The sequence below is a fragment of the Paraburkholderia sp. GAS38 genome, from assembly GCF_050434965.1.
GTDB classification, from domain to species: Bacteria; Pseudomonadota; Gammaproteobacteria; order Burkholderiales; family Burkholderiaceae; genus Paraburkholderia; species Paraburkholderia phenazinium_A.
The window spans coordinates 171148-228818 of the sequence record NZ_JBNDJO010000007.1 but is presented as its reverse complement, the minus strand read 5'-3'; the positions used below and the strand labels follow the sequence as shown (position 1 = coordinate 228818).

50 protein-coding genes and 1 tRNA gene (2 of these 51 only partly in view) are annotated in these 57671 nt (G+C 62.3%); 21 read left to right on the top strand and 30 right to left on the bottom strand.

The features are described 5' to 3' along the window. A protein-coding gene (locus P3T42_RS18735) for an MFS transporter (protein ID WP_429306876.1) crosses the window boundary here: on the bottom strand, positions 1-1404 show its 5' portion. The gene continues 144 nt to the left of window position 1, outside the view; 1404 of the gene's 1548 nt are visible here — the first part of the coding sequence; the start codon lies at positions 1402-1404; the stop codon falls past the left edge of the window. Positions 1405-1576: 172 nt separating this feature from the next. On the opposite strand from P3T42_RS18735, the gene P3T42_RS18730 reads away from it, so the two are divergent. Next, positions 1577-2482, top strand: a complete 906-nt coding sequence (locus tag P3T42_RS18730; RefSeq protein ID WP_074296197.1) for a LysR family transcriptional regulator — start codon at positions 1577-1579, stop codon at positions 2480-2482. Between the two features lie 8 nt (positions 2483-2490). Here P3T42_RS18730 and dhaL read toward each other — a convergent pair whose 3' ends face one another. Both dhaL and P3T42_RS18720 read right to left on the bottom strand, forming a co-directional pair. Beyond that, positions 2491-4206, bottom strand: coding sequence for a dihydroxyacetone kinase subunit DhaL (dhaL, locus tag P3T42_RS18725; protein WP_429306875.1), 1716 nt, complete (start codon positions 4204-4206; stop codon positions 2491-2493). A gap of 311 nt (positions 4207-4517) precedes the next feature. Then, positions 4518-4594, bottom strand: a tRNA-Val gene (locus P3T42_RS18720). 222 nt (positions 4595-4816) lie between these two features. Between P3T42_RS18720 and P3T42_RS18715 the strand changes: the two genes are divergently transcribed. Next, positions 4817-5149 carry a nucleotide pyrophosphohydrolase gene (locus tag P3T42_RS18715; protein ID WP_429306976.1) on the top strand — a complete coding sequence of 111 codons (333 nt, stop codon included), beginning with the start codon at positions 4817-4819 and terminating at the stop codon, positions 5147-5149. 17 nt (positions 5150-5166) lie between these two features. On the opposite strand, the gene P3T42_RS18710 is transcribed toward P3T42_RS18715, so the two are convergent. Beyond that, positions 5167-6039 carry a hypothetical protein gene (locus P3T42_RS18710; protein WP_429306874.1) on the bottom strand — a complete coding sequence of 291 codons (873 nt, stop codon included), beginning with the start codon at positions 6037-6039 and terminating at the stop codon, positions 5167-5169. Positions 6040-6359: 320 nt separating this feature from the next. On the opposite strand from P3T42_RS18710, the gene P3T42_RS18705 reads away from it, so the two are divergent. Then, positions 6360-7511: an acyltransferase family protein gene (locus tag P3T42_RS18705; protein WP_074296200.1), complete on the top strand. Its 1152-nt coding sequence runs from the start codon at positions 6360-6362 to the stop codon at positions 7509-7511. 252 nt (positions 7512-7763) lie between these two features. Here the strand turns inward: P3T42_RS18705 and P3T42_RS18700 are convergent, their stop codons facing one another. The 4 genes from P3T42_RS18700 to P3T42_RS18685 form a co-directional block, all read right to left on the bottom strand. After that, entirely contained in the window at positions 7764-8084 is a 321-nt protein-coding gene (locus P3T42_RS18700) for a pyrimidine/purine nucleoside phosphorylase (RefSeq protein WP_074296201.1), read from the bottom strand. 70 nt (positions 8085-8154) lie between these two features. After that, positions 8155-8865, bottom strand: coding sequence for a hypothetical protein (locus tag P3T42_RS18695; RefSeq protein ID WP_429306873.1), 711 nt, complete (start codon positions 8863-8865; stop codon positions 8155-8157). 146 nt (positions 8866-9011) lie between these two features. Continuing rightward, positions 9012-10232 carry a multidrug effflux MFS transporter gene (locus P3T42_RS18690; protein WP_429306975.1) on the bottom strand — a complete coding sequence of 407 codons (1221 nt, stop codon included), beginning with the start codon at positions 10230-10232 and terminating at the stop codon, positions 9012-9014. 180 nt (positions 10233-10412) lie between these two features. Beyond that, on the bottom strand, positions 10413-11396 hold the full coding sequence (locus P3T42_RS18685) for an aldo/keto reductase (RefSeq protein WP_429306872.1): 984 nt from the start codon (positions 11394-11396) through the stop codon (positions 10413-10415). 129 nt (positions 11397-11525) lie between these two features. Between P3T42_RS18685 and P3T42_RS18680 the strand changes: the two genes are divergently transcribed. After that, positions 11526-12425, top strand: coding sequence for a LysR family transcriptional regulator (locus P3T42_RS18680; RefSeq protein ID WP_074296204.1), 900 nt, complete (start codon positions 11526-11528; stop codon positions 12423-12425). Here P3T42_RS18680 and P3T42_RS18675 read toward each other — a convergent pair. Next, on the bottom strand, positions 12422-13426 hold the full coding sequence (locus P3T42_RS18675) for an aldo/keto reductase (RefSeq protein ID WP_429306871.1): 1005 nt from the start codon (positions 13424-13426) through the stop codon (positions 12422-12424). The genes P3T42_RS18680 and P3T42_RS18675 overlap by 4 nt on opposite strands. Positions 13427-13582: 156 nt before the next feature. Between P3T42_RS18675 and P3T42_RS18670 the strand changes: the two genes are divergently transcribed. From P3T42_RS18670 to P3T42_RS18660, 3 genes are all read left to right on the top strand, one after another. Then, positions 13583-14476, top strand: a complete 894-nt coding sequence (locus P3T42_RS18670; RefSeq protein WP_074296206.1) for a LysR family transcriptional regulator — start codon at positions 13583-13585, stop codon at positions 14474-14476. Between the two features lie 236 nt (positions 14477-14712). Continuing rightward, positions 14713-15810 (top strand): hybrid sensor histidine kinase/response regulator, encoded by a 1098-nt coding sequence (locus P3T42_RS18665; RefSeq protein ID WP_429306870.1) that lies wholly within the window; start codon positions 14713-14715, stop codon positions 15808-15810. 207 nt (positions 15811-16017) lie between these two features. Further along, a complete protein-coding gene (locus P3T42_RS18660) occupies positions 16018-16176 on the top strand; it encodes a hypothetical protein (RefSeq protein ID WP_171991637.1) in 159 nt (52 codons plus the stop codon). Positions 16177-16240: 64 nt separating this feature from the next. Here the strand turns inward: P3T42_RS18660 and P3T42_RS18655 are convergent, their stop codons facing one another. Then, positions 16241-17209, bottom strand: coding sequence for a response regulator (locus tag P3T42_RS18655; RefSeq protein WP_429306869.1), 969 nt, complete (start codon positions 17207-17209; stop codon positions 16241-16243). A 124-nt stretch (positions 17210-17333) separates the two neighbouring features. On the opposite strand from P3T42_RS18655, the gene P3T42_RS18650 reads away from it, so the two are divergent. Continuing rightward, the gene (locus P3T42_RS18650) at positions 17334-17831 is read left to right on the top strand and encodes an acyl-CoA thioesterase (protein ID WP_074296209.1); all 498 of its coding nucleotides are present in this window, start codon (positions 17334-17336) and stop codon (positions 17829-17831) included. Here P3T42_RS18650 and P3T42_RS18645 read toward each other — a convergent pair. Beyond that, positions 17828-19288 carry a sensor histidine kinase gene (locus P3T42_RS18645; protein WP_074296210.1) on the bottom strand — a complete coding sequence of 487 codons (1461 nt, stop codon included), beginning with the start codon at positions 19286-19288 and terminating at the stop codon, positions 17828-17830. The genes P3T42_RS18650 and P3T42_RS18645 overlap by 4 nt on opposite strands. A 625-nt stretch (positions 19289-19913) precedes the next feature. Between P3T42_RS18645 and P3T42_RS18640 the strand changes: the two genes are divergently transcribed. Further along, on the top strand, positions 19914-20633 hold the full coding sequence (locus P3T42_RS18640) for an autoinducer binding domain-containing protein (RefSeq protein ID WP_074297502.1): 720 nt from the start codon (positions 19914-19916) through the stop codon (positions 20631-20633). Positions 20634-21127: 494 nt separating this feature from the next. Here P3T42_RS18640 and P3T42_RS18635 read toward each other — a convergent pair whose 3' ends face one another. From P3T42_RS18635 to P3T42_RS18565, 15 genes are all read right to left on the bottom strand, one after another. Next, positions 21128-21466 (bottom strand): hypothetical protein, encoded by a 339-nt coding sequence (locus P3T42_RS18635; RefSeq protein WP_429306868.1) that lies wholly within the window; start codon positions 21464-21466, stop codon positions 21128-21130. A 637-nt stretch (positions 21467-22103) separates the two neighbouring features. Further along, the gene (dmeF, locus tag P3T42_RS18630) at positions 22104-23114 is read right to left on the bottom strand and encodes a CDF family Co(II)/Ni(II) efflux transporter DmeF (protein ID WP_429306867.1); all 1011 of its coding nucleotides are present in this window, start codon (positions 23112-23114) and stop codon (positions 22104-22106) included. An 8-nt stretch (positions 23115-23122) separates the two neighbouring features. After that, on the bottom strand, positions 23123-23398 hold the full coding sequence (locus tag P3T42_RS18625; RefSeq protein WP_074296213.1) for a metal/formaldehyde-sensitive transcriptional repressor: 276 nt from the start codon (positions 23396-23398) through the stop codon (positions 23123-23125). A gap of 212 nt (positions 23399-23610) precedes the next feature. Beyond that, a complete protein-coding gene (locus P3T42_RS18620) occupies positions 23611-24267 on the bottom strand; it encodes a DapH/DapD/GlmU-related protein (RefSeq protein WP_074296214.1) in 657 nt (218 codons plus the stop codon). Between the two features lie 51 nt (positions 24268-24318). Next, complete coding sequence (gene phnE, locus P3T42_RS18615) at positions 24319-25119, bottom strand: phosphonate ABC transporter, permease protein PhnE (RefSeq protein WP_143788320.1); 801 nt, start codon at positions 25117-25119, stop codon at positions 24319-24321. Next, entirely contained in the window at positions 25116-25976 is an 861-nt protein-coding gene (locus tag P3T42_RS18610) for a phosphonate ABC transporter ATP-binding protein (RefSeq protein ID WP_253190072.1), read from the bottom strand. Before P3T42_RS18610 ends, phnE begins: the two co-directional genes overlap by 4 nt. Then, positions 25973-26872: a phosphate/phosphite/phosphonate ABC transporter substrate-binding protein gene (locus P3T42_RS18605; RefSeq protein ID WP_429306866.1), complete on the bottom strand. Its 900-nt coding sequence runs from the start codon at positions 26870-26872 to the stop codon at positions 25973-25975. Before P3T42_RS18605 ends, P3T42_RS18610 begins: the two co-directional genes overlap by 4 nt. Positions 26873-27101: 229 nt before the next feature. Further along, positions 27102-28235 (bottom strand): alpha-D-ribose 1-methylphosphonate 5-triphosphate diphosphatase, encoded by a 1134-nt coding sequence (locus P3T42_RS18600; RefSeq protein WP_429306865.1) that lies wholly within the window; start codon positions 28233-28235, stop codon positions 27102-27104. A gap of 339 nt (positions 28236-28574) precedes the next feature. Further along, positions 28575-29699 carry an ROK family protein gene (locus P3T42_RS18595; protein WP_429306864.1) on the bottom strand — a complete coding sequence of 375 codons (1125 nt, stop codon included), beginning with the start codon at positions 29697-29699 and terminating at the stop codon, positions 28575-28577. A 250-nt stretch (positions 29700-29949) separates the two neighbouring features. Next, positions 29950-31221, bottom strand: coding sequence for an ABC transporter substrate-binding protein (locus P3T42_RS18590; RefSeq protein ID WP_429306974.1), 1272 nt, complete (start codon positions 31219-31221; stop codon positions 29950-29952). Between the two features lie 155 nt (positions 31222-31376). Then, on the bottom strand, positions 31377-32135 hold the full coding sequence (locus P3T42_RS18585) for a GolD/DthD family dehydrogenase (RefSeq protein ID WP_429306863.1): 759 nt from the start codon (positions 32133-32135) through the stop codon (positions 31377-31379). A gap of 35 nt (positions 32136-32170) precedes the next feature. Beyond that, the gene (locus P3T42_RS18580; protein WP_429306862.1) at positions 32171-32947 is read right to left on the bottom strand and encodes an L-iditol 2-dehydrogenase; all 777 of its coding nucleotides are present in this window, start codon (positions 32945-32947) and stop codon (positions 32171-32173) included. A gap of 35 nt (positions 32948-32982) precedes the next feature. Then, positions 32983-34266: a D-tagatose-bisphosphate aldolase, class II, non-catalytic subunit gene (locus P3T42_RS18575; protein ID WP_429306861.1), complete on the bottom strand. Its 1284-nt coding sequence runs from the start codon at positions 34264-34266 to the stop codon at positions 32983-32985. After that, positions 34259-35245: a tagatose kinase gene (locus P3T42_RS18570; protein WP_429306860.1), complete on the bottom strand. Its 987-nt coding sequence runs from the start codon at positions 35243-35245 to the stop codon at positions 34259-34261. The genes P3T42_RS18575 and P3T42_RS18570 overlap by 8 nt, the downstream gene beginning before the upstream one ends. Before the next feature lie 70 nt (positions 35246-35315). Next, complete coding sequence (locus tag P3T42_RS18565; RefSeq protein WP_074296222.1) at positions 35316-36080, bottom strand: SDR family NAD(P)-dependent oxidoreductase; 765 nt, start codon at positions 36078-36080, stop codon at positions 35316-35318. Positions 36081-37051: 971 nt separating this feature from the next. Between P3T42_RS18565 and P3T42_RS18560 the strand changes: the two genes are divergently transcribed. Both P3T42_RS18560 and P3T42_RS18555 read left to right on the top strand, forming a co-directional pair. Next, on the top strand, positions 37052-37774 hold the full coding sequence (locus tag P3T42_RS18560) for an SDR family oxidoreductase (RefSeq protein ID WP_429306973.1): 723 nt from the start codon (positions 37052-37054) through the stop codon (positions 37772-37774). A 462-nt stretch (positions 37775-38236) separates the two neighbouring features. After that, positions 38237-39340, top strand: coding sequence for an alkene reductase (locus tag P3T42_RS18555; protein ID WP_429306859.1), 1104 nt, complete (start codon positions 38237-38239; stop codon positions 39338-39340). Between the two features lie 223 nt (positions 39341-39563). On the opposite strand, the gene P3T42_RS18550 is transcribed toward P3T42_RS18555, so the two are convergent. Further along, on the bottom strand, positions 39564-40514 hold the full coding sequence (locus P3T42_RS18550) for an AraC family transcriptional regulator (RefSeq protein ID WP_429306858.1): 951 nt from the start codon (positions 40512-40514) through the stop codon (positions 39564-39566). Between the two features lie 86 nt (positions 40515-40600). Between P3T42_RS18550 and P3T42_RS18545 the strand changes: the two genes are divergently transcribed. Beyond that, positions 40601-41590: an SDR family NAD(P)-dependent oxidoreductase gene (locus P3T42_RS18545; protein WP_429306857.1), complete on the top strand. Its 990-nt coding sequence runs from the start codon at positions 40601-40603 to the stop codon at positions 41588-41590. A 122-nt stretch (positions 41591-41712) separates the two neighbouring features. Next, positions 41713-42468 (top strand): Pr6Pr family membrane protein, encoded by a 756-nt coding sequence (locus tag P3T42_RS18540; RefSeq protein WP_429306856.1) that lies wholly within the window; start codon positions 41713-41715, stop codon positions 42466-42468. 71 nt (positions 42469-42539) lie between these two features. Here the strand turns inward: P3T42_RS18540 and P3T42_RS18535 are convergent, their stop codons facing one another. Beyond that, positions 42540-43319 (bottom strand): AraC family transcriptional regulator, encoded by a 780-nt coding sequence (locus P3T42_RS18535; protein ID WP_429306855.1) that lies wholly within the window; start codon positions 43317-43319, stop codon positions 42540-42542. Between the two features lie 187 nt (positions 43320-43506). Between P3T42_RS18535 and P3T42_RS18530 the strand changes: the two genes are divergently transcribed. The 7 genes from P3T42_RS18530 (at position 43507) to P3T42_RS18500 (ending at position 55341) form a co-directional block, all read left to right on the top strand. After that, positions 43507-45789 (top strand): TonB-dependent siderophore receptor, encoded by a 2283-nt coding sequence (locus P3T42_RS18530; protein ID WP_429306854.1) that lies wholly within the window; start codon positions 43507-43509, stop codon positions 45787-45789. Positions 45790-45826: 37 nt separating this feature from the next. Further along, positions 45827-46786, top strand: coding sequence for an iron-siderophore ABC transporter substrate-binding protein (locus tag P3T42_RS18525; protein ID WP_429306853.1), 960 nt, complete (start codon positions 45827-45829; stop codon positions 46784-46786). After that, the gene (fhuB, locus tag P3T42_RS18520; protein WP_429306852.1) at positions 46783-48813 is read left to right on the top strand and encodes a Fe(3+)-hydroxamate ABC transporter permease FhuB; all 2031 of its coding nucleotides are present in this window, start codon (positions 46783-46785) and stop codon (positions 48811-48813) included. The genes P3T42_RS18525 and fhuB overlap by 4 nt, the downstream gene beginning before the upstream one ends. Positions 48814-48834: 21 nt before the next feature. Next, a complete protein-coding gene (locus P3T42_RS18515) occupies positions 48835-50469 on the top strand; it encodes a cyclic peptide export ABC transporter (protein ID WP_429306851.1) in 1635 nt (544 codons plus the stop codon). Positions 50470-50688: 219 nt separating this feature from the next. Next, positions 50689-51741 carry a porin gene (locus P3T42_RS18510; protein WP_429306850.1) on the top strand — a complete coding sequence of 351 codons (1053 nt, stop codon included), beginning with the start codon at positions 50689-50691 and terminating at the stop codon, positions 51739-51741. Between the two features lie 66 nt (positions 51742-51807). Next, positions 51808-54000 carry an autotransporter outer membrane beta-barrel domain-containing protein gene (locus P3T42_RS18505; protein WP_429306849.1) on the top strand — a complete coding sequence of 731 codons (2193 nt, stop codon included), beginning with the start codon at positions 51808-51810 and terminating at the stop codon, positions 53998-54000. A gap of 48 nt (positions 54001-54048) precedes the next feature. After that, positions 54049-55341, top strand: coding sequence for an autotransporter strand-loop-strand O-heptosyltransferase (locus P3T42_RS18500; RefSeq protein WP_429306848.1), 1293 nt, complete (start codon positions 54049-54051; stop codon positions 55339-55341). Positions 55342-55591: 250 nt separating this feature from the next. On the opposite strand, the gene P3T42_RS18495 is transcribed toward P3T42_RS18500, so the two are convergent. Continuing rightward, positions 55592-56491 (bottom strand): LysR family transcriptional regulator, encoded by a 900-nt coding sequence (locus P3T42_RS18495; RefSeq protein ID WP_074296234.1) that lies wholly within the window; start codon positions 56489-56491, stop codon positions 55592-55594. Between the two features lie 124 nt (positions 56492-56615). On the opposite strand from P3T42_RS18495, the gene P3T42_RS18490 reads away from it, so the two are divergent. Continuing rightward, positions 56616-57398 (top strand): SDR family NAD(P)-dependent oxidoreductase, encoded by a 783-nt coding sequence (locus P3T42_RS18490; protein WP_429306847.1) that lies wholly within the window; start codon positions 56616-56618, stop codon positions 57396-57398. Positions 57399-57440: 42 nt separating this feature from the next. Here P3T42_RS18490 and P3T42_RS18485 read toward each other — a convergent pair whose 3' ends face one another. Continuing rightward, positions 57441-57671: the 3' end of a GNAT family N-acetyltransferase gene (locus tag P3T42_RS18485; RefSeq protein WP_429306846.1), read on the bottom strand. It continues 1074 nt past the right edge of the window; only the last 231 of its 1305 coding nucleotides appear in the window; its start codon lies beyond the right edge, outside the window — the gene reads right to left on this strand; the stop codon is at positions 57441-57443.

The window sequence follows — 57671 nt, the reverse complement described above, 5'->3', positions numbered from 1 at the left end:
CGCTTGCGGATCCATTGCGGCAAGCGGCGCGCTTCCTTGACTCAGTAACGCCATATCGCCGGCAGCGACCTTTTCGGCGAGCAAACGCACCTGCCCGCGATCCACAGTAGCCGGCAGTACGCGCGTCAGGTAAGACAGCACGCCTTCAAGAAGAATGAAACCCATCATGGCGATATTGATAGCCAACGTAATAAGCCGCGCACTCATGTCGATCCCCGAAGCCATGCCCGCGCGGTCCGGCGAAACAGCGCCTGTCGCCGTATTCGTCACCGGCGTGTTGGTCAAGCCGAGGCCGATGCCGCACAACAGGCAGCCGGGCAACATCGTGAGCCAATCCGCATGCTCCGCGCCGCTGCCGAACTTCATCAGAATGAAGCCGAGGCCAATCGTGAACATGCCAAGCGGAATCACCCGGCGAGCCTCGATCCGGAGCACGAGCCGCTCGGCCAGCGGCGGCACGACCAGCGTGGGCAACGTGTACGCAAGCAACGACAGGCCCGCGCTCACGTTGCCATAGCCAAGCGCACCGTGAAAATAGATCGGCAGATAAATCATGAACGGCCAGAAGCTGAAGTTCATGCCCATCGATCCAAACAGCGCGCCCGAAAAACTGCGGATGCGCAGCACCGAAAAGTCGAACATCGGCCGGGGGCTGCGCTTTTCGATCACCAGGAAGGCGATGAAACTCAGCACCGTCACCGCCAGAATGCTCAGCGCTGCGAGACTGCCGAAGCCGAGATCCGGGCCTTGCGTGATGAAATACACGAGGCCGAAGCACGCCACCGAGAGCGTGACGACGCCGGGAACATCGAGGTGCTGCGCATGCGGATCGCGCGACTCCTGCACGCCGGCGAAGACCAAAGCCAACGCGACGATCGAGACGAGAATATGGATCAGGAAGACCCATTGCCAGTTCGAGACCGCGACAATCACGCCGCCGATGATCGGCCCGAACCCGAGGCCGATACCGAAGATGATGCCCCACGCCGCAAACGCCCTGCTGCGCTCGCGGCCTTCCTGGAACTGGTGCGACAGCACGGCCACCTGGCAGATCAGCATCGCGCCACCGCCGATGCCCTGCAAAAAGCGGCTCGCGATCAGCACCGACGTGCTTTGCGCGAGTCCACAAAGCAACGAGGTGATCGCAAACAGCACGATGCTGGCGACGTACATGCGCTTACGCCCGAAGCGGTCCGCGAGCGCGCCGGTTGCCATCAAAACGGTTGTGCACGCAATCGTGTACGCATTCATGATCCATTGCATGGACTTGAAATCGCCATGCAACACGGTTTGAAGCGTAGGGAGAATCGTCGGCACGCTTGAGATTTCAAGGCCGAACATCAGTGAGGTCAGGCACACCGCAGCAAGTGCGAGCGCGTTTTTTGGAGAACGGGAGAGCGTCATGGATATCGCCGGAAGGTGGATAGAGTCCTGTCGCGCATGCGTACGTCCATAGCGGGTCGCCCTTCACATGCAGAGCCACTCGATTCGCGCGACTTCGAGGTTTAATATATCGGGAACGAGATTCCCGATTGACGAGAGTTTTTCCCGTGAATTATTCCTGTGGGGACCCAATATGACGGACCGGCTCGATGGCGTGTCGACCTTTGTTCAAGTCGTCGACGCGGGCAGTTTCACGCTGGCAGCCGAACGCATGCATCTCACGCGTTCGGCCGTCGGCAAGGTGATTACGCGTCTCGAGGCGCGTCTCGGCGTGCGCCTTTTGCAACGCACGACGCGTAGCCAGACACTGACCGAGGCCGGTCAGGCCTATTACGACCGTTGCGTGCGCGCGCTTGCCGAACTGGAGGCCGCGGAGGCCGATCTAGAAAGCGAGCGCACCGAGCCGCGCGGCCGTCTGCGCGTGAGCGTGCCGGTCGCGTTCGGGCATCAATGCGTCGCGCCGGTGCTGTTCGAACTCGCACGCAAGCACCCACAGTTGCAGATCGACATCTCGTTCACCGACCGCGCGGTGGATCTCATCGAAGAAGGCTTCGACCTCGCGGTGCGCATCGGCGATCTGCACGACAGCACGAGTCTCGTCGCGCGCCGTCTTGGCGTGCAGCATATGAGCATCGGCGCGGCGCCGTCGTATCTGGCGAAATATGGCCTGCCCGTAGACATCGACGATCTCCATGGTCACGCCGGCATCGCCTATTCGCGCGGCGGTGTGCTGGCGCCCTGGCGCGTGCGGGACGGCGAGGGCCAGCCGCAGGAATTGCGCATCGCGCCGCAACTGAGTCTCGACGACGTCCAGGCCATTGCGGGTGCTGGCATTGCCGGCTTCGGGCTGGTGCAGTTGCCGTGCTGGCTGTTGAGCCGCCATGTGCAGACGGGCGAACTTGCGTTCGTGAGGGAACGCTGCGGCGTGCGTGCGCAGGACATTCACGCCGTGTGGCCGAAGACCCGCTATCTGCCGCTCAAGACACGTTGCGCGGTCGATGCGCTCGTTGCGGAGATTCCGGAGATGATTCGCGCTTGAGCCGACGCTTAACGCGGCAACGCCACGCGAATCGCCGCAAGCCACAGTCCCACCGCATGCGCCCCTGGATCGGCAAAGCCCAACGCGCGCTTGCCGACATAGCTGGACCGGCCGAGCCTCGGGCTCATCGATGCCGTCTGCTCCGCACCGGCCACAGCTGCGTCGACGGCGCTCTGCAATGCTGCGTGGGCGTCGACATCCGCGTCCGCAGATTGCGCGAGCGCGGCTTGCAATGCATCGACCGCCGGCAATAGCGCATCCACCATGGTGCGATCGCCCGGATGCGCGCCACCCAGTTCCATCAAGGCCGTAACGCCCGCGCTGAACGCCTGCGCCCAACGCTTCGCAGCAGGTCCGCTCGCTTGATCGAGCACGCTGCCTGCGCGCAGCAACATCACCGCATAGAGCGGCCCCGACGTGCCGCCCACCACACGTCGAACGGTCGCGGACATGGCGCGCAACACGGCACCCGGTGCCGTCTCCGCCGGATAGGTATCGAGTTCATGCAGGATGCCCCGCGCGCCGCGTGCGAGGCTAATGCCGAGATCGCCGTCGCCCACGCGCTGATCCATCTCGGTCAACACCGCTTCCGCTTCGATCAGGCGCGCGCACACCGCTTCGATCACCTGACGCAACGCCGAACCGCGAGCGAGGCGCGCGCCGCTCGTGTCGACGGGTGCGACCGGCGCGTCCTTGACATAGGCCTGCGCCACACGGCCGCTCAATGCCGGCCACGCGGACGTGTGCGCGGCAGCATCGAGCCATGCGAGCCGCCGATCGTCGAGGCGCAATAAAGTCAGCGACACGCCCGCCATTTCGAGCGCGCTCAGAAAGGTGCCTGCCCATGCGCGCTCCACCTTGATGCTGCGCGCGGCGAGAAACTGCAGCGCCGCAGCGGCGACAATGCTCAATTCGCTCTGCGGCGTGCCGCCCAGATTGTTCACCAGCAAGGCAACGCGCGCGTCCGCCGGCAAGGCAAGATCGTCGACGATCCTGGTGAGCAAACGCGCAACGATAGCGTCAGCCGGCTCGAGCGCGCCGCGTTCGATACCGGGCTCACCGTGAATCCCAAGCCCCCACTCAATCTCGTCGTCGGCCAGTTCGAAGCCCGCCTTCCCTGCCGCCGGCACCGTGCACGGCGTAAGCGCAACGCCCATCGTGCCGAGCATGGCGGCCGCCTCTCGTGCGGCCTGTGCCACTTCGTCGAGCGGCCGCCCTTCGGCGGCAGCGGCGCCCGCAATCTTGTGAACCAGCACCGTGCCCGCGAGACCGCGCCGGCCCGCGTGTTCGCCGTTCGCGGAGAGCGCGACATCGTCCGCGACGATCACCATCTCCACGGCAATGCCTTCGGCGCGGGCAATTTCAGCGGCGAGTCCAAAGTTGAAGCGATCGCCGGTGTAGTTTTTGACGATCAGCAGCACGCCGGCAGGACCCGCGACCGCGCGAATCGCGTCGAGCACGGTATCCGTCGAAGGCGACGTGAACACTTCGCCCGACACTGCCGCGCTCAGCATGCCCGGACCTACGTAGCCCGCATGGGCCGGTTCGTGGCCGGCGCCGCCGCCGGAGATCAGCGCGACTTCACCGCGTTTGGCCGCGGCTTCGCCGTCGGCCCGTACGATGATCGTGCCGCCCTGCAGCAACGACAGACCGGGATTGAGCGCGGCGAGTCCGTCCAGCATCTCGGGGACGACCGCGGAAACATCGTTGATGAGCTTCTTCATGTGCGCCAGCTTCCTTGTGAGCCGCGGGCCGTGCATCGCGAGCCGTTGCGGCTGGGGTTGCGAGACTGCTATGGGATGGCTATCGGATGGTTGCAAGCACATCGCCGCAAACCCGACTTTACCGCGCCTCGGCGTGCAGCGTCGCATCGCGTTGCGATGTCTGGAGAAGCAAGAGGGAAATACGTGGAATGGTCGCGCTATTGGCGCGCAAAAAAGAATGAAGCGAACAGCGAAGCGAGACACGACAGTAGACAGAAGCCGAAGCCATTGATGCCTCAATAGGACAGCTTCCGTCTGCGTCGATTGTGCGTTGGTAGGCTCGATTGGATTCGAACCAACGACCCCCACCATGTCAAGGTGGTGCTCTAACCAACTGAGCTACGAGCCTTTAGAGGCGCGAATTATAGAGACTCTCTTTGCACAGCACAAGCCCCGCGCAAGCCGGGCGCCGATCCCATCTTCAACACATCGCCGCCGCTAATGAAGAGCATTGCGTGCGCGCGCCCTTGGGAAAATTGCGCTTATCATCACGGTCAGACCAGCCCCGTCAACAGGACGCACCGTGAACACACCCGAATTCCAGAACGACCTGGCGCAGATTCGCGACATCATGCGTCAGTTCGTCAGCGAGCGCGACTGGGACCAATTCCACACGCCGAAGAATCTGGCGACCGCGCTGAGTGTCGAGGCAAGCGAGCTACTCGAACCGTTTCAATGGCTCGTCTCCGGCAACGCAAGCGAACTCGACGAAGCGAAGCTCACCGCCATTCGACACGAGATGGCCGACGTCCTCGTCTACCTCGTGCGCCTTGCGGATAAGCTGGACGTCGACCTGTTTCAGGCCGTGCAGGAAAAGATGGTGCTCAACCGGGCCAAGTATCCGGCCGACAAGGTGCGCGGCGACTCGCGCAAATACTCGGAGTACAAGGACAAGGATCGCTAGCAGTCAGCGCACCATACTCACCGATACATCTGCGCGGTCGACGACCACTTGAACGTGCGCCGCCACTTGCCCCCCTGCTGTCGGAGCTGGATATCGTGGAAGCCGTCGGTCGCGCCCGGCAGGATCACGAGCGAGTTGCTGGCGTCGTACTCGTCGTGATCGCGCGTGCCGTCCTTGTGCCAGTCGCCGGCGATCAGCTTGTCGAAGGTCATGGGGCGTGCGAACACGACCCGCAATGCTTTGCCGTCGACCCGGAACAGATACAACGCTTCAAAATAGCCTCCGCCGCCGGCATAGCCCTCGCTCCAACCGGCGCGAACGCCGAACGCATACTCGCCGCTTTTGATCTGGTACGGCGCGAGGTCGAATCGCTTCCAGCTGGCCGGCATGGCCAGTTTGGCGTCGTTGGCGTCCTTTGCGTCCAGCGCCTCAGGCAAGTCGAGATCCGTGTCGCTCCAGTCGGTCTGCGTATCGACAGGCGTTTCGGTGCGCGCCACCAGCCTCGGCGCCCCGCCGCCGGTCGCGTCGAAGACCCCGAACCACACCTGCCTGTTTTCCGAATCGCTGCTATCGAAGCTCTCGCATTGGCCGCGAGCGTATTGCTGCGCATCAGCCGCGTCCTCAGGCGTGTCGGCGAGGCAAATCATCGCGACGTACGCGTTTGCGCGTTGCGGCCAGGGCTTGGCGCCTGCAAGAACCACGCGTTTCGGATCCTGGCCGGGCGCCAGTTGCTGCACCAGATACGGTGTGCTGAAACCTGCGGGCAACGCTGTGCCAAAGCCGTCGGGCTGCTTTGCTCCGCTCATGCCGCTGTCGGATAGCTTCCGCGCGTCTTGCGTCTTGATGGCGCCGGGGACGGCGTCGAGCGAGTGGACGGTCGTGTCGGCCATGACCGTCGTGGCGTGAAGGACACTTATCAAAGGGCACAGGACCACGGCGGCGAGGCGGATTTTCATTTGATGCGATGAAAGTTTCGATGGCGGAATTATGGCGAAAATTTTCCGGCGACGGGCGCGTCAAGCAACCGGGACAACGCGCGAGGCCGTCGGGCCAAGGTCGCCCCATGCGCATTAAATATTCCCGCCGGCGAATTTTTATTGAATTTTGCTTCAATATTTTTCGAGGACACTTATCGCTGCACATCCACGTTGATTCCCACCGCGTTGTGCACCGGGCCGGGCCACCCACACTGCAAGCAGGGAACAGATCAATGAAACATCGTGTGCAAGAGCTGACGGGATTGCGTGCCATCGCGGTGACGATGGTCGTCGTGGGTCATGCGCAGCGTTTGTTCGCCGGCGGCTATACCGGCCTGCTCAAGCCGCTGCGGCTGTTTGCCGATGGCCGCCTGGGCGTGCTGGTGTTTTTCGTCCTGAGCGGGTTCCTGATTACCAGCATCCTGCAGGCCGAGTTGAAGAGCACCGGCAGCATCAAACTGCTGCCCTTCTATGTGAAGCGGGCACTGCGGATATGGCCGGCTTTCTATACTTACCTCGCGGCTGTCGTCGTTCTGTCGATGATCGGATGGATCGACCTCGACCGTCGCCAGGTCCTGTTCGCGGCGTTGCATGTGTGGAACTACTCCGCGTTGGCAGGCATGTCCGCCGACAATGCGCTTCATGCCGACGGCGCCTGGTACCTCGGCCACTTCTGGACACTCGCGCTGGAAGAGCAGTTCTATTGGTTGTGGCCGCCACTACTTTTTTATATCTGGCGGCGCAATAGCCAGCGCGTGCTCGTGACGCTGATCTTCGCCGTGCCGTTGATCAGAGTGGCCACCTATTTCGCGGCGCCGCAATTGCGCGGGCAACTGAGCATGATGTTCCATACGGGCATCGACCCGATCCTGATTGGCTGTTTCGTCGCGCTCAACAAGGACCGCCTGGACGCCTGGGTTCGCTCATGGCCTGGCGGCCCGCTTATTCCTACCTTGATGGTGCTCGTGCTGTTCGTTCTCATGCCGGTCGCCGAATCGCGGCTCGGCGGATTCTGGAGCGCGACCTATGGGACGACCTTCGAAGCGGCGCTCGTCGGCCTCGTGATCGTAGTCCTCTACTATCAGCGCGATTTCTGGTGCTCGCGACTCTTCCGGACAGCGCCGTTCGTTTTCGTCGGCACCATTTCGTTCAGCCTGTATCTCTGGCAGCAACTGTTTGCGAATGTGAACCTGCCGATCGCCCATGCGTTCCCGCTCGGCATTCTGGAGGCCCTGGGGATGGCAACCGCCAGCTACTATTTCATCGAAGCCCCGTTCCTGCGCCTCAAGGACCGCGTGGCGAGCCGGCTGCGGCGCCTGCCTGCCAACGACGCGGGTCTGCTGACGCCCGCCTCGGACGGCATCGGGCCAAAGGCGCTGGAATAAGCGCTGAGGTGCGAGGTGCGCGCCGTACGCGCGACCTTTTCCCTACCAACGCGCAGGCACATGAAACTTGCCTTGCCTGCCGGATTTCTCCACCGCGGCGATCAATTCGCGCGCGGCGGCACCCTGGATATCCGCTCGAGCGCCGAACCGGGTCCCTGCTTCACGGCTCGCCTTCCGGCCAGCCAGGCCGCGTACGACAAAGCGACGGAGGTACCCGATTCGCTTCGGCGCACGCCCTCCGCTCGTGCGTCGTTACAGATAGCTGCAGACGTAGTCGAGCGTTTCGATCACGTCGATATCGAAGCGGCTCTTGCCCGGCACCGAGAACGTCTCGCCCGCGCCATACGTCGTCCACTCGTCGCTGCCGTCGAGACGGATACGGCATTGGCCGGCCTGCACTTCCATCAGTTCCGGCGCGTCGGTGCCGAAGTTGAGCGTGCCGGGCAGAATCACGCCGAGCGTCTTGCGCGTGCCGTCGGCAAACAGCACGGTATGCGAGACACACTTGCCGTCGAAGTAGACGTTGGCGCGTTTGATAACGGAAACCTGATCGAATTGCGTTGCGGCCGTCATGGCGGTCTTCCTATGGGTCAACGTGAATGGATGCGTTGGCGCGATCTGTCGGGCCGGCGCCAGCCCGCCATCATACAGGCACAACCGGACACCAACGGCCCGAATCCGGACACACCGTGACCGCCTCGCCGTGCAGCCGCACGCCCTCTTCATCGGGTTGCAGCGAGCCAACAGGGGCAACGTCGAAGGCAATCTTCAGTGCGCTCGCAACGCAAGCCTCTTCGATGGGCAACTCCCACGTCAAAAATATCTGGATGCAGTCCCGATCCGGCGCGAAGTCGGCCGCGTTAAAGCCGCTGCTGCCGCGTTGAATCACGCCATGGGGTTGACCCGTGTCGAACAGGATGACCGTGCCCCGCGTCAATGGAATGCGCTGGCCCGACGAAGGAAAGTGCACATCCAGTCCCTTGTCCTCGCTCAGGAACAGATTGCAGAAGGCGGCGCCGCCATATTGCGCACCGTCGTGGTGATACCTCGCGCCGCGACAGGCCATGAGGGCAACGTCGCTGCCGGCGAGTATCCCGGGCAGTCCAAGCGCGCCGGCCCAATCGGACACCGCTTGCACGCAGCGCGTGTAGTCGGGCCAGCGCGCCCGCGCTCGCGCCAGGGGCATGACCTCGACGTCGCCGGGCTCGAGATCCATGTGCGAGGCGATCTCGCGGTCCCAATCTGCCAGCAGGCGTGCGGAGGGCATCGGCACGTCGACCATGCCCGACAGCACGACGTCGCTCACGCACCGACTGCGGATGGCGTCGTCACTCCAGAAGTATGAGGTCAGCATGTGTTGCGCTTGATGCGGCCGATGCGGTTGAGGGGTGCATCTGCGCCATTGTAATGATTCCAGGGGGGCGCTTCGGCGTAAGCCGCGCGGGGAACCCGCCGCCAGCCATGCTGAAACCACCGGAAGATATAGCACGCGACATGGAGCTAATGTGAAGATAACGCCTCGTTCGGCATGCGCGTGTCGGCCTGCACGAGAAACCGCGCACACAGCAACGAACCGACACCCGCGAGGGCGATGACGCAGCCCATCGGCCAGGGCGTGCCGTCGGTGAAGATCCCCACCAGTGCCGATCCCAGGATGCCGGTTCCATACTGAATCGCCCCGATCAGCGCCGACACTGCGCCCGCGCGCTCCGGGAACAGGCCCAGCGCACCGGCAATCGAATTGGCCACGATGAAACCGGTTGCAGAGATAAACAGAAACAGCGGAATCACCAGACCCGCCAGGCCGCCCCAGTCGGTGCGTGCATCGACGGCAAGCAACATGCCCGCGAGCGCGGCGCCGAGCGTGCCGACACGCATGAGGCGGTCACTGCCGAGTCGTCTCACGAGCCGCGAGTTGAGCAGATTCGTGATCATGATGCCGACAATGCCCGCACCGAACAGCAGCCCATAGAACTGCGGCGAAACGTGATGGTAGGTGATGTACGCGAACGGCGTGCCCGCGATATAGGCATACATGCCGCCGTAGAAAAACCCGCCTGCGCCGGCATAGCCGAGCAGCCGGCGATGCCGCAGCAGTTCGCCGTAGCGGCCTAGCGCGCGCGTGAGCGATTCATGGCTGCGGCGCTGCGGCGGCAAGGTTTCAGGCAGCGCATAGAGCGCTGCCAGCGTCGCCAGACCGACGCCCACCAGCGTCCAGAAGATAGCCTGCCACGACGCCACATGCAGAATCTGTCCGCCGAGACTCGGCCCGACCAGCGGAGCGATCGCCATCACGGTCATCAGCGTGGACATCATCTGGGCCGCACGGTGTCCCACATAGAGATCGCGCACCATGGCGCGGGCCAGCACCACACTGGCGCATGCGCCCACCGCCTGCAGCGCGCGCCAGCCGATCATCATGGCCGCGCTGGTGGACACGGCGCACCCCGCCGAACCGGCGATGAACAGCACGAGTCCGATGGCCACCGGCAAGCGGCGGCCGTAGCGATCGCCGATCGGCCCCCAGAAGAGTTGCCCCACGCTGAAGCCGATCAGATACCCCGAAATCGTCAGTTCGACGGCGCCCATACTGGCATGCAGCGCCGTGCCCATGACCGGCAGCGCGGGCAAATACAAGTCTGTCGAGATGGAGGCGAATGCCATCAACATACTCAGGATTGCCAGGATTTTCAGGCTGTGCCCCTGCGCGCCCCGCTGCATGGATGCATCGGCGCCGAACACGGCCGGCTCGTCTGAAGCGGCGGAATGCGTGTGCGGCAGAGCCGATGGCGGTTCTTTCACTGACATGATTCGAAGTTCCATTTTTCATAAACGCGGCAAGCCGCCGGCGCCAGACTCGCTGGCAACCGGCGGCTTGCTGCGACAGGTCAAGCTAGTCGATCAGCGATCGACGCGCTGCTGCAAATGCGCCGGATAGCGATCGCCGACCACCTTGATCTGCTCAAGGGCGGCCTCGATCGCGGCGAGGTCCCCGGCCGAGAGGTCGACCGCCGCCGCGCTGATGTTTTCCGTCAACCGGTGCAGTTTGGTGGTGCCCGGAATCGGCGCGATCCACGGCTTCTGCGCCAGCAGCCAGGCAAGGGCGATCTGCGCGCGGCTTGCGCCTCTATCCTCGGCGATGCCGCCCAGCACCTCGACGAGCCCCGCATTGGCCTTGCGGTTCTCCTCGGAGAAACGCGGCGCGATGTTGCGGAAATCGGTTTTGTCGAACGTGGTGTTCGCATCGATGGCGCCGGTCAGGAAGCCCTTGCCAAGCGGACTGAAGGGCACGAAGCCGATGCCCAGTTCCGCGAGGGTCGGCAGCACCTTCTCTTCCGGCTCGCGCCACCACAGCGAATACTCGCTTTGCAGCGCCGTCACCGGCTGCACTGCGTGAGCGCGGCGGATGGACTGCACGCCCGCTTCGGACAAACCGAAGTGCTTGACCTTGCCCTCTGCGATCAGATCCTTGACCGTGCCGGCGACGTCCTCCATAGGCACGTCCGGATCCACACGATGCTGGTAGAACAGATCGATGCGGTCGGTCTTCAGGCGCTTGAGCGAGGCCTCGGCCACCGCGCGAATGTTCTCGGGACGACTGTCGAGTCCCTTGAGGACTTCACCGTCCTTGAAACCGAACTTGGTGGCAATCACGACCTGATCCCGAAACGGCGCTACCGCCTCGCCGACCAGTTCCTCGTTGAGAAACGGGCCGTAGGCCTCGGCGGTATCGAAGAACGTGACGCCCTGTTCGAAAGCAGTCCGAATCAGTTTGATGCCTTCCGCCGTTTCGGTGGCCGGGCCATAGCCGAAACTCAAGCCCATGCAGCCGAGGCCGAGTGCCGATACCTCGAGACCGCTGTTACCTAGTTTGCGCGTTTGCATATCCTTTCTCCTTTCGTTAGGCCGCAAGCGGAGCCTTGCGCCGACCGTTCAATGCGATCGATCTTATGCCGTTGCACACGGCTCAACAATCCAGCTAAACTTGCACGGGCTATTGAGAGAATTTCAACTATGCTGCGCGCCGGACTTGCCGAACTGACTGCTTTCGTCGCTATCGCCGACCAGCGAAGCTTTCGCGCGGCCGCCCGCACGCTCGGGGTGTCACCGTCGGCCCTGAGCCACTCCATGCGCGGCCTGGAGGGACGGCTGGGCGTGCGGCTGTTCAACCGCACTACCCGCTCCGTCGCGCTGACCGAGGCCGGCGAACAACTCCTGTTGCGCGTGAGGCCGGCCATGGCGGACCTCGAAGATGCGGTAAATCAGGTTGCGTCCGCGCACGACCGGCCGTCCGGTTTGATTCGCATCAGTGCTTCGGAGGCCTCCGCGCGGCAGATCGTCCGTCATGTTCTTCCGGGCTTTCTTGCCGCCTACCCCGATATCCACGTGGAGTTTGTCGTCGACACGCGGCTCGTGGATATCGTGGCCGACGGTTTCGATGCCGGCATCCGGGTCTTCGAAGACGTGCCGCGCGACATGATCGCGGTCCGCTTCGGCGCCGACATGCGCTTCGCCGCCGTGGCTTCGCCCGATTACCTGGCGCAGCACGCGCCACCTAAAACGCCGGACGATCTGGCGCAGCATCGCTGCATCCGTTTTCGCTTCGAGAGCGGTGCGCTCTACCGGTGGGATCTCGAACGCCGTGGCAAGAGCGCCAGCATCGACGTCGATGGGCCGATGACGCTCGGCAACCTCAATCTGATGATCGAAGCCGCCTTGGCCGGCATCGGCATTGCCTGGATCCCGGAAAATCAGGTCACGGAGGAACTGGCATCGGGCCGGCTGGTGCATCTGCTGCCCGAGTGGAGTCCGTCCTTTGCCGGCCTGTGCCTCTATTACCCGGCAAACCGCCATCCGCCTACCGCGCTGCGCTTGTTCGCCGACGCGGTACGCGAGTGGGCCCGCAGCCGTTAAGCAACCCGTCGCCCTTCGATCGGATACCCCGGATCCGTATAGCCCGGCGTCGACGCGTGGCCCGGTGCGACAAGACTGTCGACGAGCTTCTCGTCTTCCGCTCCGAGTTCCAGCTTCAACGCTTCGCCATAGCTGTCCCACTGCGCTTCGGTACGCGGCCCCGCGATCGCGCTGCTGACCAGCCGGTTTTTCAGCACCCACGCCAGTGCAAAGGCAATCGAAGTCGTCCCGCGCTGTGCGGCGTGAGCGGCGATCGTCTGAGCGATCTTGAGCGACTCAGGCCGCCATTCGGTCTGCTGGATCCGCTTGTCGCCGCGTCCTGCGCGCGAGTCGGCCGGCGGCGGCGCATCCAGCGCGTATTTGCCGCTGAGCACGCCGCGAGCGAGCGGGCTATACGGCACCACGCCGAGACCGTAGTGGGCAGCCGCCGGCAATTGCTCGACCTCCGCCGTGCGGTCGACCACGTTGTAGAGCGGTTCGCTTGCCACCGGCCGGTCGATGCCGAGTTGATCGGCCAGACGCGCGATCTCGGCGATACGCCAGCCGCGGAAATTGGACACCCCGTAGTAGCGGATCTTGCCCTGGCGGATCAAGTCGGCAATCGCCCGCATGCCCTCTTCGAGCGGCGCATCCGTGACGGCGCGGTGAAAGTAGAGGATGTCGAGGTAATCGGTGCCGAGGCGCTTCAGACTCGCGTCGACCGACTGCATGATCCACTTGCGCGATTGCCCCTGCTCGTTAGGGCCCTGCGTGGTCGGATAGCCGAATTTCGTGGCGATCACCCAGCTATCGCGTTGCTGCGCCACCGCGCGTCCGACGATCTCCTCGGAACGCCCTGCGTGATAGACGTCGGCAGTGTCGATGAAATTGACGCCCTGGTCGAACGCCTTGTCGATGATGCGCTTCGCGGTTGCCTCGTCCGTCTCGCCGCCGAACATCATGGCGCCGAGGCACAAGGGGGACACTTTGAGCGCGCTACGGCCCAGATATCGATAATCCACTGTGTATTCTCCGTTCGGGCCAAAGCCCGCAATAGACATTGCGAAAACATTGGCGGGTTGCAGCCGGTTCGACTGCCTATACCGCGCAATTTAATGGCTGCAGCCGGACGTGACTAGGCGGTAGAATTGGCATGCACATATGAATTGGATTCATGAATGGCACGCGAAAATTTTAACGACCTGCTGGCGTTCCTCGCGGTAGCGCGCGAACGCAGCTTTACGCGGGCGGCGGCGCAGCTCGGCGTGTCGCAGTCGGCGCTCAGCCACACGATCCGCGGACTCGAATCGCGCCTGGGGCTACGCCTGCTGACACGCACCACACGCAGCGTCTCCCCCACTCCGGCCGGCGAACGTCTGCTCGCAACCGTGGGACCGCGCTTCGAAGAAATCGACGAAGAGCTCGCCGCGTTGAGCGAGTTGCGCGACAAGCCAGCCGGCACGATCCGCATCACCACCGACGAAAACGCCGCGCGCAACGTCCTGCGCCCCAAGCTCGCGCAACTGCTGCGCGAGTATCCGGACCTCAAGGTCGAGCTGATGGTCGACTATGGCCTGACCGATATCGTCGCGCAGCGCTTCGACGTCGGCGTCCGGCTTGGCGACCGGGTGGCGAAAGACATGATCGCGGTCCGCATTGCGCCGGACATGCGCATGACGGTGGTCGGCGCGCCTTCGTACTTTGCGAAGCGAACGCGGCCGAAAACGCCGCAAGACCTGACCGACCACAACTGCATCAATCTGCGGCTGCCAACGTATGGCGGCCTCTATGCCTGGGAGTTCGAAAAGTCGGGCCACGAGCTCAAGGTGCGTGTCGAAGGCCAGTTGGTGTTCAACGCAAGCACTCAGATGCTCGATGCCGCTGTAGATGGTTGCGGCCTCGCGTATGTGCCGGAGGAGATGGCGCGACCGTATCTCGCCGACGGCAGCCTCAAGGCGGTACTCAAGGACTGGTGCCCGGCGTTCCCTGGCTATCACCTGTATTACCCGAGCCGACGTCAATCGTCGCGGGCTCTCGGTGTGCTGATCGATGCGCTGCGCTATCGGGCGTAGTGGTGCGTGCCGTCAGGTCAATTAACCATCCTTAACAGATTCAGCGCTTTCCGGCGCCGGGCTTCCCTTTACACTGGTTCGCCTGCTCGAACTATCGACAGGGCAATGCTCCGGTACCGGCCTTTCCTGTCCCCCGCCTGATCCACTCAAGGCGCAGCGATGCAGACAGCCCGATAGGTCGATGACGCCGATGTCACCGTGCATCTCGCCTTGATGCCTGATCGCTTATCGCCATCATGAATACACTGCCGACTTCAATCGCCCCTGCGGCAACCGTGCTACTGGTCGACGATCAGCCGATTGTGGGCGAAGTGATCAGGCGGGCGCTGGAGAGCGAAAGCGGTATTCAACTGCATGTCTGCATGGATGGACGCGAGGCCCTCTCTACAGCGTCGCGCGTGAAGCCGACGGTGATCCTGCAGGATCTGATCATGCCTGGCGTGGACGGCCTGGATATTGTGCGCAGCTATCGCGCCAACCCGGTCACGGCCAATGTGCCGGTGGTGGTGCTGTCTTCGAAGGAGCAGCCGACCGTCAAGAGCGAGGCCTTTCTTGCCGGCGCCAACGACTACCTGGTCAAGCTGCCCGACGCGATCGAACTGATTGCGCGGATCCGCTATCATTCGGCTTCCTATATAAGTCTGCGTCAACGCGACGACGCGATCGACTTTCTCTCGCATGACATGCGTTCGCCGCAGACGTCGATTCTCTCGCTGCTGGAGAGGGTCCGGCTGGAACAGGGCACGCTCACGCCCCTGCTCGAACGGATTGCCACGCACGCCACCCACGCGCTCGAGTTGGCGGACGGTTTTCTGCACCTGGCGCGCGCGCAATCCGAATGGCGGCAGTTCGAAATGATCGACCTGAACGAGATCGTGGTCGTTGCGGTGGATCAGCTCTGGGAAAAGGCGCTCGCCAAAGGCTGCCGCATCGCCATCGATGCGCCCGCCACTTCGCTGACGCTGTTCGCCGACCCGTTGCTGCTCACGCGCCTCGTCACGAACCTGCTCGACAATGCCCTGAAGTACGGACCCGACGCTTCAACCGTGCGCTGCATTCTCGCGGATACGCAAGAGGGTGTGCTGATCGGGGTCGAGGACGAAGGGACCGGCATACCGGCACGCGAGTCGGACCGGGTCGCGGAACGCTTTGTCCGGCTGCCGTCGGGCGTGATCAATGAAGGCAGCGGCTTCGGACTGGGCCTCGCCTTCGTCAACTTCACCGCCACGAAACATCGTGGCCGCGTGATCATGAACCGCACCGAGCGAGGATTCATGATCGGCGCGCTGTTTCCCAAAGCGGAGTCGCCAGCGCGAGCCACTGTGGAACGGTGAGTTCAGGTCGAAACGCCCGGCTCGTACATCGGGCCATGGCGAACGAACGGGCACGCCAATTTCCGACGCTAAAGCCCCGCTAACTTTCGAAGTCTTTCGAACCCTCAAGCGCGGGCAAACTCAGGTCGTTATGCGAGTGGTCAGAGCAATGCACAACAGACCTACGCCGATCAATCCATGGCCGCAGCGACGGCCGGAGATGCCAGGATGAAACGTTCAGAATCGCTGTCACGCAGGAAGCGCGCACTGTCGACGTTGAAGCTAACCAAACTGCTATGGTATTTCCGGCTTCGGCTCAACCTGCACGACCTCGACGCCATACTGCGCCGCGCGCGGCGTCTGAACCGCGAACCGGCGGGACAATGAAGCCGCTCAAGCTACCCACATCGCCATTCGTACCCAGGCCGCGGACGCTCAAAACGGCCTGACCTCAAGAATACAGCCCTAAGGTCTGGCGCTGCCGCCATTGCGCGCAGGTCTGCAGGTCCAGGTCGACCTCACGCGGATCGATCCGGCTCCAGCAATAGAACGCACCTGGCCAGTCGGGAATCGGTACCGGCGACTCGAAGCGGATGTCCGACAGGCCGGCGCGATAGGTCTGGGACGGCCAGAACAGCGGCATCACCCGGCGCGCCTCCATTTCCCTCAGCAGTTGGGGGGCGCCGCCCTCGTCGGTCAGCACACCGCACTGGAATCGCCAGTCGCCCTCGGCCCACGCGAGAAAGAGGCCTGGATTGCCGTCGGCGTCGAACATCAGCACGGCGTCCTGCTCCGGGCGCCAGTAATATTCCGCAATGTGTTCGCGGGCAACGATCTCGTCGAGGGCCTTCAAGGTGCGCGGATCGCAGTAAGTCGAACCGACATCGTGAACGCTGATGTAGCCACGCTGCGCGCAGTGCCTGGCTTTGGCTTCCGCCAACGCGCTGAGCAGTTTGCGCGTCATCCCGGCATCGGTCTTCTTGAGGTAGAAATCGATCAGCCCCGCATTGAACGCGTCGACGGCCTCGGTCTCTCCGGCCGCTCCGGTTAGCAGGATCTTCGTGCACGCGATGCCGCGAATCGAGGCGAGAAACTCGATGCCGTCGATTTCCGGCATCTCGTAGTCCACCACCACGGCCGCGACCTCTTCGAAGCGCCCGTCGTCGATCAACACGTCGCGCCCAAGCGCGCTTCCCCCCTTCTTCTCGAACTCGGAATAGTCCGCGCCCGACAGCCGGTTAGGCAAGCTCGCCTGCGCACGCGACGAGATGAAATTGAAGGCCTCGCGAGGCCGCGTGAAAAACCGGTTCAGATGTCCGTCCGGGACAATCCCTCGCAGCGCATGCAGGAAGTCAGCACTGTCGTCGAGAAAAACAGCGGACACAGGATAGAGGACAGGCTGCCTGACAAAGCTACTCATACATTCCTCGAAGAACGTGTTTATAGGCACAGATAAAACGCTTGGCATACCAAAATAATGCATTCCTCCACTCAGGAGGAATGCGTGGCTGCCGCTAGCAGCCATTACGATTCAGGAGTTTTTCATGTTCGTTCGAGATGCAATCCCCCAGGTTCTCTCTCGCGGTACCGCACTGCTTTCGCAGGAAATGCTCAACGCCACGACCGAGAAAACGTTTCACCACAGCATCGACGTCTATCTCAAGGATTCCAATGCCTTTATGAACACCTATTTCGCTCGTTACTTCGAATGGCAAGGCGTGTGTCGCGAACGCTGGTTCCATGATTGCGTGCACAACAATCTCCTTGCCGCCGGCGGCATGTTCGTGACGAAACGCGCCCACCAGGAATATGTCCAGGAGACTTTTCCGTTCCAGCGCGTGGACTGCTACCTCAACACTTTCCAGGTCAGGCAGTGTTCGGCCTACCTGCTGTTCCGCTTTTGCGTGGACGGCAAGCCCGTTTCGATGGGCTACCAGCAGATCCTGTTCGCCGACACCAACCGGCGCATTCAGCGTTTCCCGTCTGGGATCGTCGAACGGGTCAAGGAATATGAACTTCTCATGCCGTCTAATGTGAGCTAACTGACATAGTCCTGCCTTTTGCTGTACCAACGGTGGGACCTGTCCGGCGGGCCGCGCTGCGCGCGGTCCGCCGACGAGCCTGGCTCCGGCAACCTCAACGTGAAGGTCGTATGCTCGCGCGGCACCGATTCGCACGAGATGCTACCGGAAAACACCTCGCAGACGCGCCGGCAAAACACCAGCCCCATGCCCGCGCCGTGTCCATGCGACTTGGTCGAGTAGAAGGGATCGAAGATATACGGCAGCACGTCCGCCGCGATGCCCGGACCCGTGTCGCGAAAGCTCAGCACGCAGAAGCCGTTTTCCTGCTGCGCGCGGATCTCGATCTTTCCGTCGCCGCTCTCACGGATCGCGTACAAGGCGTTCTTGAGCAGATTGAAGATGACGAAGACGATCAACGAATCGGAACCGGAAAAACGCAACAGCGGATCGATGGGCGCCACGAACACCAGATTGCGCTCCCCAGGGTGAAAGGGAAAACGTTCCAGCGCCGAGTCGATGCAGGTGCGGATCGAATGCGGCGCGAAGCTTCGGGGGTCCAGCCTGTCCAGCGTAAACGACGCCAGCGACATCTCGACCACCGTACTGGTACTTTCAACCTGACGGCGAATCGCCGAGGTGAGACTGGCGAGCCGCTCGGATTGACCGGGGTACAGGCCTTCACTGCACAAGCGGTGCTGCACGGCCAGATGGTAGCCGCGCAGCAGTTCCGGCAGAACGGTGCCGATTTCCTCCGCATGCATGCCAATGGCCGCAAGCGGCGTGGCGACCTCGTGCGCCACCGTAGCCGCCAGCAGAAATGGCCGCATCAGCCCGTGACGAACGATCGTGATGCCGAGAATGCCCAGTCCTGTTGCGATGAAGATGACGCCCGGCGGATAGAACGTGTAGCCATAGTTCACGGCGTAGTCCACCGCCGCGAGCGAATACAGGCACAGGCTCAGCAGACACAGGTCGAGGAGCCGGCGTTGCGACTTGCCGCGCACCTCGCGCCGCGCCGTCACCAGCAGCCAGCCGCTCCGGCAGGCGAGGAAGAGGGTCTGCAGGACGTGCACGGGATGGAGAACGCCGGCCTTGGGATAAGGGCCGAAGAAATGCATCTCGAAGCCGGCCACTACCCCGTCGCCCGTGAGCAGCAGAATGGCCAGCAATACGCTCAAGCCGTAAGAAGCAAGCAGCAGGCGGCGCTCGGCGCGCCGCCCCGTCACTTCGGTGACGAAGTGATAAAAGGTGGTGGGTAAAAACAGAATGAACAGGTAGCCCAGCTTGACGAGCGGCGCGGCGACGTCGGCGCTGGTGGTCTGGAACAGGAAGGCCCACGTACCCTGCCAGGCAAAGGTGGTCACGCACATCAGCGCAAAGGGCACGGACAGGCGCGTCGCGCCCTCGGTGAGCAGCACGTATAGCCCGAACCCCAGAAACAATGCGGAGACGAAGGCAGGCAATATCGAGTACATGGCGCTCTGTTTGCGTGTTCGCTGTTTACCAGTCGTGATCGTTCAGGAGCGGCCGCCACGACGAATCGACCCCGGTTCGTCACGGGCCGCGGCGCAAATCGTATCATCCCGGCCGTCAACGCCGACCGCGAAACCGCCGCCAACCCCGGGCGGGCATTTGCAGGAGCGTATTACAGCCACATAGTGGTGAGGTAACTGTCAATGTTGACAGGGAACACCCGTGCGGCCCCTTTTTACATGGTTTGCCGCAGCCTTGAATGGAGATTGAAAACCGCTGCGATTTTGTTTATAAGTGAACTTTGGCGTGGTTTATGCCGAAAAGCGCGCGCAACGCGCGTTCGGCCCGATGGTGAGATACTCGCTGTCATTCTGCGCTGCCACGCTGTTTAACCGGTGTACCGGGCGCCCATGGCGCCGCCGCGCCGGTCTGCCGTCAGTCTCATGTCTACGGTCGATTACACGTGAATCAGCAGCAACCCGGTCAGCGCATGCCCGGAAACAACTACAGAGCCAACAGGCAACAACGGATGAAGGTGTATTGGCGAGGGTTTTTTGCGGGCACTGCACCTGTTCGCGGGATCTGCGGCGACCCACTGCAACTCGTCGTCGCTACGGGGAGGTGATGATGGACCCACGCTTTCATGATGCTTACCAGCGGTTTCTCGCTGCGAAAGACGAAGATCAGCTGTTCAAGCAGATCGCGTCGTTCGCGGAACAGCTCGGGTTCGAATATTGCTGTTACGGCATCCGCATGTCGGTGCCCGTATCGAAACCCGTGGTCGCCATCTTCGATACCTATCCGCGCGGCTGGATGGAGCACTATCAGGCGAGCAGCTTTCTGGACATCGACCCGACGGTCCGTGCCGGCATGCGCGGCTCTGAGCTCATTCTCTGGCCGGAGTCCGAGCAAGGCGACGCGGCGCGGTTGTGGAGCGACGCGCACGATTTCGGCCTGAAGGTGGGCGCGGCCCAGTCGAGCTGGGCCGCGCAAGGCGCTTTCGGCCTTCTGACGCTGTCGCGCCCGGCGGATACGTTGACGGGAACCGAGGTCGATTCGTTGACGTTGCCGATGAGCTGGCTCGCGAATGTCTCGCACACGCTCATGAGCCGCTTCCTGATGCCGGTCCTCGCCCCCGAAAGCGCCGCGACGCTGACGCTACGCGAACGCGAGGTGCTGTGCTGGACCGGTGAAGGAAAAACCTCGTACGAGATCGGGCAGATCCTCAGTATTTCCGAGCGCACCGTCAATTTTCACGTCAATAACGTGCTGCTGAAGCTCGCCGCGACCAACAAGACCCAGGCGGTCGTCAAGGCGATCGCCATGGGCTTGATCTATACCACCTGAGCGCGCCTGAACCGCCTGGGCCAACTGACAGCTCCGCCCGGAAGCGGTGTTGCGAAACTTGACGTCTTGGTCGAGCACCTCAGTATGGATCGGGATGTGCCGCCCGTTCCACTCGCCCCGGAGCGCCGGCGCGAAGGCGGCGACTAACCCTGATCCGGCGCCATGCGCATCAATGTCAGCGCTGAGATCCCGGATCAGCCCTGGCACGGCCTGGCGGGACGCCGGGTCGCGGCTCTTGGGATAAACCGTCAATACCGGCCCAAACACGGAGCGCATCGGCAAGCCGCGTTACGCCCCTTCTAGCGTTGCGTCGAGCGTCATTGCAAGGTCTCCATGTGCTCGTGTGCTGCCCGTTCGGAATTTTTATGTCGCAACAAAGCCATCGCCCGGCACGCTAAAACGATATCAGCCAATCTGAAATGGGGGTGTTCTGCGAATTGCGTCAGACGACATGGAATGACTCGCCGCAAGCGGGTCATTCCGGCGCGCGGGCATTATCTGCAGCGGTCGCGCGCGAGCAATGCAAGGCGCGAGCGGGCGGCCAGCTCCTGGTCATAGTTGGACAGGCAACCTTCGACGTTGCGCGTGACGGGAAATGTCGCCACGGCGCGGCTATCCACACCGCCCGATTGCTGCGACTCGGGCAGTTCGCGTGTGAAGTGGATGACCCGTGAGTTGGTGCGCGTGACTTGCAACTGGCCTTCGTCGACCAGCGCACGCAGCATGCCGAGAACCGTCACCCGCGAGACAGAAAACAAATGGGACAGTTGAGTGGCGGTGTATTTATGCCCGCATTGCATGCGGTTTAGCAGCGAGATTTTTGTCAGTGTCATGGAGCCTCGAATCCAACTGGTGATCCGGCAACGCGAGAACCGCGTTGCCGCTAGACCAACAACATGACCGGCTCTGCTGAATACCAGTCAATCCGGAAAAAGGAGAAACCCTGCCACTTTTTCGCGTATCGAGACACGCGCATCTTTACAAAACACCAACAGCGGCGCGATCCGCGCATTCCTTCTTGCGGCTTGCCCGTCGCGACACTCGTCGCGCGGGCCTGCTCGCGTTTCTTATCGTGCTCTCAGGTTCCAGCAGCCCTCGGTAAGGCTCAAAACTCTTCTTGGCGCCGCGGGGCACAGCGCCATGCTCGCGGGGCGGTACAGCGGAGCCCTTTGCTACGCAGGACCGGCTTTCACCATCCCGGAGCGCACCGACCGATCCACGAAATCCGATTATGCGCGTCGACTATCCGGCGGGTAACTGTCAGAAATGACAGTGCCGTTGTAGGGCTGGGCGTGGTGTGGGTCAGAGCTCGGCCGGGTCACGATGACTCGATCCGCTCGCTCTCTCTGCTGCCGCCATCCATTGGCCTAAGACACCTTTGCCGCCGTCACCGTCACCTCGACCAGCCAGCAGGGTTCGACGAATCGCACAGTCAGGGCCACCAGCGCGGCGTAGTTGCGACGTTGCAGTTCACGCCATCGCATTCGCGAGCTGGACCTCGACCGTAACATGCGACAGTCCCTTGAAGCGCTCGAGCACCGCATGATAGAAACGGGAATCCCGCTGTGACTCGCTGGTCGCCACAGACACAACCGCGCTCATGTGACCTGGGCCCACCCGCCACACATGCAGGTCGATCACCTTGTCGCCACCGTCTTCGATAGCATGGCGGACGTTCTCCGCCATGCGCCGGTCCGGATTGATGTCGAGCAGGATTGCACCGGTATCGCGCATCAACCCATACGACCAGTTTGCAATCACCAGAGCGCCAATGACGCCCGCGAGCGGGTCCATCCAGAGCCACCCGAACGCACGCGCCAGGACGAGCCCAAGGATTGCCAACACGGAGACTGCTGCATCGGCCATGACGTGGATGTAGGCCGAGCGGATATTGTGGTCCCGGGTCGCGGCGTCGTGGGCGTCATGGGCGTGGTCGTGCTCATCGGATTCGACCTCATGCTCATGCCCGTCATCACCATGAGCATGATCGTGGCCATGAGCATGGCTATGCCCATGATGGTGGCCGCTCAGCAGCCACACACTCGCCAGATTGACGAGCAGTCCGACAACCGCGATGGGAATCGCCTCGCCGAAATGAATCGGCACAGGCGACAGAAAGCGCGCCACTGCCTCATACCCTATCAGCACGGCGATCATGGCCAGCACGATGGCACTGGTGAAGCCGGCCAGGTCGCCCAGCTTGCCGGTACCGAACACGAAGCGGGAATCGGCGGCATGCTTGCGCGCATAGGTATAGGCGAGGGCGGCAATCAGCATCGCACCCGCATGCGTCGACATGTGCAGACCGTCGGCGACCAGCGCCAGCGACCCGAACATACCGCCGCCGACGATTTCAACCAGCATCATCGCGCTGCACAGCGCGATGACCGCCCATGTTCTGCGCTCGTTCTGTTCATGGGCCGCGCCCAGAAAGATATGGTCGTGGCCCGCCCCAAACGCAGCGTCTTTGAAATCACTCATGGTTTGCTCTACTTGAAATAGCTGTGCACGACTTCGATGAGCTGGTCCGTCGCACTGACGCCCGGCTCCTTGTGGGATTCGGCGTCGACGAGATGCGAGCGGATATGGTCTTCGAGCACGACGGCCAGCAGGCCGTTCATCGCCCCGCGGCAGCCGGCTATCTGCTGCAGCACATCGACGCACTCCCGCTCTTCCTCAAGCGCACGTTCGATGGCCTCCACCTGCCCCTTGATGCGGCGGACGCGGTTAAGCAGCTTCTGTTTCTCGCGAATGGTATGGCTCACTGATCACCTCCGATATACCCGGGGGGAGTATATATCAGATAGGGGGGAGGGGTATATGATCAGGGCCGCGCAGGCGGTCAGTTGTAATTCAGTCCGCTGCTCGAAGTGCAGGCGTCGCCGTCGCCGCAAACGCTCTCGCTGCAGCAATACGTGCTCGACAACCGGCATGTGAATCACACCGTGAGCACGCTCGCCGACTACTTATCGCCAACCTAACTCCCATACTTCTCCGCAAACTCCTCCGCACCGAGCGCGCGAAAATCGGCCAACGCCGCGTCGATCTGCTGAGGACTCCAATCCCACCACGCAATCTGCTGCAGACGCTCCGCAACATGCGGCTCAACCCGGAAGCGCAGCACCCGCGCCGGCACGCCCACGACGATCGCAAACGGCGGCACGTCCTTGGTCACAACGGCTCCCGACCCAACCGCCGCGCCCGTACCAATCTTGACGCCCGGCATGACGATGGCGTTATGCCCAAGCCACACGTCATGGCCGATCTCGACCTGATCCTCGGCGCGCCATTTGAATATGCCCGCGTCGTCGTCGAGAGACAGGCCATAAGAACGCGAGCGATAGGTGAAGTGATGATGCGTCGCGCGCCACGTAGGATGATTGGGCGGATTCACCCGCGCCCCGGTGGCAATGTTGACGAACTTGCCGATCACCGCATGAGCGATCTGATTGTCGCCCATTGCATAGCCATAATCGCCCATGACCGTTCCGGCAACGTAACTGCGTGGACCCAGATACGTATAGCGGCCAAAGTCGCTGGCCCGAACCACCGCCGTCGGATGGATCTCCGGATCTTCCGACATGACGCGACCTTGCGTCCACGGATCCACCGCGACGCCATGATTGATCAACATAGCAGTACGAATTTAAATAATGAGGTATTGAAGATGGCCTTCGCCGCGCACTCACAAAACGAGGCTGCGCAGCCAGGCGGAAACGCGCTCGGCGCACGCCACCAGCAGGAACGTGGCGATCAGCAGAAACGACACCGTCTGGTACTGGAACAGGTTCATTGCAGTCAGCAACTGAAAGCCAATGCCGCCCGCGCCGACAAACCCCAGTACCAGCGAAGAGCGCAGGTTTTCATCGAAGCGGAACAGCCCAATGCCGAGCAGCGACGGCAACACGCCCGGCACCACGGCATGGCTCAACACCTGCAAGCGGCCGGCGCCGGTGAGTGTCAGCGCTTCGACCGGCCCCATGTCCATGTCTTCGATCACTTCCGCAAACAACCGCCCCAGCATGCCGACCGAGTGCACGGCCAGCGCGAGCGCACCCGGAAACGGTCCGAGCCCGACGGCGGTCACGAACAGCAGCGCCCACACCAGATCGGGCACCGCGCGCGTGACGCCGATCAGCGCGCGCGAAACGACATACAAGGGCTTCGCCGGCGTGACATTCGCGGCGGCCAGAATGGCTAGCGGGAAAGCCAGAATGACCCCGAACACGGTGCCGAAAATCGCCAGGTCGATCGTCTCGAGCACGGGCCAGAGATTCGGCACGAACTGATCGAATGCCGGTGGCATGGCGCGCGAAATGATGTCGGCCATCCCGTGGGCGCCGGTCACCAGGTCCTGCGGACGCGCCTGCACAACGATCCACGCCTGCACGAACAGCGCAAGCGCGACGACGATCACGCACACCGTCCAGAATGGGCGTGCGCCCGGCGAGCCGGTCGGCGCGCGCATTGCCAGAGCCTTGTTCATGAGGCCTCGTCGACGTAGAGCTGCGCGATCTGCTGGCTGGAGACCTGCGATGCCGGCCGGTCGAATTCCATCCGGCCACGCCGCAAGCCAACCAGCCTGTCGGCATAACGCGCCGCCAGTTCGGGCTGGTGCAGGACGCAGACCACGGCAAGACCGTCTTCGGTGGCGAGGCGGCGCAACAGCCGCATGACTTCGTCGGCGGCTTCGGGGTCGAGGCTCGCTACCGGCTCGTCGGCGAGCAATACATGCGGACGTTGCGCGAGCGCGCGTGCGACCGCCACCCGCTGCGCCTGTCCGCCCGAGAGCGTGCCGGCGCGCTGGCCGGCCAGATGCAGCAGGCCGACTTCGTCCAGATACGCGCGGGCCGGTTCGATTTCCTCGCGCGGCACGCGTCCCAGCGCGGTCCCCAGGGTCCGATGACGCCCCAGCGTGCCGCAGCACACATTAGCCAGCACGCTGCGTCGCTTGACGAGATTGGCGTTCTGCGAAATCAGCGCAAGCGGCAGACGCGCGCGGCGCAGAGCCTTGCCCGAGAGCGCGGCCAGATCGCGTCCGGCGACCTCGACCGAGCCGGACGTCGGCCGGTTCAGTCCGACCACGCACTTCATGAAGGTCGACTTGCCGCTGCCGTTGCTACCCAGCACCACCACCATCTCGCCGCCGCTGACTGAGACATTGAAATCGCGCAGCGCGGTATGACCGTTCGCGTAACGCATCGTCAGGTCGTGGACGGCCAGTTTCTCGCCGGGAGCCAGCGTGGTGCGCGGCGCCATCGCGCGTGAGCTGGACCCTGCGACGCCGAATGCGGCCGCGGGGTCCAGCGGCAGATCGCCGGATGCGCTGATCGAGGTATTCACAGTTTTGCCAGATCGATATGGAGCGTGGACACCAGATCGCGAATCTGGTTGTAGGCGGCATCCGATTGCGGCACCGTCTTCAGTTCCGGGTTTTCATTCGACGCCAGGAACTTCTGATCGGCCTCCGGCAATTGATGCAGATCGAGCGAACTCAGCACGCTAGCCAAACGAGCCTTGAAATCAGCGGGCAAATCGGCGCGCACGGCCAGCGGATCGAGCGGAATGGGCTGCGACTGCCACAGCGTCACGTAAGCGGCGGGGTCGTACTCGTTGTGCAGCTTGGCGCTGGCGATTTCTTCGCTGTTCAGTTCGCCCGCGTCGACCTTGTGGTTGCGCAACGCCTCGAACGATGCCGTGTGGCTGCCCGCATAGATGGCCTTGATGCCCTTGTCGGGGTCCACACCGTTTTTGCTCAGACCATAAGCCGGAAACAGATGGCCCGAAGTGGAAGCCGGATCGGCGTACGCGAAGGAGCGACCGTTGGTGTCGGCGAGCGTCTTGATGCCAGAGCCGGGCCACGTGACGATGGACGCGTAATAGGTGGCCGGCTTGCCCTGTTCGCCGGCGAACGTCGCCACGGCCTCGGCATGCGCGACCTGATGGGCGAGCACGTAGCCGAGCGGGCCGAATTGGCCGAATTCGAGCTTGTTGTTGCGCATCGCCTCGATCTCGGCGTTATAGCTGGTTGCCACATAAAGCTGTACCGTGCAGCCGAGCTTGTCGCCGATCATCTTGGCGAGGTCCGTGTAAACCGGCAGCATGCGTTGCGCCGATTCGTACGGTTCGACGCCGAAGCGAACCACGCCGTTGTTCGGGCAGGTGCTGTCTGCATGTGCCGCGCCGGAGGCGAGACCCGCCGCAAACGCCAGGACTGCGAAAATTTTGGATACCTTCATATTGTCCTCAAGTCATGTTTAAAGCGTAGCGTGCGATTCAACGACGTTTTCCCGCTTCCGCGCGAACCGGCCCGTGACGGCGGTCGGCGCGGCCCTGCTGTCCAACCTGGCGCATTCTAGAAATCGCATGTGACACATCCATGTCTACATGGAGACGTCTAGATGAATGGAATGCCGTTGCGCTACCTGACTGCCCTGCCCGTGTGCATGATTCGCCGCATGACGTGCTTCAAACGACGCGCTCGCCGGCGCGCCAGGTTTCGCGCGGTACGGGCAGCACATCGTGCATCCGCACGCGCACAAAGTCGGCCCGCAAGCCGGGCTCGATCGCACCGCGGTCGTGCAGTCCCGCTGCGCGAGCCGGTTCCGCGGATACGGTTGTCATGGCGCGCGGGAGCGTCCAGCCGGCCTTGTCGACGAGCTCAAACGCCGCCGTCAGCAGACTCGAAGGCACGTAGTCAGACGAAAGGATGTCGAGCAAGCCGGCCTGCGCGAGTTCGAGTGCGGAGATGTTGCCCGAGTGCGAGCCGCCCCGCACGATGTTGGGCGCGCCCATGATCGTCGCGATGCCGTGCTCGCGCGCGGCTTGCGCGGCGACACGGGTGGTTGGGAATTCGGCCAGCGCGACGCCTTCGGCGGCCGCCTGTTCGACGTGCTCGACCACCGTATCGTCATGGCTCGCCACCGGAATGCCGAGTTCGACGCAACGCGCCACGATGTTTCGGCGGTGCTGATCGGCGTAGCGCTCCTGGCCGTCCGCAAGCTCGGCCACCACGGCGGCGAAGCGTTCGTCGGTCAGCTTGCCGTGACGTTCCTGCCAGCGGCGCCATTGATTGGCATCGTGCCATTGCCGCTGTCCCGGCGTGTGATCCATGACGGAAACAAGCCGCAGCAGCGGATGCGCGTAAAGCGAATCGAACACCTCGACCACGTCCGGTGCGGCGATTTCGCAGCGCAGGTGCAAGAAATGTTCGGCACGAAGCAACTCGCTCTGCGACAAGCGCGCGAGTGCCTGCGTGCACTGCGTCTGCAGTTCGCGGTGGTGCATGTCCACGTCGGAGCGCGCACCAATTCTGAGCGAATCGAACACGGTGGTAATGCCGGCGGCCGCGACCTGCGCATCGTGAATCACAAACGCCGCGTCGATATTCCACCGCACGCCGGGGCGCGGCGCGAGATGCTTCTCGAGATTGTCGGTGTGCAGTTCGATCAGGCCCGGCAGCAGATAATCGCCGTCCCAGTCGACGGCATCGCGCGCGGCCGTGCTGCCGCGTTCGACGTCGCGGATGACCCCGCCTTCGACGCGCACGGTCCCGATAAACTCTTCGTCTCGCGTCACCACGCGAGCGTTACTGATCAACATCGACTGACTCCGTATGCGAATCCGCCCCGCGGAGCGTTGCCGCAGGGCACAGTAATAGCGGTTGCAATTAGCGGCGGCGCGGCGCTCAGAGGCATCCCGATCTTCCAGAGCACGGTTATCGCGCCCCTAATATCATCTAAACGTCTAGACGTATAGGGATGAACTGATAACGCCGGTAACGCGAGCAATCCACGTCACATATCCGTCACGGCTCGCGCACGGAAATGCGCAGGCAGCACGATCATTTGATCCGTTGGGAATGACAACACAATGACATGGGCCGAGAAAGTCGCGCCACGCATCGTGAGCGGGCCGCGTCGCCGGCCCGCCGGGTTCAGTTCAGAACAGGTTGCCGTAGAGCGGCACCGTGGCGGCGCCGAGCGCAGCCGAGATCTCCCGGTTGGCGCGCCCCTGGTGGAAGGTAAGGCGCCCCGGTCGGCCGTTCATCTCGTACTCGGCCGCCACCTCGCGCGTGCGCGCGAGCAGACGCTGCAGCAACTCGGGCGGCAGCAGGCCGTTGACGATGATGTCGGACACGTCGACCACATTGGATACGCCGGCAAGCACCCGGCCCAGGTCGGTGCCGGCCTGTTCGACCCATGCATCGAACGCCTCGCTGTGCCTGGCGTGCAGCGCGGCAAGATCGAGTTCCGCGACATGGTCATGCCCCAGCGCATGGGCCAGTCCGCGCAAGGACACCACGGTTTCGAGGCAGCCGCGTGCGCCGCAGAAGCAAGGCTTGCCCTCTCGATGGGCATTGACGTGGCCGATCTCGCAGCCGTTGCCGGTGAGGCCGCGCACCGCGCGGCGATTCATCAGCAATGCGCCACCCAGGCCGTTGCCGATAAAAACATGGAGATAGCTGCCGAGGCGCCGGCCATCGCCGAACCAGTATTCGCCGAGGCCCGCGGCCGTGCCGTTGTTCTCGATATGGATTTCATGGTCGACCAACTGGGACAACGCGTCGCGAAAGCCGAACTCGCGCCACGCAGGGTATTCGGCTGACTGGCAAACGAGGCCGCGCACGGGGTCGATGGCGCCCATCACCGACACGCCCACGCCTAGCAGTTTGCCGACGCGACGCGGATGGTCGCGCAAGCCGTCGTACAGCTTGGCAAGCACTCGCACCGCGCTGGCGGGATCCTCGATCGACAATTGTTGGCGTGCTTCATGAATCACATTGCCGGCCACATCCACCAGCACGCCGGTCGCGAACTCGTGGTCGAAGTGCAGGCCGATCGTAGCCGCATAGCCGGGGATAATGCGCAGGCTGCGCACCGGCTGACCGGTGGTCCGTGCTTCGCGTTCAGCCGCTTCTTCGACGGCGCCCTCCCCGATCAACGCGGTGACGATATTGGTGATCGTCGCGGCGGTCAGGCGCGTAGATGCCGCGATCTCGGCACGCCCGATGCCCGGGTCCTGGCGGATGGCTTCGAGCACGAGCGCCCGATTGAGGTCGCGCACACGAGGCCCGTTGAATCCATGCTGATGTCGGGAATGCTTGATCGACACGCGAATATGCTCCGTTGCAGTTGAGCCCGTCGCGAGCTTGCGCAGTACGAGGGCGGTACGTTTCGGCAGGTAGTATACCTACCGTCAAGCATCGGCACTTCGCCGGTGGTCACGTAGCGGGCGCGGGCTGACAGGCGTCAGCCCGCGCATGCCACTGTCGACCAGTGGCTGACTTCCGCATGACTTCTGCTTTACTTCTGCTTTACTTCTGATAGCCCGCCTGTTTCACCGCGCGATCCGCGGCGGCCTGACCCGCGGCCAAGGCCTGGTCGACCGTCAACTGCCCCGCCACCGCGCCGGAAATGCTCTGCCCGACCACCGTACCGAACGACTGAAACTCCGGAATGCTAACGTATTGCACGCCGGTGTACGGGACCGGCTGCGCGCTCGGATGGGCCGGATCCGCGGTCTCGATTGCGTTACGCACGAACTCCGAAAACGGCGCCGCCTGTTTGTATTCAGGCAACTGGTAAGTCGAGAGACGCGTACCGGGCGGCAGCGAGGCCCAACCAATATCGGCGCCCACCAACTTGATGTATTCCTTCGAAGTCGCCCACTCGACAAATCGCTTTGCCGCATCTTGCGAGCGCGACGTCTTCGGGATCGCGAGCGCCCAGGACCACAACCAGTGCGAGCCCTTGGGCGTCGCCTGAATCGGAGCAGCGGCAAATCCCACTTTGTCCGCCACCGTGGATTCGTTCTTGTTGTAGAGAATGCCGGCAGCCGAAGTGGCATCGACCCAGATCGCGCACTTGCCGCTCGACATCAGGGAGAGATTTTCGTTGAAGCCATTCGAACTGGCGCCAGGCGCACCGTCCTTCTGCAACAGGTTCGTATAGAAACTAATGGCGCTCTTCCATTCGGGCGAATTGATCTGCGCATGCCACTTCTCGTCGAACCAGCGGCCACCGAACGTGTTGACGAGCGTACCGACGTAGGCCATGTTCTCGCCCCAGCCTGCCTTACCACGCAGGCAGATGCCGTAGATGCCGTTGCTCTTGTCGGTCAGCTTGTCCGCGAAGTCCTTGATCTGTTCGTAAGTGGGCTGATCGGGCATGGTCAGGCCTTTTGCCGCGAACAGATCCTTGCGATAGAACGTCATCGAGCTTTCTGCGTTAAACGGCAGCGCATAGAGTTTGCCGTCATAGGACAAACCCTCCCGCACGGTCTTGAACATATCGTTGAGATCATAGTCTGCCGGCAAACCGCTAATCGGCACGAGCCAGCCGCGTTTGCCCCACAGCGGCGCCTCGTAGGTTCCGATGGCCAGCACATCGAACTGGCCGCCATTGGTCGTGATGTCCGTCGTCAGGCGCTGCCGCAAGACGTTTTCTTCGAGCACGACCCATTTCAGCTGAATGTCCGGGTTAGCCTTCTCGAACGCCGTTGACAGCTTCTTCAGTTCAATCTGGTCGTTATTGTTGGGAACGCCGACCGTGACGGTGGTTGCCTGCGCAACGTTGCTTACCGCCATGACACTGCACATGGCGGCAGTCATTGCGACACCACGATATAACGTGCGCAGGATTCCCTCTCTGCGATAGAGCTTTGCTTTCATTTCGTCTCCTGGAAAATTATCTAGCACCTAGATCGAACAGAGAACTTCAATCACGATGAGTCGTGCCGGGCTCAAGTGATGGTGTAACCGCCGTCAATCAACACGTTGGCTCCGTTTATCATGGCGGCGTCCGTGCTAGCCAGATACAGAATGGCGGAAGCGATTTCAGCAGGCTTGGCAAACCGGCGGGTTGGAATGGCGGCTCGGGCGCGCACTCCCGTCTCCCCTGCCCATCCGCTTAGTCCTAACTCGGTCTCGACCACGGTCGGTGAAATGGCATTCACGGTGACGCCATGAGGTGCCCATTCGAGCGCCATGCAATTGGTCATGCCGAGAATGCCGGCCTTGCTGGCGCAGTAGGCAAGATGGCCTTCGATGCCGATCACGGCAGCTTGCGACGCCAGGTTGATGATCCGGCCGCTTTTGCGCGCGAGCATGCTTGACGCGAAGGCACGCGCAATTAGAAACGCTCCGGTCAGATTAACGGCGATCGTTTTATCCCAGGTCTCCAGGGGGAAATTCTCTGCGGGCGCGAGCGGCCCGATACCCGCGTTATTGACCAGCACGTCCACGTGGCCGAAGCGCGTCAAAATGTCGTTCGCCGCCGCAGTGACGGATGCAGCATCGCTCACATCGACAATCCAGCCGGCGTGTTTGGCGCCGAGGCTCGATGCCACTTCCGTCACCGACTGGGCGCGGTCGATCAGCGCCAAAGTGGCGCCCGCCTCTGCGAAGAGCTCTGCGGTCTTGCGCCCAATTCCGGCCGCCGCGCCGGTGATGACGACGACCGCATCCGTAAAGTCATAAGTAGTGTTCGACTTGAAAACCATGATGGTTCCTCGATCATGTGATCCGAAGGCTGCGGTCAGCTCATCCAGTTGCCGCCGTCGACATTGAGCGTCTGGGCGGTGATGTAATCCGCGTCCGCCGACGCGAGGAACACGGCGGCACCCGTCAACTCGGACGGACGACCCATCCGCCCCAAAGGCACGGCCTCTCCGACAAGACGCTTCTTCTCGCCGACCGGACGGTTTTCGTAGCGCGCGAAGAGCGCGTCGACGTCCCTCCACATGGGCGTGTCGATCACGCCCGGCGCAATGCCGTTCACGTTGATGTGATGAGGCGCGAGCGCCAACGCGGCCGACTGGGTGTAACTGATCACGGCAGCCTTGCTCGCGCAGTAGTGCGCGACCAATGCCTCACCACGGCGTCCCGCCTGCGAGGCCATATTGATGATCTTTCCGCCGCCACCCTGCTCCACCATCTGGCGGGCCACACGTTGCATCAGAAAGAACATGCCCTTCACATTCACCGCAAAGACACGGTCGTAGATCTCCCACGACTCCTCCAGCAGCGGACGCATGTCAAAGATGGCGGCGTTGTTGAAGAGGATGTCGATACGCCCGAAGCGCGCAAGGGTGGTGCGGACAATCTCCTCGATACCCTCGCGCGTCGTGACGTCGGCGCGCATCAGTACGATCCGCTCGGCAGGCACGTCGCCATAAGTTGTTTCGAGCTCGGTCTGCGGCTTTACATCGACGACCACCACCTTGGCGCCTTCATCCAGATAGCGACGCACCACGGCTTCGCCAATGCCGGCCGCCGCACCTGTCACGATCGCAATCTTGTCCTTGAGTTGCATTTACGTCTCCTGTCAAAAATTCGTACCGTTCACACTCACGCGCGGCATGCCAACGCATACATCCCGATGACGTCTCTCACCTTGCTTTGAATGATGCTCATGGGAGAGCCGTCGATAGCGCCGCGGCGCAATGCCCAGTATTGGGCGGGAAGATAGCGGCTCAGCAGATTCTCCGGAATCGCGCTTGCCGTAAGGTTGTCGATCAGTTTTTTGGCCGCGGCTTCGATCTCGGGGTCGGCCCAGTAGTAACGCACCCGGTCGCTATAGCTGTAGGTGCGGAGAAGACGGCGATCGTGGTCGTCGCCGTGGTAGTACTTCTCCCAGTTCCCGGGTTTGGCGAGCATGACCGCTTCCACCACTTCGCGCAGCTTCGAGCATTCGCTTCCATTGATAATCTCGGCCTCGATGTCCGCCAGTGCATACAACGCCTCGCGTAGCGCAAAAGTCACGCCCGGGCCAACCTTCAGGATTCCGAACCCATCACGAACGAGTTGCCGGAGCGCTTCGGGCTTCTGATAGTCCGTCGAGTGCGCCTCGAAGACCATGCCCGGCAGTTGCGTGAGTACGTTGGAAAGCTCCGTCGCAAGCTCGGGCTTGTAATCGATCACCTTGGTGTGATCGAACTCGACACCCGGTTGAACGACCAGCGCAATCACGCGCTCCCACGCTTCATCAAGCCCCCGTTCACGCCACGCGTCGCGATGAACGGCGACGGTGTCGAGCGCCCCTTCCCAGCGTGTCACCTCCACCGCTTCCAGCTCTTCGCTCGCGCCGCCCGGAACAGGGACTTCGGTGCCGATAACATACACTGGCTTCGTGGCTGTGCCCTCGCGCGCGGCCGCTCGCTCCGCAACAGCGCATAGACGCGAGGCGCGCTCCGCAACGACGCCATCCGACAGGCGTGCGGGATCGCCGCCGCAGCTCATGCTGGTATCCAGATGGATCTTCGAGAAACCCGCCGAGACATACGCGTCGATCAGCGCCTCCGCGCGCTGCATCGCTTCTTCGGCGGCAAGACCTCGCCACGCATTCGGTCCAAGATGATCTCCGCCGAGAATCAGACGGTCGCGTGACAAGCCGACCCCATCCGCGATTCGATAGACGAAGCGTACGAAATCCGCGGGCTTCATTCCCGTGTAGCCGCCGAACTGATCCACCTGGTTCGAGGTCGACTCGATCAAAAGCGGCGTGCCGTCGTCCAGTGCCTGCTTCATGGCGGCGCCCAGCACCCATGGATGCGCCGAGCAGATCGAGTAGATGCCCTTCAAGGTTTGCGCCGCAGCGCGATCGCCGGAAAGGCGTGCAACGACGTTATGCATGATGGTGCTCCGACGCATGTCCAATGAACTCGTCCAACTCTGCGAGCGTCGCGGTTCCCTCCATCGGCCCCTTGGCGGTCACCGCCAAGGCTCCACTAGCGCTGGCGTAGCGCAACGCCCGTTCGACTTCCATGCCCTGCGAACGGCAGGCAATGTACGTCGCGCCGAAGCAGTCGCCGGCACCGGTTGGGTCAATCTCTTCGACGCAGAAAGCAGGAAGATGCCTCTCCATCGTGCCGTCGTAGAAACTGCAACCCTCCTTGCCCCGCTTGACGACCACTTCGAGCACACCACGCTCGAGCAGCTCGTCGATTGCCTCCGCCTCCGAGCTCGCCGTAGCAAGCATGGTCACTTCGTGGCCACTGGGCAGAAAGACGTCCGTGTAGTCGAGAACGAAATCGAGTGCCTCACGCATCTCAGGAATCCGTAGCATTTCCTTGCGGACATTCGGATCGAAGCTGACGGTGCCGCCTTGCCCTTTCACCGTCTCGATCACCTTCTTCATCGCTTCGATGATGCGCGACGAGAAGAGCGACGACCCCATCACGTGGAAGTGCCGGCAATCCTTCAGGAGATCGTCACGAAGGTTGTCGACCGACAGCAGGCCCGACGCACTGTTGGCAATATTGAAGATGAAATCGCGCTCGCCATCCTGCCGGTAGGTGACGAACGCGCTGCCGGTCGTCGCGGTTTTGATGACGGCAATGCCCGAGACGTCGACACCGTCCGCACGCAGTCTCTCCACATTCAGGATGCCGAAATCATCGTCGCCGACACAGCCGATCATCGCGCAGCGACTACCTGCATGGGCCACCTGGTCGATGAAGATCGCCGGCGCACCGCTGGCGTACGGACCGATAAGCGTGCCGGGCCGGCGAAACGACTGTCCGCGCTCGACCGCCATAATCTCGACGAGTATCTCTCCCATCGTCAGGATGTAGCCGGTGTCGCCGGCCCTGTACAGTTCGGAATTGACCATAAGACGTTTTCACTTGCAGTGAGCCCCCTGCCGTCTCGCAGCGCGAGGGCGATAGATCTCAGCGCGTCGCTCAGCGCGTCGTATAACCACCGTCGACGACCAGCACTTCGCCCGTCACATAACTTGCGGCCGGAGAGCAGAGAAACAGTGCGGCGGTCGCGACTTCTTCCGGCTGGCCGACCCGCGCCATCGGAGTCATGTCGCGCCAGATCGGGAACCACTCGTCATTGGCCATGCCACCGCGCGACATGTCCGTGTCGATGTAGCCGGGAGCCACCGCGTTCACGCGGATGTTTTCGGTGGCGAGTTCGCTGGCGAGGCTCTTCGTCATCATGTGAACCGCTGCCTTCGAGCTGTTGTAGGCGACCTGGTTCTGCGGAATGTTGGAGATGAAGCCGGAGATCGAGCCCACGTTGAGAATCACGCCGCCGCCTTGCGCACGCATCGGCGCAAGCACGGCCCGGCAACCGCGGAACACCGCGTCGACGTTCAGGCTCATGATGCGACGCCAGCGCGTTTCGTCGAAGTCGCCGGTATCGCCGTGAATCGCCACGCCGGCGTTGTTGACCAGCACGTCGATGCGTCCGTGGCGCTTGAGCACTTCGTCGACCAGTTGCTGGGGCGCCGCTTCCTGCTCGAGGTCGGCTGCGATGAAGTCGACCTCATAGCCGGCCTCGCGCAGACTGCGTTCGGCTTCGGGCACCGGACTGCGGCTGCTGATGACGAGGCGCGCGCCGGCTTCGCCGAAGGCATGCGCGATGGCGAGCCCGATGCCGCGCGTACCGCCGGTGATCAGCGCGAGCTTGCCGTCGAGGCGGAATTTTTCAAGGATCATGACGTGTCTCGTGAAGGGTTGATAGATCGACTGCTTGACGATGGCGTTCGGCGCAGGGCGCGGGTACGCATGGTTTTGCCTGCTGTTCTTTTCAGATTAAATCAATTGATTTAACTACGTCAACGGCATTCGCCCTACTTCGGGGAAACACTGATGGGGAGGGAGTTACGGAGAGTCATGCAGCGCCGGCATCACGCGCCGAGTGTGCCGATTTGAGGCAGACTGAGGCGTTGTGCGGCATAATGGACCCTCTCAGGTTCTGGCACGGCCCTCGGAATAGCCAGAATCCTTTAGCCGACCGGAATACGGTCGGCTTTTTTTTGGGGCGGATGGTGATGCCCACGAGTGACGCGTCGTGGTTGCATACCGTCGTACGCAAGCCTGTGCCCCCTTGAACAGCGAGCAGGGTCGTACATGGCCAGCATGTAACGACTGGCTACATCTACGGCGCCCTTCTACCATCCGGGACATCACCCATCAGGCTTAACACCCGCTCCAGTTTCTCGATATGCGGGAAGTGCCCCGCTTCCGCAGACTGCTGCTCCGTGCTTAGGCCGAGGGAACGGCGCGCGCCGATATGGATGTCGGCGCTCGGCTGGCTCGTCGACCAACCCGCATTCGCGCCACGGGCCGATCATCTCTTTCACGTTATCGCGAGCGCCATCCTGGCGAATCGGCCTGGCGACGATATCAGGAAGGCAACGTAACAGAGCGCAACGAACGGTTGTCTGCAGTGCGTAGGATCGCGTCCTCTATGCCCGGCAGGAATGACAGTTATGCATTCGTGCCGTCTTCTCTGCGGCTTTGAGTTGCCCGACTATCTGGTGGATCTGTACAAGAACCGCAAGGCACGTTGCCGGTTCTCCGCAAGAAAGTCGCTTCGGCGTCTTGACCCGGTCCTGCTTCGTTCCCAGCCACAAACCGTCGGGAACGATTGGACAGGCAATCTGATACATCACCATCAAGGCAATATGAAATCACGTACTTTTCTCGTAACCGGTGCCAGCAAAGGCATCGGCAGGGCCGTCGCACAGCGGCTGAATGCGGACGGGCACCGCGTAGTGGGGCTGGCACGTCAGGGGGACGACCCAGGATTTCCAGGAAGGCTCGTTTCTGTCGACCTGTCCGATCGCGCGAAAACGCAGGCCACACTCGACAGGCTTGTGGCGGAATACAAGTTCGACGGCCTGGTCAATAACGTTGGGCTGGTCAAACCGCAAGGGCTGGGCGCCATCGATCTGGAAGCGCTTGACGCCGTCATGTCGCTCAATCTGCATCCAGCTATCCAGGCGGCGCAAGCACTCCTGCCCAATATGAGCGCCCAAGGCTGGGGGCGAATCGTCAACGTATCGAGCCTCACTATCCTTGGCATCGTGGAACGTACGGCTTATGCCGCCGCCAAATCCGCCCTGGTGAGTTTTTCACGCTCCTGGGCGCTTGAATTGGCGACCACCGGCATCACAGTCAATTCCGTCGCTCCCGGCCCCACGGAAACCGAACTGTTTCGAGCCAACAACGCGCCGGGAAGCGCAGGGGAGCAGCGCTATCTCGCCTCCGTCCCAATGAAACGCTTCGGCAAGCCAGACGAGATTGCCGCAGCCATCACTTTCCTGCTGTCCGAAGACGCTGCGTTCATCACGGGCCAAACGTTGTTTGTCGATGGCGGCGCCTCGATAGGCAAGGCTTCAATTTGAGGGCAGAACATCTCCTCAATCCAGGAGACGAAAGCGCGTGCTTTTACGCTGACCATGCGCCCACTGGGAAAAACGGTCCACAGGTCGATACCCGCGGTTCGCCGGCTTGTGCGAACCAGGTTCGCGTGCCGACGACGCAACGCCGACCGTGAGTGACCTTGCGTGCCGTCGTGCTCGAGTCGCCAGGCCCCCCATCCTGAGTGCTACGTCGATGCCGCGTTCCGGCAGACCGGAGTGAGGTCCACCCGATATGCCCCCAGGGAATGACTGTTATGCCGTCATGCTGCCTACCCCGGCCAGTTCATTTCAACGACGATGTTTCCATGTCTGGCGAACCGCTACCAGGAGCTCGTCTGACAGCAAGTCGTCGTTGTGGCTCTCCCCGCAGTCGCAAGAGCCATCGAACGTGTTACCGCGCTCGTCCTGCTAGCCGGTACTAACCGATCCGCAAGGAGTAACTCCATGAACAAGCTGTTTTCAGCCGTCAAAGTCGGCCCCTACACCCTTTCCCATCGCGTCGCGATGGCGCCATTGACACGTATGCGTTCGGAGCCGGGTGACGTGCCGGGCGATCTGATGGTTGAGTACTACACGCAGCGCGCAACCGAAGGCGGCCTTATCGTCACGGAGGCAACCCCCGTTTCGGTACAGGGCTACGGCTATGCAATGGCCCCGGGGATCTACTCCGACGATCAGATTGCAGGATGGCGCCGGATCACCGATGCCGTGCACGCTAAAGGCGCTCGCATCTTCCTCCAGTTGTGGCATGTCGGCCGTCAGTCTCACCCCGATCTTCAGCCCGGCGGCGCGGCGCCCGTCGCTCCGTCCGCGCTGAGAGCCGAAGGCCATGCCTATTCAGTGAACGGCGAAGTTGAATTCACGATGCCCCGCGCGCTTGAATTGCACGAAATCCCCGCCATTGTCGAGGACTTCCGCAGGGGGGCCGAACGGGCGCTGCGCGCGGGCTTCGACGGTGTGGAGCTGCACGGCGCAAACGGCTATCTGCCGGATCAGTTTCTGCAGGACGGTTCGAATGCTCGCACCGACGAGTACGGCGGCCCGATCGAAAATCGCGCCCGTTTCCTCCTCGAAGTAACGGACGCACTGATTTCCGTGTGGGGAGCGGATCGGGTTGGCGTGCGCATTGCACCGAGCGGCACCTATGGCTCGATGCATGACAGCGATCCGGAAACCACCTTCGGTTATGTGACGGAGCAGTTGGACAAGCGTGGCATCGGCTATCTCCACGTGGTCGAGCCACGCGTCAAGGGAACGGAAACGATCGGCGAAGTTCACGATCCGGTCGCGGCGCGCCATCTGCGCCCGAAGTTCACCGGCACGCTCATCGCCGCAGGCGGCTTCACGAAAGAGACTGCGGACGCGATCATCGAAGCGGGCCACGCGGACATCGTCGCGTTTGGCCGCCACTTCATCGCCAACCCCGATCTGCCCGAGCGCCTGCGGTTGAATCTGCCGCTCAACCGGTACGACCGGAGTACTTTTTATGGCGGCGACGCACGCGGTTACACCGACTACCCGTTCCATGCCGAAACGCAGGCGGCGTAATTCTGCAGCCCACCATCGGGATCCGGAAGAGCGGATTCCGGTACTTGACTCCCTTCACACAAGCACGCCCTGAAAGACGCAGCGACCCGCGCTAACGTAGCGCCGGTCGTTGCGTTGGCCGCTACGGCACGGCAGGGCGAGCGTTTCCAATCTATCTCGCAGGACTCGATATGAGCATTCTGGTTCCGTATCCTCGCGGCTTCGCCTTCGACACGGACGTCATTCAACCCGTCTCCCGCGCTTCACCAGACCATCCCGCCCGCCTGTAATCGCTCGGCGACACCCCAGACACCCGCTTGAACGCGCTGCTGAATGCGCTTTCGGATGCGTAACCCAACCTTGCTGCGAGAACGGCAATGGGTGTTTTCTCGTCGATTAACGCCTGCTTTGCCATGCGCATGCGCCACTGCGTAAGCCACGTGAGCGGAGCCACGCCCGCGACAGACCTGAAATGCACGCAGAACGCCGTACGCGACATTGCCGATGCGGCCGCAAGCTCATCCAGCCGCCACACCCGGCCGGGATCGCCATGCATCAACCGTAGCGCGGGCGCAAGCCGCCTGTCGCCGATAGCGCGCAGCCAGCCGTCGGGGACTTCCGTGCCGCTGTCGAGATAGACGCGCAGCATTTCGACGAACATCAGTTGTGCCAGGTATGCCGAAGCAAGGCCGCTGCCCGGCAGACCCGAAGCGAACTCATTCACTAGCCGCGCAAGCAGCCATTGAAGGACGGTCGCCTGCTCGCAGTCCGCGCGGATGTGTATCAGCGGCGGCAGGACGTCGACCAGCAGCGCATCATTGGACGGTGCGAGCCTGATGTGCCCGCCGATCTGCGTGCAACCGTTGCCGTCGCCAATTTTCGCGGTCCGGATCCCGTCACCGGAGAAGACGGTGGCCGCATCGACCGGTTCCGCGTTCGGATCGCTTGCGAAGACAAACGAACGTTCACCCGTCAACAGAAAGACGTCTCCTTCGCGGACTGACACGGGTGCAGTCTGCGCATCGAGGCAAAGCCAGCAACTTCCCTTGACCAGCGCAAAGAATTTGATCTTTTTCGGCCGCGGAAAGCGGATCGCCCATGTGCCACCGGCGGAGAAGCCACCTGCCACGACGGGTTGGGCGCCGAGCAGGCGAAGGATGTCCGACAGTGGATCGTTGTCGAATTTTGAACTCATGCGACAGTATCCCGTACTTTTGATTATTCATCGTACCGGAATTTGAGCCCACACTGTGCGCATCATTGTTCGTCCAGGAAGACGCCATGCTGACGCCACAACAACCGCTTAGTTCGGGTTTCGGAGCCGCCACCACCGCCGATGAAGTCATGACCGGCATCGATCTTTCCGGCAAGACCGCGATCGTGACCGGAGGCTACTCAGGCCTCGGGCGTGAAACCGCGCGAGTCCTGCGAGCCGCCGGAGCACGCGTCATCGTTCCCGCGCGTGACCTGAGCCGCGCCCGCGAAGCACTGGCCGGCATTGACGTCGAAATCGCGCCGATGGACCTGCTCGATCCCACGTCTATCGACGCCTTTGCTGCATCGTTTCTCGAATCGACACCGGCGCTGCACATCCTCGTCAACAGCGCCGCGATTATGGCCGTGCCGGAATTGACACGCGACGCGCGAGGGTATGAGTATCAGTTCGCGACCAATCATCTCGGCCACTTCCAGCTCACCACGCGGCTCTTGCCGACGCTGCGCAATGCGAATGGCGCTCGCGTGGTGTCGGTCTCATCGATCGGTCACCGCTATTCGCCGGTATTTCTCGACGATCCGCATTTCGAGCGCCGTCAGTACATCCCATTGGCAGGATATGGGCAGTCGAAGACGGCCAACATCCTGTTCGCCGTTGCGCTTGACCAGCGGGAGAAGGCCCATGGCGTACGCGCATTTTCGCTGCATCCGGGCGCCATTGCGGATACCGGGCTGGGGAAATACATACCGCTCGAACACAGGGTGGCAGCGGGCGTCATTGATGAACAAGGCAAGCCCGTGCGTGATCCGGCAAGACAACTCAAGACCATCGGGCAGGGAGCGGCCACGCAAGTCTGGTGCGCAACAAGCCAGCAACTGAACGGCCTGGGCGGCGTGTATTGCGAAAATGTCGACGTGGCCTCGGTGATGAAGGAACAACCGGAGAAGATCGATATGGCGGATGCCATGAGGCTTACGGGCGTAGTGCCCCATGCCATCGACCCCGCCTCCGCCGATGACCTTTGGGAACTCAGCGAGCGGCTTCTCAACTGGTAGCGTGAAACCCGGCTCAGGCGCCGTGGACCCGTATCGCAGCCAGTAGCGGCAGCTCACGCCGCATACGCCTCGAAGCGGACAGGCTTATACTCGGTTGACTCCCACGGACTCACACCTCAGGCATGCCAAAGCACACCGCTCATCCTGAGCGGCATCCATCCGAATTACCGCTCGCTACGCCGAGCTTCGCGTCGGTGTCGATGGCCTCGCTGATTGCGGTTCTTGCGTGGCTGGCCTTCGTCGCGCAGACCGACATCACGATTGGCAGAATGCTGATGCGCGGTCTGGGCGTGATCGAGGGTATCGAGCGCATCAGCAGCTATCTGACCAACCTCACGGTCCTCGCCGTCGCCATCGGTTTTACTTGTGTGGCACTGCGAGCACGCTCCGCGCCCGGGCGGTTTTTCCGCAAACCGCCGGTGCTCACCGCTGTCGTCGTGTATATCGTGTTCGTCGGCATCGCCTATAACACCCTGCTGCGCCATCTATGGACGCCAGCCGGCTTCCGCTCGCTGCTCAACGAATCGCTGCATACGGTCATCCCGCTGCTGTGCGCGCTGTACTGGCTGCTGTTCGTTCCGCGCTTTCATCTGCAATTGCGCCACTGCCTCTTCTGGCTGGTCTATCCGCTCGGCTATCTGTTCATGACATTTTGGCGCGGCAGCGAAACCGATTTCTATCCTTATCCGTTCATCAACGTCAGCGAGCTCGGTTACGAGCGTGTGCTCGTCAATACCCTGTTGCTGCTGCTCGGCTTCGTCCTTTTGATGGGCGTCTTCATCGCGATCAATCATCGCCGTCCGCGTCCGGTGCCAGCCGTCGATGCTCGCCAACCTGATGGCAGCGATCGCATCAAGGACCGTTCACTGAACCCTTGAGCCGCGACTCGGCAAGTTCTTCGCACTGCATCGCATTGGATTGCGACGAAGGCGGCCACGCCGCACCAACGCTACAGCTTCAAATACCGCTGCGGCGTTTCCCCCATGGTCCTTTTGAACATCGTGATAAAGGCACTGGAGTTGGTATAGCCGAGTTTGGTGGCGATCGTCCCCACCGCCACGCCCTGCGCAATCAGCGAAACCGCCTCGACCAGTCTGAGCTGTTGCCGCCATTGTCCAAAGGTCAAACCGGTCTCGTCGCGGAACAGGCGCGCAAGCGTGCGCTCGCTGGCGCCGGCACGCTCGCCCCACGTGCCAAGCGAATCGCAGTTATCCGGCTCGTTGAGCAGACGTTCGCAGATCTGCCGCAAGCGGCGATCGTTCGGTAACGGCAGGCCGCCCTCCGTCGCCTCCGGTGCATCCAGCATTTCCTTGAGCAGCAACGGCGTGATCAGCGCGGCGCGCCGGTCGGGATCGTCCTTCTTGTCTTCGATCATGGCCGCGACGAGTTCGCGCAACAGCGGCGAAATCGACAGCACCCGGCAGCCGGCCGCGGGCCACGGCGAGGCTTCCGGTTCAAAGTAGACGCTGTGCATCAAGACCTCGCCCGTCGCCCACAACTCGTGGCCGATACGCGGTGGGATCCACAGACCGCGACGCGGCCCGAGCGTCCACATGCCGGTCTGCGTCACCACCCGCAGCACGCCGCGCACGGTGTAGACGAATTGCGCCTGCTCGTGCGAATGCCACGCCTGCCTATCTCCATCTCGATAATCATAGCAACTGGCTATGATGTCGCGCGACTGCCGCGGATATTGGATGTCGGGGGTTAAGCGCCACGCCTGGTCCACCTTCTACGCTCCTCGAAAAACCGCCAGAAATTGTCTGTTTCACGAAGTTTGTTGGCGATACCTCGTGAGACCTCATCGGTTATCTTATTTTGCACTTGATGGGAACGAACTGGCAATGCAAATAGTAATGATTCTTAATAGCATTGGCAGGCGTTTGCGGTCTTTTAAATTAAACCAGGAACAGGAAATGACTCGGGGAAAGGAACACACCGGCCAGCCGGACACGGCGGGCTGCCTGCGCACACGGAAATTCACATGCTTCCGGCTGATGCCGATTGCGGCAGGCCTGCTGCTCGCGAACGCCGGCCACGCTCAGTCGCTGCCCGCAGGCGCCGCCCCGGCAACCGGCGCGTCCGAGCCGCGTGCCGCCTCCGCTCATGCCGCAGAGGATGCGCAACTTCCCGTCGTCCGCGTGACCGACGCCCTTGCGGCCGAGACGGGCACCGGACCGGTAGTCGGCTATGTGGCGCGCCAGAGCACCGCGGGCACCAAGACAGATACGCCGCTCATCAAGACGCCGCAGGCGGTGTCCGTCGTCACGCGCGACCAGATGGACATCCAGGACGCGCAAAGCGTGGCGCAGGCGTTGCGCTATACGTCCGGCGTCAATCCGGAACAGCGCGGCACCAACACGGATTCGCTGGAGTATCTGTATGCACGCGGCTTTCTGATCGACGAGTTCTGGAATGGTCTGCGCACGCCGGGGCCTGCTGGCGGCTTCGGGTTCAATGTGACCAGTTTCGATCCGTATATGTTCGAACGCATCGAGCTCCTGCACGGCCCGGCTTCCGTGCTGTATGGGCAGGGCTCGCCTGGCGGCGTCGTGAATCTCGTGAGCAAGTTGCCGACCGCGGAGCCGTTGCATGAGATCGGCTTTCAAACCGGCAGTTATGGACGTGTGCAGGGTTTCTTCGACTTCAGCGGTCCGCTCGATCAGGACGGCAAGGTCCTCTACCGTTTGACGGCCGACGGCTTCAACACCGGCACGCAGACCGACTACGTGAACCAGCAGCGCTTCGCGATCGCCCCCACCATCACGTGGCGGCCGACGAAGGACACCACGCTCACGGTCTATGCAAACTACCAGGCCGATCCGGAGGCGGGGCTCTACAACACGGTGCCGGTGGTCGGCACAATCCAGACCGGTGTGTCGCAACTGCCCCGCAGTTTCAATCCGGGCGAGCCGACTTTCGACAGCTTCCGCAAGACCCAGGAGTCGATCGGCTATCAGTTCGACCAGCGTCTGAACGACATCTGGTCGCTCAGGCAAAGCTACCGGTTTCTGCACAACAGCCAGACCGTGCAGTACGTGGCCGACGACCTCGGCTACGTGAACAACGGCACGGAGCTCGCGCGCGAGGCGTACCTGAACTACGGCATGGTCAACTCGAACACGATCGACAATCAGGCGATCGCCCGATTCGGTACCGGACCTGTGTCGCATCAGGTGACGGTGGGCGTCGACTACCAGAACATCCAGTTCGATCACCACTTCTACGGCTCGGCGGACAACAACGTGCCGTCGCTGAGCATCACGAATCCGCAATACGGTCTCGCGATTCCGTATCCGACGTTCCTGTTCGGCACGTCGCAGGCGGAGTCCGTCAAGCAACTGGGCACCTATGCGCAGGATCAGTTCGATATCGATCGCTGGTCGTTCCTGCTCGGCGTGCGTGAAGACTGGACCAACGAAGATTCGACGTCCTACGCGAACGGCTCGTCCACGAGTCAGTTCAACCGGGCATTCACCTGGCGCGCCGGCGGCACGTATCAGTTCGACAACGGCATCGCGCCCTATGCGAGCTATACGAAGTCGTTCCTGCCGCAAGTGGGCGCCGACTATAACGGCAAGGCGTTCGATCCGACCACCGGCGAGCAATACGAAGTCGGCGTGAAATTCCAGCCGAAGGGTTACAACAGCTTCGTCACGGTTTCGGCGTTTCACCTGACGCAGAACGACGTCCTGACGACCGACCCGGTGCACACCGGCTTTCAGGTCGAGACCGGTCAGGTGCGTTCGCAGGGTTTCGAAGTTGAAGCGCATGCGAGCCTGACCAACAACCTGCAACTGATCGCGAGCTACACCTACACGAATCTGCTGAACACCAAGAGCAATACCGCCGATCTCGACAAGGTGCCGGTCGGCATTCCGCGCAATACGGCCTCGCTGTGGGCGGATTACACGCTTCATGCCGGTCCGCTCGCCGGGTTGCAGTTCGGCACGGGCGTGCGCTATATCGGCGGTTCGTATGGCGATACGGCGAATACGCTGCTGACGTCGTCCGCGACGCTGGTCGATCTCGCCGTGCGCTATGACCTTGGCCAGGCGTTCAGCAGCTTGCGCGGCTGGACGGCGTCGCTCAATGCAAGCAATCTGCTCAATCGCGAATACATGGCGTCCTGCAGCAATGGCTCGTGTTATTGGGGCGAAGGACGGCTCGTACTGGCAGGGTTGAAGTACCAGTGGTGATCACGCTGAGGCAAGCGGTTCTCGAGGGGTTGCGGCGATGAACCGCCGTACATGGCTGGCGGCGCTGCTCGGTGCGGTTTCGACAGCGGCGCTCGGCGCGTCCGGCGCCGGCGCGCGGCCGCCGCAACGCATCGTCGTACTCGACTGGGCGCTGACGGAGATGCTGTTGTCGATCGGCGTGGCGCCGGTCGGCGCGGCAAATACCACGGGGTTTCGCCACAACTTTCCGGCTAGCAATCTGCCAGCTACCGTGGTCGATCTCGGGCTCATGTTCCAGCCGAACCTGGAACTAATGCGTTCGCTAAATCCGGACCTGATCGTCATCTCACCGGCTCATGCGGCATTGCGCGCGTCGCTTGAGCGGCTCGCACCCACGGTCACCTTCGGCCAATACCGGTCGAGCCCGACACCTTACACGGCCGCACGTAACGAAGCGCTGCAACTAGCGCGGATGCTCGCTTGCACACCCCGTGCACAGGTCATGCTGGCAAACGCCGACCGTTCGCTCGACGACGCGCGCATCCATCTCGCCGCACGACATGGCGCGCGCAACATCGCGCTGTATGTCGTGCGATTTCTCGATGAGACGCATCTGCGTGTCTACGGATCGCAGAGCCTGTTTGGCGAAATTCTGACCACACTCGGGCTGCAAAACGCGTGGCAAGGCGCGCCTCGCGCGGGCGGTTACTCGACCATTCCATTTGAGGCACTGGAGCCGGCGCCGGGTACCGCGTTGCTCTATCTGCAGCCATTGCCGCTACCTGTCGTGAACATGATGAAAACCAGTCCCCTGTGGGCCGCCATGCCGTTCGCAAGAGCCGGCCATATGATCGGCGTGCCAGGCGTCCCTCCCGAGGGCGGCGTGCCCTCAGCAGTTTATTTTGCCAACCTGCTGGTCGACGCACTCACGCAGACAAGCGCACGCTCAAGCCTCACAAGTACGGTGTCCTCCCTGCCTGGCAATGCACGTGACGATGCAATGGAGGACCTCGCGTGACCTCTCTCGCGACCACACCCGGCGCGTCGCTGCGGCGCACGCCGTTGCTCCCAATCTGTCTTGTGATGGCGATTGCCGTCCTGTTGACGCTGCATCGGCTGGAGCACCGTCTGCCTGTCTCGCTATGGTGGCAGGCGCTGCTCGCCCCGGACCCTGCAGATATGCGGCAACTGCTGGTGCATTACAGCGAAATGCCGCGCATCGCCGTCACATGGCTATGCGGCGCCGCGCTGGGCATCGCAGGTGTGGCCACTCAACAGGTCCTTCGCAATCCGCTGGCCGAGCCGATGACACTCGGCGTATTCCCCGGCGCCTATCTCGCGCTTTCGCTGGCGAGCGTCTACGCACCGGGCCTGCTTGGTTCGGGGCGCGACGGCGTGGCGCTCGCGGGCGGCGCGGCAGCGCTGGCGATCGTGTTCCTGCTCGCGGCGCGGCGCGGGATCTCACCGCTCGCGTTGATATTGGGTGGCATGATCGTCAACCTGTGTTGTGGCGCATTGAGCCTCGCGCTGGCAATTTCGCACTACGATCTGTTGAGCGGCCTGATGATCTGGGGCGGGGGTTCGTTCGTCCAGCAGGATTGGCACATCACACTCGCCCTCCTCGCCCGGCTCCTACCGTGCGCGGTCTGCTTGCTGCTGTGCGTGCGCCCGCTGACCGTGTTCGATGCGGGCGACATCATCGCCGGCAGTCTTGGCGTTTCGCTGCGCGCGACGCGCGGTGTGGCGCTTGGCTTGACGTTGCTCATTACGGCATTCGTGGTGAGCGCGGTCGGCGTGATCGGCTTTATCGGCCTCGCGGCGCCTGCGCTTGCACGTTTGAGCGGCGCACGCCGCCTGCGCGACCGGATGTTATGGGCGCCATGCCTTGGCGCCGCGCTGCTATGGCTGGCCGATCAACTCACGCAACAGATCTCCAGCCTGTACGGCACGACGATCCCGACTGGCGCCGTCACCACCTTGCTCGGCGCACCTCTGCTGCTGATGTTGCTACGGCGATTGAAAGGGCGTCCGGACATCGCCTCCGCTTCTGCGTTGCAATCGGGAACGTTATCGCCACGAGCCACACGCGTGACGATGGTAGGCAGCGTCACGCTGCTTCTACTTTTGACCGGCGTATCGCTCAGCGTGGGACGCGACCTGACAGGCTGGCACCTCGACAGCCCGGACGAGATTGCCGGCTTGCTGTTTCTGCGTCTGCCGCACGTCGTCGCGGCAGCGGGAATCGGGACACTCCTCGCGCTTGCCGGCGGCATCATCCAGCGCATGACCGGCAATCCGATGGCGAGTCCCGACCTGCTCGGCATCGCCGCGGGCGGCGCGTTCGGGTTGACTGCGGCACTCTTCCTGACCGCGCATCCCACGCTGCCCATTTACCTTGTCTGGTGCGCGTGCGGCTCGCTGATCACGCTGGGCGGCCTGATCGTGTTCGCTCGTTCGTCCTCCTACGCACCGGATGCGCTGGTGCTGGCCGGCGTCACGATCAGCGCGGTGTTCCAGGCCGTGTCGACCCTTGCCATGGCAAGCGACGATCCACGCGTGATCGTCCTGTACAACCTGCTCGCCGGATCCACTTACAACGTCAGCGCGACGTCCGCAGGCATCGTCGCCACCGTCGCGCTCGCGGCGCTCGCTATCATTCCGTTTTGCCGACGCTGGCTGGATATCCTGCCGCTTGGCGGCGCCGTGTCAAGCGGTCTCGGTGTCAACGTCACCGTAGCCCGCTTTGCCTTGCTGGTACTGAGCGCGTTACTCACAGCAGCCGCGACGCTTGTGATCGGGCCGCTCTCGTTCATCGGCCTGATGGCGCCGCACATGACGCGCCTGCTCGGCGTGCGCCGTCCCATGCCGCTGCTGTGCATATCGGCCGCTATCGGCGCGGCGTTGATGGTTGCGTCCGACTGGCTCGGTCGCTGGGTTCTGTTCCCGCAGGAAATGCCGGCGGGCGTAATGGCGACGCTAATCGGCGGCGCGTATCTCATCGTCGCCATGTTCATGCGCGGCGTACGTCAACAGCCCGCTTCTTGAGCCTTACTTTTCAGGAGTTCCATGTCTGTCCTGCTGCAACTCGCCCGCAATGCCCGCGGGATCCTGCTGGTCGCGCTCGCAACGAGTCTGATCAGCGGTTTCGGTAACGCCGGGCTCGTCGCGCTCATCAACCAGGCACTCGGCGCCTCGCGCACGCGGCTCGGCGAACTAGGCCTGCAGTTTCTCGTGCTGGGCGTCGTCGTACTGCTCACCCGCACGTTGTCGCAGACGCTTTTCATGTATCTCGGCCAACGCGCCAAAGCGACACTGCGGATGCGCACGATCCACCGTATCGGCGAAGCGTCGTACCGTCATCTGGAGCAGCAAGGCGCGGCGCGTTCCATTTCCGTGTTGACCGGAGACCTGGACCAGATCGTGATGTTCTTCGTCAGCATGCCGGCGCTGGCCATGCAAGGCGCAGTGATCAGCGGATGCCTGATCTATCTCGGCTACCTGTCCTGGCAGATCCTGCTGTTCGCGCTGCTTACCATCTGTATCGGCGCAGTGGGCTTCCGGATCGCGAACGGCCGCGCACTGTTTCATCTGCGAGCGTCGCGGCGTCGCGAAGACGATCTCGTCAAACACTTCCGTGCGCTATTCGACGGTGCAAAAGAATTGAAGCTGCACCGCGAACGCCGGCGGACGTTCATTGCGGATACGCTGGCGACAAACGTCGAAGCGGTGCGCGTGCAGCGTACCCGTGGCTACGTGCTGTATGCCGCTGCGGCGAGCTGGGGCAGTTTCATCCTGCTGGCGTTCATCGGCATCACGGTATTCGTTCTCGCTCGACTGTACCCGGTCAGCCTGCATGTGGCGTCCGGTTACGCGATGGTGTTCCTCTACATGATCATGCCGATCGAAGCGCTGCTCTCGGCCATTCCGAGCGTCAGTTCGGCCCGCGTGGCGCTCGAACGGATCGAGCAGATCAACGCCGACTTGCCGGTAGAGCGTGCGGACGCGGCGACGGATGCGGCTGCATCGTCATTCACCAGCATCGCGCTCGACGGTGCGACGCATCGCTACTTCCGCGAAAAGGAAAACGAAGTATTCACGCTGGGGCCGATCGATCTGTCGTTCCGGCCCGGCGAAATCGTCTACCTTATCGGCGGCAACGGCAGCGGCAAAACCACGCTCGCGAAGATGCTGGTGGGCCTCTACAAGCCGGAGAGTGGCCGCATCTTACTCAACGGCAAGACCGTCGACGAAGGCGCGTGGGACATCTATCGCCAGCATTTTTCGGTGGTTTTCAGCGACTTCTTTCTCTTCGACAGCCTGCTGGGCATGCGCGACGCCAATCTCGACGACAAGGCGCATGACTATCTGAAGCATCTGCAACTCGATCACAAGGTCAGCATCAAGGATGCGGCCTTCTCTACACTCGATCTGTCGCAAGGACAGCGCAAGCGGCTCGCGCTACTCGTTGCGTATCTCGAGGACCGGCCCTTCTATGTGTTCGACGAGTGGGCCGCCGACCAGGACCCGCTGTTCCGCGACGTGTTCTACCAGCAGTTGCTGCCCGAGCTGAAAGCGAAGGGCAAAACCGTGCTGGTGATTACGCACGACGACCGCTATTTTCATCTCGCCGACCGCTACATCAAGCTCGATTACGGTCAGATTGTCGAGGCCGGCGCGGGCGCCGAACTGACCGCGCACTAAGTCGCACAACGAAGCCTCACCGCTCCCGCCTCTCCGCTTCCATCCATCGCCCGTGTGCACCACCCATATCTCTTACATATGGATGGTGCATCACATATGTATTTTACATTTGCGACAGCCGCCACTACGATCTGCTCCATTGCGTTGTTTGCCTCCCGTTGCCGCCATGTCATCCGGATCGCGACGCAAAAGAAAATAGAAATTTCAGGAGACTGTTCAGTGAAAAAGCAATGTCTTGTCGCTGCGCTTGCAGCGACCGGCTGTGTCTGTGCGCACGCGCAATCGTCCGTCACCCTCTACGGCGTAATCGACACCAACATCGAATATCTGACCCATGCCAGCGCGACCGGCGGCTCGCTCATTCGAGAAAATTCAGGTGGACTGAGCAACTCCCGGTTTGGTTTTCGCGGCACGGAAGATCTGGGCGCCGGCACGACGGCCTGGTTCGTGCTGGAGGCCGGCTTTAACAGCAACGACGGCACGCCCGCCACCGCCGGCACACTGTTCAACCGTACGGCGGCGGTGGGGCTATCGAACAAGCTGGGCTCGCTGTCGGCTGGCCTGCAGTACACGGCCATGTACGATCTGCTCGAAAAGTACGATCCGATGGGCTACGCACCCCAGTACACGTGGTTTCCCACCACGGGTTCGTCGGACGACTTCTCTTATAAGGCGCGTCTCGACAATTCCCTGAAGTACACGGGCCAGTTCGGCGGATTGAAGGCCATTGCCGACTACAGTTTCGGCGGCGACGCAGGTTCGTTCCAGAGCAGCGCGGCGTATGGCGGCGGCCTCGAATACGACGCCGGCACCTTCTCCGCAGCGGTGGCCTACGACTATCGCAACGGTGCGGTCAATTCGAGCGGCACGTGGACCAAAAGCCGTAACCTGAGTCTCTCGTTCCTGCAGCGGATCGGCGACGGCGAGATCGTCGGCGGCTATGAGCACTACCTGTATAACCCGACCAAGAGCGCGTCGGTTTCGGCCGCGCTGTGGTTCGGCGGCGTACGTTATCGCTTCACGCCTGGCTTCCAGCTGACGGCCGCCACCTACTACCAGTCCAACAAGACGGCCGACGTGTCGAACTCGTGGATGGGCGTTCTCAGCGCCGACTATTCGTTCACCAAGCGCACCGACGTCTACGCGACGGTGGCCTATGCGGCTGCCACACGCTATGCGAACGGAACCTATACCCCCGTCGGCGTCACCGACGCGACCGCCTTTGCCTCCAACCAGACGGGCTTAACGCTGGGCATCCGGCACCGCTTCTAGGCATTGCTTGCGTGACGGCAGTCGGTTTTCCGGCGCAGATCGAATCGGTATTATTCAGGAATCCATATGATAAATCAAAGATCCTTGTTGAATCCGGGTTGGGTGGGAGCGCGTTTGCCCTACCCGGGGGCGCACGTGACGCGTACCGTGCGCCCGGCGGCGGTATTGGCCGCCCTGCTGCCGTTCGTGGGACCGCACGCCTACGGCCAGGCCTGCAACAATCAGATCCTGCCGGGCGGCGCATCGTGTGCGGCGACGGTATCGGCGGGCAGCACCGTCACCAACACAACGATCAACGCGGGTGGGGTGCAGAAGGTCAAGGGCGGCACCACGCAGTCGATCGTCAACTCCGGCGGCAGCCAGACCGTCTCCAGCGGGGGTGTCGCGACCGGCACGGTACTGAATCCAGCCGGCGTACAGATTGTCTATTCGCGCGGCTCCACCCTCGGCACGGTGATCTCCGGCGGCACACAATACGTGTCGGCCGGAGGCACCGCGGTCAATACGATCGTCAATTCGGGCGGCAGCTTCGGCGTATCGAACGGCGGCCTTGCCGTCAATGCGGTGGTCAGTTCCGGCGGCCTGCAACGGGTGTATTCAGGCGGCAGTGCGTCCGGCACCACGGTTGCGGGCGGCAAGCAATATGTGTCGGCGGGCGGTTCGGCGTCGGGCACTACCGTGAACGGCGGCTTCCAGGTGGTCTATACGCGCGGCGCGGCCACCGGAACCGTGGTCAATATGAGCGGGAATCAGACGGTGTCCAGCGGCGGCAAAGCAGCCGGAGCGTCGATCAACAATGGCGGTACGCAATTCGTCTTGCTTGGCGGCTCCGCCGCAAATACCACGGTTGCAGCGGGCGGCACGATGGTGGTCAACGCCGGCGGCACCACCGCGAGCGGCACGGTCGCCGCACTGCCGGTCAGCGGCATTACGCTCGCCGGCACATTGAGTGTGATCGAGTCGCCGGGCGACGGTCTGAGGGGTGCAGCGGCGGCCACGCTCAATGGACTCGCCATCAACGGCGGCACCGTGACGCTCGGCGCGCCAGGCACGGGAGGCTACAAGACGTTGACTGTCAACGGTTTGTCCGGCAACGGCCAGTTCATGCTGAACACGAATATCGGCGCGATGCAGTCGGACCAGCTTGTGGTCAATCAGGGCTCGGGCAGGTTTGTTCTCTCGGTACACGACTCCAGCGTGACCGCGCCCACGGGTCCAGGCGAACGACTGTTGCTCGTCAACGCTACCAATAGCACCGCGACCTTTTCGCTTGCCGGCAGCACGATGGACGTGGGCGCCTACAAGTTCGGCCTGCAGGATTCCGGCAGCCAGTACTACCTGTACAACACCGGTCGCGAGAGCGACATCGCCTCCGTTGTGCAAGCCGCGGCCAGTGTGCCGACCATGTTGTGGTACCAGCAGCTCGAACAGACCTTCGCCCATCTGGCGGATTACCGCGACGGGGCGGCCGATGGTCAGTTCTGGGTACGCAGCTACGACGAACGCATGCGCACGAGCCCCGGCGACACGTCGACGACCACGGATTTCTACGGCGTGCAGGCAGGTCGCGACTGGCGAATCTCTAGCGCGCTGGGAGACTTTCACGTGGGCGCAACCGGTGGCTTCGCACAGGCGAGCGAGGACTTCGATCCGGTCGGCAACGGTACTGCGCGGCCATGGAACCTTGGAGCGTACGGCGGATTTAACGGCTTCGGCGGGATCTTTGCCGATGCCGTGGTGCGCTACCTGGGCATGAAGCAGGAGGCCAGCGTGAGCAGCGCGGCTAACCCGGCCAGTGCCGGCTACGATCTTTCGGGTTACTCAGCATCGATCGATGGCGGCAAGCGCTGGCAGCTCGGCAGCCACTGGTGGGTCGAGCCGCGCGTCGAGCTGACCTATCAGCGCAGCGGTAGCGTCGAGTATCAGACCACATTCGGCACGCTAGTCGGTCTGGAAGCGACCAACATGGTCATCGGCAGTGCCGGCGCAACCGTAGGCGCGTCGCTCGCAGTGGGGCAAATCACCCTCGTACCGTTCCTGAGCATCGCGGGCACCCATGTGTTCAATGGGAACGTGAGCGATACCGTCGGCGGCACGCTCCTCACCACCTCCGTACCGCAGACATGGGTGGTGGCCAACGCCGGCGTAAGCGCCGCGCTAAGCCGCCGCGTACGCGTGTACGGCGCCTTCGAATACGGCAAGGGGCGCGACTATACGCAACCGTGGGCAGTCACGGTCGGCCTGAGCTACGTCGACTAACGCGTGGTAAGAACGGGGCGGCGGGTTCGTCGCCGGAGAAACCAAGTCATGCTAATCGAAACTGAAGCCGAAGCCGAGGTCGTTGCCGTACCGGCCCCGTCCCTCTCCGCCACGCCTGACCACCCGGCAGCGGCCATGCCCGGCGCGCCTTCCATGGTCGATACCGGCCCTCCGTCATGCGCAGGACCATACGGCATCCGCTACGACTTCAACTACGGTTGCCGGGTACAGGTCCCCGCCGGCGACTGGCGTGTGCGTTTGAGCGATATCGAGGCAGACGTCGTATTGTTCGACGAGATCGTCAACGACGGCACGGTCAATAGCCTGAAAAAGTACTTCGTGCGCTTTCGCATTGAAGTATTCCGCGGCGACGAATGCGTGTTCGAACACGACTATGACGCAGCCGGACAGCAGGTTTACATGCGGCTACCGGTAGGCACCCTCGGCGACATCATTGCCTGGTTCCCGTATGTGGACGAATTTCGCAAGAAGCATCGCTGCAAGATGCTGGTCTCGATGGGCAAGGATATCTGGACGCTATTCGCAGCCTGCTATCCAGAACTTCACTATGTCGCGCCCGAAGATGAGAGCACATTGCGGCCGCAGTGCTATGCGAGCTACTTTCTGGGCATCTTTTTCCCATGCGACGACCGTACGCATCAACCGACCGACTTTCGCGTCAGCGGCTTGCAGAAAACGATCCCGTTCCTGCTCGGTCTCGCGCCGGTGGAGCGTCGTCCGCGCATCGCGATCGAGGATCCGACGCGGCGCATTACCGAACCCTATGTGGTGATTGCCGCGCAGTCTTCGTCGCAGTGCAAGTATTGGAATCATCCGACCGGCTGGTATGAGCTGATCAAGCAGCTCAAGGCGATGGGTTACCGCGTGCTGTGTATCGACCGGCAGCACGCGCACGGCGAGAAGCTGTTATGGAATCTGATCCCCTATGGAAGCGAAGACTTCACCGGCGATCTGCCCTTGCAGGAGCGCGTGAGCCTGCTGCATCACGCGGATTTCTTCATTGGCCTGTCGAGCGGCCTGTCCTGGCTCGCCTGGGCGCTGCACAAGCCGGTGGTGATGATCAGCGGCTTCACGCATCCGCACAACGAGTTCGAGACGGCCTATCGCGTGATCAACTTTCACGCCTGCAATAGTTGCTGGAACGACACGGGCGTCGAGTTCAACCACGGCGATTTCGCCTGGTGTCCACGTCATGCCGGCACTGAGCGGCAATTCGAGTGCTCGCGTCTGATCACACCGCGTCAGGTGATTCGAACCGTGGAAACGTTGATGACGGACCTTGATCTGGATCCACGCCGAGGACCGGAGCGCTCGCTTTAAAGGACCCGAGATGAGATTCAGGAAGCGCAACTGTGTCGTTGAAGCTGTCCAGTGGCATCAGCCCGGCGATCATCCTGCAGTCGAATGGCAAAACGCCGGGTGGTGCATGGCGACGCCGGACGGATGGCGCAAGGTTCTGCCAGGCGACTGGATCGTGACGGGCTGCGACGGATCGCTATACCCCATGAGGAATGAACTTTTCTGCAATCTGTATGAGCCGGTTGCGAGCGGCGTAGCGGGATGAGAAAACTCACGCAGGCGCGAACAATGTCGCGGCCCAATCCGCAAACACCCTTACCTTGGTGCTATACCTTCGGCTGGGCGGATACGCGATATAGACGTTGATTGGGTCCGGTCGCCAGTGCGTGAGAATGGGTACGAGCCGCTTTTGTTCGATGAACGGGCGAACCATGAAGTCCAATGTGTGGACGATCCCCAAGCCCGCCAGTGCCGTTGCAAGGTGGGCATTGCTCTCGCTCACCAGCACTTCATTGCGTATGTTTTCCAGGGTGATCGTCTCCTTGCCCCGGCAAAACATAACAGGCTGCGTCAGACCGGAACTTGCAGAAAAATACCCCACCACAGGCATGTTCTTATCCACGATGTCCTGCGGATGCTTCGGGGTGCCATACATCCTGAGATAGGCGGGACTCGCACAGGTGGTCCACGCAAGCGTGCCGATCGGATGCGTCACGAGGTCCGGGGCGTCGGCGGTACTTCGAATCGCACAGTCTATGTTCTCTGCGACAAGATCCACGGTACGGTCAGTGACGCTTAGCTGAATCTGTATGTCCGGATAACGGGTGCGAAATGCCGGCAATGCAGGAATGAGGATGCCGCTTGCGACCGACCCTCCCGTATCCACTCTCAGCACGCCACGCGGGCTCGCCTGCCCCCGACCGAGCGTGGCTTCGATGTCATCCAGGTCGCTGAGCATCTGCCGGGTGCGCTCATAGTAAGCGGCGCCATCGGTCGTCACGCTGACGCGCCGCGTATTTCGCTCCAGCAATTTCACGCCAAGATGCGCCTCCAGCGATTGGACCCATTTGCTCGCTGTGGCATTGGGGATGTTCAGAGAAAGCGCCGCCCGCCCGAAGCCGCCCGTCTCGACTACACGGACAAAGATACGGATTGCCTGCAAATGGTCCATCGATCAGCCTCGCCCATTATCCACATGCATGAATAGATAAACCACAATATACCGATTTATCTGCACGGGTGTTTAAACTAAGCTGAGGTCATTCATTCACGCAGGCAAGCCAAGGAGCCCTGAAATGCCCCCCTCTCTTTACGACAACATCCATTCGACCCGACATGCGGGAAAGGTAGCGCTTGTGACCGGCGGTAGCACCGGAATCGGTCTGGCGACGGCCAAGCGCCTGGCACGCGAAGGTGCGACGGTGTTCATTACCGGCAGACGCCAGGCGGAACTGGACGCGGCAGTCTCCGAGATCGGCCACGGGGCGCGTGCGATTCGCGGCGACATTTCGTCGGCTGCCGATCTTCAGACCATCGTCGACAAGGTGTCCGCGGAGCACGACCGGATCGACATTCTCTTTGCCAACGCCGGCGGCGGCGAATTCGTGCCGCTCGGCGAAATCACCGAAGCACAGTTCGACAAGTACTTTGGCATCAACGTGAAGGGCACCTTGCTGACCGTGCAGAGCGCATTGCCGCTCATGCGGCCAGGCAGCGCCATTGTGATTACCGGATCAATCGCGTCGATAAAAGGGACGCCGGCGTTCGGCGTCTACGCGGCCACCAAGGCGGCCCTGCGCTCCTTCGCGCGCACCTGGGCATCGGACCTCAAAGGGCGGGACATCCGCGTCAATGTGGTCGCGCCGGGTGTCGTGGTCACACCGGCATACAAGTCTGAACTCAAACTGAACGACGAACAGATTGAAGCGTATAGCAAGGAAGTCTCTGCAACGACGCCGCTTGGCCGGGTGGGTCAGGCCGACGAGATCGCCAAGGCCGTTTCCTTTCTCGCGTCCGACGGTGCCAGCTATATCACCGGGACAGAATTGTTCGTCGATGGTGGGCTCGCGCAGATCTGAACGACTGCGCCTCGACGGCTCAGGATAACGGGCAGGCTTTTTCTACTGTTCGCTCCGTGTATCGGAAGAGGCGCTCGGCGCAACGACGTCGTCCGCCTTTTCCTTCGCATCCGATTTCAGCGCCTTTGAAGCGTTCTTCGTGCCCTTCGAACGCGTCTGAAGTCGCTCTGCAACGAGCGCATGGAGCTTGCGCTTCACGCGCACGGCCTGAGCAAACAGCAAGGGCAGTTCGACGAGACGGCCACGCGCGCCAAGCACGATCAGGTGTTTCTC

What these genes read in the sequence shown, in the direction of transcription:
- P3T42_RS18730 (WP_074296197.1), top strand. Translation starts at nt 1,577, where the DNA reads ATGACGGACCGGCTCGATGGCGTGTCGACCTTTGTTCAAGTCGTCGAC.
- dhaL (WP_429306875.1), bottom strand. Translation starts at nt 4,206, where the DNA reads ATGAAGAAGCTCATCAACGATGTTTCCGCGGTCGTCCCCGAGATGCTG.
- P3T42_RS18715 (WP_429306976.1), top strand. Translation starts at nt 4,817, where the DNA reads ATGCGTCAGTTCGTCAGCGAGCGCGACTGGGACCAATTCCACACGCCG.
- P3T42_RS18710 (WP_429306874.1), bottom strand. Translation starts at nt 6,039, where the DNA reads ATGGCCGACACGACCGTCCACTCGCTCGACGCCGTCCCCGGCGCCATC.
- P3T42_RS18705 (WP_074296200.1), top strand. Translation starts at nt 6,360, where the DNA reads ATGAAACATCGTGTGCAAGAGCTGACGGGATTGCGTGCCATCGCGGTG.
- P3T42_RS18700 (WP_074296201.1), bottom strand. Translation starts at nt 8,084, where the DNA reads ATGACGGCCGCAACGCAATTCGATCAGGTTTCCGTTATCAAACGCGCC.
- P3T42_RS18695 (WP_429306873.1), bottom strand. Translation starts at nt 8,865, where the DNA reads ATGCTGACCTCATACTTCTGGAGTGACGACGCCATCCGCAGTCGGTGC.
- P3T42_RS18690 (WP_429306975.1), bottom strand. Translation starts at nt 10,232, where the DNA reads ATGCAGCGGGGCGCGCAGGGGCACAGCCTGAAAATCCTGGCAATCCTG.
- P3T42_RS18685 (WP_429306872.1), bottom strand. Translation starts at nt 11,396, where the DNA reads ATGCAAACGCGCAAACTAGGTAACAGCGGTCTCGAGGTATCGGCACTC.
- P3T42_RS18680 (WP_074296204.1), top strand. Translation starts at nt 11,526, where the DNA reads ATGCTGCGCGCCGGACTTGCCGAACTGACTGCTTTCGTCGCTATCGCC.
- P3T42_RS18670 (WP_074296206.1), top strand. Translation starts at nt 13,583, where the DNA reads ATGGCACGCGAAAATTTTAACGACCTGCTGGCGTTCCTCGCGGTAGCG.
- P3T42_RS18665 (WP_429306870.1), top strand. Translation starts at nt 14,713, where the DNA reads ATGAATACACTGCCGACTTCAATCGCCCCTGCGGCAACCGTGCTACTG.
- P3T42_RS18660 (WP_171991637.1), top strand. Translation starts at nt 16,018, where the DNA reads ATGAAACGTTCAGAATCGCTGTCACGCAGGAAGCGCGCACTGTCGACG.
- P3T42_RS18655 (WP_429306869.1), bottom strand. Translation starts at nt 17,209, where the DNA reads ATGAGTAGCTTTGTCAGGCAGCCTGTCCTCTATCCTGTGTCCGCTGTT.
- P3T42_RS18650 (WP_074296209.1), top strand. Translation starts at nt 17,334, where the DNA reads ATGTTCGTTCGAGATGCAATCCCCCAGGTTCTCTCTCGCGGTACCGCA.
- P3T42_RS18645 (WP_074296210.1), bottom strand. Translation starts at nt 19,288, where the DNA reads ATGTACTCGATATTGCCTGCCTTCGTCTCCGCATTGTTTCTGGGGTTC.
- P3T42_RS18640 (WP_074297502.1), top strand. Translation starts at nt 19,914, where the DNA reads ATGGACCCACGCTTTCATGATGCTTACCAGCGGTTTCTCGCTGCGAAA.
- P3T42_RS18635 (WP_429306868.1), bottom strand. Translation starts at nt 21,466, where the DNA reads ATGACACTGACAAAAATCTCGCTGCTAAACCGCATGCAATGCGGGCAT.
- dmeF (WP_429306867.1), bottom strand. Translation starts at nt 23,114, where the DNA reads ATGAGTGATTTCAAAGACGCTGCGTTTGGGGCGGGCCACGACCATATC.
- P3T42_RS18620 (WP_074296214.1), bottom strand. Translation starts at nt 24,267, where the DNA reads ATGTTGATCAATCATGGCGTCGCGGTGGATCCGTGGACGCAAGGTCGC.
- phnE (WP_143788320.1), bottom strand. Translation starts at nt 25,119, where the DNA reads ATGAACAAGGCTCTGGCAATGCGCGCGCCGACCGGCTCGCCGGGCGCA.
- P3T42_RS18605 (WP_429306866.1), bottom strand. Translation starts at nt 26,872, where the DNA reads ATGAAGGTATCCAAAATTTTCGCAGTCCTGGCGTTTGCGGCGGGTCTC.
- P3T42_RS18600 (WP_429306865.1), bottom strand. Translation starts at nt 28,235, where the DNA reads ATGTTGATCAGTAACGCTCGCGTGGTGACGCGAGACGAAGAGTTTATC.
- P3T42_RS18590 (WP_429306974.1), bottom strand. Translation starts at nt 31,221, where the DNA reads ATGGCGGTAAGCAACGTTGCGCAGGCAACCACCGTCACGGTCGGCGTT.
- P3T42_RS18585 (WP_429306863.1), bottom strand. Translation starts at nt 32,135, where the DNA reads ATGGTTTTCAAGTCGAACACTACTTATGACTTTACGGATGCGGTCGTC.
- P3T42_RS18580 (WP_429306862.1), bottom strand. Translation starts at nt 32,947, where the DNA reads ATGCAACTCAAGGACAAGATTGCGATCGTGACAGGTGCGGCGGCCGGC.
- P3T42_RS18575 (WP_429306861.1), bottom strand. Translation starts at nt 34,266, where the DNA reads ATGCATAACGTCGTTGCACGCCTTTCCGGCGATCGCGCTGCGGCGCAA.
- P3T42_RS18570 (WP_429306860.1), bottom strand. Translation starts at nt 35,245, where the DNA reads ATGGTCAATTCCGAACTGTACAGGGCCGGCGACACCGGCTACATCCTG.
- P3T42_RS18565 (WP_074296222.1), bottom strand. Translation starts at nt 36,080, where the DNA reads ATGATCCTTGAAAAATTCCGCCTCGACGGCAAGCTCGCGCTGATCACC.
- P3T42_RS18560 (WP_429306973.1), top strand. Translation starts at nt 37,052, where the DNA reads ATGAAATCACGTACTTTTCTCGTAACCGGTGCCAGCAAAGGCATCGGC.
- P3T42_RS18555 (WP_429306859.1), top strand. Translation starts at nt 38,237, where the DNA reads ATGAACAAGCTGTTTTCAGCCGTCAAAGTCGGCCCCTACACCCTTTCC.
- P3T42_RS18550 (WP_429306858.1), bottom strand. Translation starts at nt 40,514, where the DNA reads ATGAGTTCAAAATTCGACAACGATCCACTGTCGGACATCCTTCGCCTG.
- P3T42_RS18545 (WP_429306857.1), top strand. Translation starts at nt 40,601, where the DNA reads ATGCTGACGCCACAACAACCGCTTAGTTCGGGTTTCGGAGCCGCCACC.
- P3T42_RS18540 (WP_429306856.1), top strand. Translation starts at nt 41,713, where the DNA reads ATGCCAAAGCACACCGCTCATCCTGAGCGGCATCCATCCGAATTACCG.
- P3T42_RS18530 (WP_429306854.1), top strand. Translation starts at nt 43,507, where the DNA reads ATGACTCGGGGAAAGGAACACACCGGCCAGCCGGACACGGCGGGCTGC.
- P3T42_RS18525 (WP_429306853.1), top strand. Translation starts at nt 45,827, where the DNA reads ATGAACCGCCGTACATGGCTGGCGGCGCTGCTCGGTGCGGTTTCGACA.
- P3T42_RS18515 (WP_429306851.1), top strand. Translation starts at nt 48,835, where the DNA reads ATGTCTGTCCTGCTGCAACTCGCCCGCAATGCCCGCGGGATCCTGCTG.
- P3T42_RS18505 (WP_429306849.1), top strand. Translation starts at nt 51,808, where the DNA reads ATGATAAATCAAAGATCCTTGTTGAATCCGGGTTGGGTGGGAGCGCGT.
- P3T42_RS18500 (WP_429306848.1), top strand. Translation starts at nt 54,049, where the DNA reads ATGCTAATCGAAACTGAAGCCGAAGCCGAGGTCGTTGCCGTACCGGCC.
- P3T42_RS18495 (WP_074296234.1), bottom strand. Translation starts at nt 56,491, where the DNA reads ATGGACCATTTGCAGGCAATCCGTATCTTTGTCCGTGTAGTCGAGACG.
- P3T42_RS18490 (WP_429306847.1), top strand. Translation starts at nt 56,616, where the DNA reads ATGCCCCCCTCTCTTTACGACAACATCCATTCGACCCGACATGCGGGA.